This window comes from Psychromarinibacter sp. S121, from assembly GCF_049801035.1.
Classification (GTDB): Bacteria; Pseudomonadota; Alphaproteobacteria; order Rhodobacterales; family Rhodobacteraceae; genus Psychromarinibacter.
In genome coordinates this window covers 732,145-788,287 of record NZ_JBNAGE010000001.1, presented here as the reverse complement: position 1 = coordinate 788,287, position 56,143 = coordinate 732,145, and the positions used below count along the sequence as shown (strand labels likewise).

The window sequence follows — 56,143 nt, the reverse complement described above, 5'->3', positions numbered from 1 at the left end:
GGATGACCCCGGCCAGTCCGACGAAAATCGCCAGCAGGCCCATGCCCGTCACCGCCTCGCCAAGGAAGATCAGCGAGAACAGCGCGACCTGCACCGTCTCGGTCTTGGTGAAGGCGATGCCGACGGCAAAGTTGCGCAGCCCGAACAGCGCCACCGTGCAGTAGGTGCCGATGATCTGGCCCAGTCCGCCGACGGCGGCGTAGGTCCAGAACCTGCCGGTGAAGCCCGGCCACGGCTCGGCGAAGACCTGCGCCAGCACGGCGGCGGCGCAGGCCGCGAGAGGCACCGCGAAGAGGAACCGCGAGAAGGTGGCGCCGCCCGTCGACAGCCCCGCCGCCTTCACCTGCTTTTGCAGCATGAAGCGCATGGTCTGCACGGCGGCGGCAAACAGCGTGGCGAGGATCCAGATGTCCATGCCGCGCTATGGCACGCGGGTCTCAGCGCTTCCAGAGCGGATGCGCGACGGGGTCTTTCGCCCGGAACAGATAGCGGCGGAAGATCTCGGCATAGGACCGGTAGACGTAGCCACCGTTGCGCGTGACATAGCGCTCGCGGTTGCCGTCATACAGTGTCCACAGCCGGTACCACGGCACCTTCGGGTGCATGTGGTGGACGACGTGAAGGTTGTTGTTGAGAAACAGCCACGACAGCGGGCCGCGATCCTCGATGATCGCCGTCCGGGCCGAGGCGCGCTCGGCCGCCTGATGTTCAAGGAAAGTACGCATGCGGACCAGCGACATGCCGAGATAGGCCGCGATGGCATAGGCCCACCACGGCATCTGCCCGACCGTCGCCAGCCACGCGATGACCGGCACCAGCGCCGGAAGGTTCCACAGCCAGCCCCGGATCACCCGCCGGTCGCCGGTGCGGGCAAGCCGGTAGTCGCCCGCGAAGAAGGACAGCTGGCCGATCGCCGTGCCCACCGTCACCCGGCCCAGCAGCGTGTTGTTGATCCACAAAAGCCACTGCACCACGCGCGGCAGCCGGTCCCAGACCTTCGGGTCGAGATAGTTCGATTCCGGGTCGTCGTAGGGATCGGTGAGGATCGCGTTGTCGTGGTGGTCAAGATGGGTGTCGCGAAACCGAACGTAGGGCACGACCAGCGTCAGGGCGGGGAACACCAGCGCGGCGTTGATCCATGTCGACCGCGTGGGGTGGCCGTGGATCGCCTCGTGCTGAAGCGACGAGAACAGGGCGACGGCCAGCGCCGTCAGCCCGATCCCCAGCGGCAGCGACAGCGCGGCGGCCCATGTCGTGCCCAGCGCCCACGTACCATAGCACAGCGCCAGAAGCCCCAGCGTCGGCCACTCCACCCGCCTCACCAGCGCCCCCAGCGGACACCGGCCCAGATCCGTTCGTAGGCCACGTAGCAGACCAGCCCGACCACCGTGTTGACCGAGGCCATCGTGCCCCCCGCCGCCACCGAGCCGGTGAACGCCAGTCCGACCAGCGCCATCGTCACCCATCCCAGTGCCGCCCACACAACGGCTTTCACCACGGTTCTGCGCCGCGTCTCCATCGTCCCTCCGGTTCTTCTTGTCAGGTTTTGTCAGTCCCATTTCAGGGGTAACGCGAATGACAGTGCGGGCGAATTCCGTATATGATTAACAAAACTCAACAGTTGTTCATAAAAGTCACCAAACATGCCGAAATTCGACAAGCGCGACCGCGCCGAGTTGTTCCGCCGCCGGCTGTTGCACGCGATGCGGAAGAACGAGACCAGCCAAAGCGCGCTGGCCCGCGCGATCTCGGTCGACCGCTCGACTGTCTCGCAGCTTCTGTCCGGTGAAGGCGCCCGCCTTCCCAACGCGCAGGTGGTGGGCGAATGCGCGGCGACGCTTGGGGTCTCGGCGGACTGGCTGCTGGGGCTGAGCGAGCGACCGGAAAGCGCCGATGACGTGGTCGCCAACGCGCTGGCGGTGACCGAGGCGCCACGGGCGCTGGTGGATCAGCAAATCTTCGACTGGCACCGAGAGGCGGCGGGCTACAAGATCCGGCACGTTCCGGCCGGAATGCCCGACCTTCTGAAGACCCGCGCGATGCTGGAGTGGGAATACCGCCCGCACCTTGGCCGCACCACGGAACAGGCAATCGGCGCGTCCGAGGACCGGCTGAACTTCATGCTGACCTCGCAGTCGGATTACGAGATCGCCCTGCCCCTGCACGAGATGGAGTCCTTCCTGCACGCCGAAGCCTATTATCGCGGCCTGCCGCTGGAGACCCGGATCGAGCAGATCGAGCACATGCGGATGCTGTACCGCCGGCTTTATCCCCGGCTGCGGATCTACCTGTTCGATGCGCGGCGCCTGTTCTCGTCGCCGATCACGGTGTTCGGACCGCTTCTGGCGGTGATCTATGTCGGGCGTCATTACCTCGCCTTCCGCGACATCGGGCGGGTAGAGACGATTCTTGAGCATTTCGACCAGCTGGTGCGGGAAGCGACGGTTTCAGACCGGGAATTCCCCGCCTATCTGGACGAAAACGCGCCCGTTCTGGTGGCCGACTGACGCGATCCCGTAGAAATTTTCCGGCGCAAGCACCTGTTACGAAAAGATTTTAAAAGTAAATGTAAAATACATTTACATGAGGGCTTGATAAAGCCGCGCATAATCCCGATCTTGGGGATGTGAAAGACATTCACATACACACGAACCGAAAGGAAGGACCTAATGAGTTCCGTCGCCACCTGGCCTTCGCAGGCCGAAAACTGGCTCGATGCGCGCGGGAAAGGCGCCTGGATCGTCGCTATGATCCTCGGCTTCATTTTCTTCTGGCCCGTCGGCCTCGCATTACTCGCCTACATGATCTGGAGCAAACGTATGTTCAACGGCAGCTGCAAGCACCGCCGGCACGACCATTACAACCAAATGCGCGGTGGTCTGCGCCCCACAGGCAACCAAGCCTTCGACAGCTACAAGGCGGAAACGCTGCGTCGGCTGGAAGAAGAGCAGGACGCGTTCGAATCCTTCCTGCAGCGTCTGCGCGAAGCGAAGGACAAGGCCGAGTTCGACCAGTTCATGGACGAACGTGCCAAGCGCTCGGACGCCGAGCCCAAGAATGACGAACCCGTCACCATCTGATCCGTTCCCCCCTGCGGATCCGGATGACGGATTTGACGCCGGCCCTTTGACGGGGCCGGCGTTTTGGCGTCGGCCCTCCCCGTAAAAAGCGAGGCGCTTTGCCCTTGGCGGAACCGAAAGTCCGGGTTACGTTTCCTCGTAGCTCCGGAATGTCTGCAGAATGCGCCACACTCTTCCAATTGCGCCACAGTTTTATGTGACGGCTCCGCAACCTTGCCCTTACCTCGAGGGCAGGATGGAACGGAAACTGTTTACCGCTTTGCAGGGTGAATATGCCGAAAAGCTGAACGACTCTTTGTCGAAGCAAGGCTTCCGTCGCAGTCAAAATGTGCTTTATCGGCCCTCCTGCGCCGAGTGTTCGGCCTGTCTTTCGGCCCGTGTCCGGGTCGCGGACTTCAAACCATCGAAAAGCCAGCGCCGCGCCGACAAGCGCAACTCCGACCTTCGGCGCGAGGCGACATCGCCCTGGGCGACAGAGGATCAGTACGCGCTGTTCCGCGAATACCTCGACACCCGGCACGCCGACGGCGGCATGGCCGACATGGATATCTTCGAATTCGCCGCGATGATCGAAGAGACGCCGGTGCGCAGCCGGGTCATCGAATACACCGCGCAGGGGTCCGACGGACGGCCCTCGCTGGCCGCCGTGTGCCTGACCGACGTGCTCGATGACGGGCTGTCGATGGTCTACAGCTTTTACGATCCCGACCGCGCGCGGTTAAGCCTTGGGACCTACGTGATCCTCGACCACATCCGCATCGCGCGCGAGGCGGGGCTGCCCTATGTCTATCTCGGCTATTGGGTGCCCGGCAGTCCGAAGATGGGATACAAGGCGAACTTCTCGGCGCTGGAGGTCTACAAGGACGGCCGCTGGCAGGACATCGGCGACCCCGAGGATCACTCGTCCGCCACGCACCCGCTGTCCACCGACCCGATCGCCGAACAGGTCGCGCGGATCAACCTGCCGGACAGCCGCCCGGTAAAGGGCTGACGTAAAGGGCTTACCGGCCGCACCCGTTTCAGATGTCGTAAAGGATCACTCGGCGCAGGGCCACGCGGCCTGCGCGGGGTCCACGGCAGGGTGCCGCATCTCGGCGCCTGCCTCGATGCCCAGCAGCGCGGCCATGCCGCCATTGATCTCCAGCACGTATTGAATGTCGTTGCCGCCGGGGATCGGCGTTTCGTCCAGCGGCACTGCGTTCTCGTGCACCTTACGCACCACCCCGTCCGAACCGATAAAGATCATATCCAGCGGAATCAGCGTGTTACGCATCCAGAACGCCACGGGCGCCGGGCGCGGATAGACGAACAGCATCCCCGCCTTCGCCGGCATCGACTCGCGATGCATCAGGCCACGGGTGATTTCCTCGCGGTCGTCGGCGATCTCGACGGTGAACTGGGTTTGCCCCCGGTCGGTGCGGAACACGACCGAGTTCTCGGAACAGGCGGCCTGTACGGCGCCCGCCTGAAGCAGGGCGATCGCAGCCGCCCCGATTGCACGCAAAATCACTCTTTCGACCTCAACACCGTATCCCAGGCGACCACCTGCGCGGCCATGCGGCCACGATGCCCGTCGACGACGCGCAGCACAACAGCCTCGCCCGGTTGAAGATCGGCAAAACCCGAACGGCGCAACACTTCTATGTGAATGAACACATCCTCGGGCCGACCGAACACGTTGGCAAAGCCAAAGCCCTTGCCCTTGTCGAACCACTTCACCCGCGCCGGCTCCAGCGGAACGGCGCTCAGGTCGATGTCCTCGTCCTCAGAGGTCAGTTCATCAAGCGGCGGCGCGGTCTCGCCGCCCGGCGGCTCGATGCTGAGGACCTGAACCGCCTGGATACCGCGCGGCGTCTCCTGCACCGTCAGCGAGATCAGCGAGCCGTCGGCCACCGAGTTCTGGCCGAAGTTCCGCAGAACGTTCGCATGCAGCAGGATGTCCCGGCCCCCGCCATTGGGCACGACGAAGCCGAACCCCTTCACGGGGTCGAACCACTTCACCTGCCCTTCGACAGAGTCGAAACTATGATTTCCGTCGGTCATCGCCCACCTACGGCGTCCGGTCCCCAAAAATAACACCGGACAGTTGCGTCGTTATATTTCTCACCGCCCCTCGCGGCAAAAGTCCAGACCAAACTGGTCAACTATTAACACTTGCGCGCCAAGAACGTGTTTAGCACCCTAAGGATACAACCTGTCTACGTCCCAAGCGGACAGGAGGTCTTTTCGCCGCCACCTGAAGCGGTCATGCAGACGGAAGTCTCCATCTGCCCAAAATTCGATTTCCAGCGGCCGGATGCGGAAGCCGCCCCAGTGCGGCGGCCGTTTCGGGCTTGGTCCATGGCTGACACCGGCCTTCGCGACCCGCGCCATCAGCTCGGCGCGGCTCTTGAGTGGACGCGACTGGTCCGATGCCCATGCCCCGATCCTACTTTGCAAAGGACGATTGGCAAAATAATTATCCGCCCCGGCCCCATCTTCCTTTTCGACAAGCCCGCGGACACGGATCTGACGACGCAAGGACTTCCAGTGCATCACGAAGGCCGCCTTGCCGCTGGCAATCAGCTCAGAGCCCTTCGCGGACTCGTAATTCGTGTAGAATACGAAGGCGTCCGCCTCTGTCTCGCGCAGCAGCACCATGCGCGCATTCGGCAGGCCATCCGCGTCGACAGTGGCCAGCGCAATGGCGTCGGGATCGTTGATCTCGGACTTGGCGGCCTCGGCCTGCCAGCTGCGCACCACCTCGAAAGGGTCGTCGCCGGCAAAAATACCGCTTCTGCCGCCGGTCGCGGTTCCGCTCATGAGTGTCTCCCGTGAAGTCACCCGCAAGGGGTAAACCCCTGTCATGAAGGGAGCAAGCCCCGTACAGACGCAATTGCCCCTACGCCACTTCCGGGCCCGGCTCTTGAAGCGCACGGTCTGTTATCCTAAAGCAAGCGGCAACCCAGAGGTTTCAGAGGCGACCCATGACACACGAATTGATGGCGGGAAAACGCGGCCTGATCATGGGGCTGGCCAATGACAAATCGATCGCATGGGGAATTGCAAAGGCGCTTTCCAATGCCGGCGCGGAACTTGCGTTCTCTTACCAGGGCGACGCTCTGAAGAAGCGAGTCGAGCCGCTGGCCTCCAGCCTTGGTTCGGACGTGGTGCTGCCCTGCGACGTGGGCGACGAGGCCAGCATCGACGCGCTGTTCGACGCGCTGCAGGAAAAGTGGGGCAAGCTGGACTTCGTGGTCCACGCCATCGGCTTCTCCGACAAGAACGAGCTGCGCGGCCGCTACGTCGACACCAGCCGCGCCAACTTCACCATGACGATGGACATCTCGGTCTTCTCGTTCACCGCCGTCGCCAAGCGCGCCGCGGCGATGATGCCCGACGGCGGCGCGATGCTTACGATGACCTACTACGGCGCCGAGCGCGTGATGCCCCACTATAACGTGATGGGCGTCGCCAAGGCCGCGCTGGAAGCCTCGGTGCGGTACCTCGCCGAGGATCTGGGCAAGGACGGCATTCGCGTGAACTCGATCAGCGCCGGCCCGATCAAGACGCTGGCCGCCAGCGGCATCGGCGACTTCCGCTACATTCTGAAGTGGAACGAGTACAACTCGCCCCTCCGCCGCAACGTGTCGATCGACGAGGTCGGCAATTCGGCGCTGTACCTGCTGTCCGATCTGGGCGCGGGCGTCACCGGCGAGACGCACCACGTCGACTCGGGCTATCACATCGTCGGCATGAAAGCCGTCGACGCGCCCGACATCGAAAAGAACTGACCGCACAGCCAAACCGGGAGGACCAGCCGCGATGAGTGACCGTCTGCCGCACGAGAAGGGTTTCCACGTCAGCTGGGACCAGATCCATCGCGACAGCCGCGCCCTTGCGTGGCGGCTGGACGGCAAGGGTCCGGACAACGGCGCATGGCGCGCCGTGGTGGCGATCACACGCGGCGGCATGGCCCCCGCGATGATCGTCAGCCGCGAGCTCGACATCCGCACGGTCGATACGATCAGCGTCAAAAGCTACGACAACCAAAGCCAGGCCGAGGCGCAGGTCCTGAAGGCGCCCGACGCCGAGATGATGGGCGACGGAACAGGTATCCTGATCGTCGACGACCTTGTCGATACCGGCAAGACGCTGGACCTTGTCCGCCAGATGTACCCCAAGGCGCATTTCGCCACCGTCTACGCCAAACCGCAGGGCGAGCCGATGGTCGACACCTTCATCACCGGCGTCAGCCAGGACACGTGGATCTTCTTCCCGTGGGACATGGCGATGCAATACGTGAAGCCCTATCGCGGCAGCGACTGATCACGACGATTGATCATGGGGCCGCAAGCCTGCGCAGAAGGCGTCCCGCGGCCCCTTGCTCCCCTGCCCGCGCCCCATTAGACAGCCCAGACAGGCTGAGAGGGAACCAGGGGACACCGGTCGATGGCTAAGAAGAAATCCGCGTACAACGCAGTGGTCTGGGTGATCCTGCTTCTGCTGATCGTGGGGCTTGCCGGTTTCGGCGCCACCAACTTCGGCGGCTCGGTCAACTCGGTCGGCTCTGTCGGCAATCGCGAGATCACGGTCGACCGTTACGCCCGCGAGCTTCAGAACGAACTCGCGCGTCTGTCGCAGCAGTTCGGCACCAACCTCACCCTGCAGCAGGCGCAGATGTTCGGCATCGACCAGGCCGTGCTGCAACGCATCCTGTCCACCACCGCGCTTGAGAACGAGGCCGAACGCATCGGCCTGTCCGTTGGCGATGAACGCGTGGGCGAGCAGGTCCTGAACATCACCGCCTTCCAGGGCGTCGACGGCCAGTTCGACCGCGAGGGCTATCGCTTTGCCCTGCAAAACGCCGGCATGACCGAAACCGAGTTCGAGGAAGGCCTGCGCCTGGACCTCGCCCGCACCCTGCTTCAAGAATCCGTCTCGGGCGCCACCGCGATGCCCGACACCTATGTGAACGCGCTGCTGACCTATGCCGAGGAAACCCGCGACTTCACGTGGGCCGTTCTGACCGACGCGGATCTCGACGCGCCGATCGCCGACCCGTCCGAGGACGAACTGCGCACCTACTGGGAAGAGAACTCTGACAGCTTCATGCTGCCCGAGACCCGCGACATCACCTATGCGCTGATCACCCCCGAGATGATCGCCGGCACCATCGAAGGTGACGACGAAGCGTTGCAGCGCCTCTACGACGAGCGCATCGACGAGTTTTCGCAGCCCGAGCGCCGTCTGGTGGAACGCCTGATCTACACCGACCCCGCCGCCGCCCAGTCCGCCGCCGACGCGCTTGCCGCGGGCGAGACCACGTTCGAGGACCTCGTCGAAGAGCGCGGGCTTGATCTGGTCGACGTCGATCTTGGCGACGTGACCGAAGACGATCTCGGCGCCGCCGGTGAAGCGGTGTTTGCGCTGGAAGAACCCGGCGTCGTCGGCCCGGTCGACACCGATCTCGGCCCGGCGCTGTTCCGCATGAACGCGGTGCTGGAAGCGCAGGAAACGCCGTTCGAGGACGCGCGCGAGCAACTGCTGGTCGAGTACCGCACCGATGCCGCCCGCCGCGCCATCGGCGACATGATCGACAGCATCGACGACCTGCTTGCGGGCGGTGCGACGCTGGAAGAGGTCGGCGAAGAGACCGAGATGGAAACCGGCCAGATCGACTGGACCGAGGGCGCGACCGACGGCGTCGCCGCCTACCCCGAGTTCCGTCAGGCCGCGCTGGATGCGGAAGTCGGTGACTTCCCCGAGGTGATCGAAACCACCGACGGCGCGCTGTTCGCGCTGCGCGTGAACGAGGTGATCGAGCCCCGCGTCGAACCCTTCGAGGACGCGCGCGACAGCGTCGAGGCGGAATGGCGCCGCGAGCAGACCGTCGCCGCTTTGGCGGAACAGGCCCGCGCGCTGGCCGAGGCAGGCATGGACGCCGCTGTCGAAGAGGCTCCGGCAGAAGAGCCGGTCGTCGAGGACGAGCCCGCTACCGAGGAAGAGCCCGTCGCGGAAGCGCCGGAAGAGGACGCAGCGCCGGAAGAGCCCGCTACCGAGGAAGCCTCCGAGGAAACCCCGGACGCAGAAACCCCGGACGTTGTGGCCGAGGAAGTGGTCGAGGAAATCGAGGAACCCGCAGCCGAAGAGCCCGCCGGCATCGACTATGTCACCGAGACCGGCATCGGCCGTGACGGCTTCATCCCCGACACGCCCACCGATTTCATCGTCACGATCTTCGGCATGGAGCCCGGCGAGACGCAGGTGATCGAAGGCACCAACGCGGCCTATCTCGTCCGCCTCGACGCGATCAACGAACCCGACCTGACCGACCCCGCCTACGCCGACGAAGCCACCCAGCTTCGCGACCAGCTTGCGGCGGCGCTTGGTCAGGACATCCTTGGCGCCTACGCCGCCACGGTGCAGTCCGAAGCGGGCATCTCTCTTAATCAGGCGGCCATCAACGCCGTCCACGCGCAGTTCCCGTAGGACCAGATGGCCCAGCTTACTCCCGCCTTCGAGGCCTTTGCCAACGGATACGACAAGGGCGAAAATCAGGTCGTCTACGCCCGTCTCGCGGCGGATCTGGACACGCCCGTGTCGCTGATGCTGAAGCTTACCGAAGCCCGCAAGGACAGCTTCATGCTGGAATCGGTGACCGGCGGCGAGGTTCGCGGGCGCTACTCGATCATCGGGATGAAGCCGGACCTCGTCTGGCGCTGCAACGGCGAGACGTCAGAGCTGAACCGCTCGGCCCGCTTCGACGCCGAAGCGTTCGAGCCGCTGGACGGGCATCCGCTGGACACGCTGCGGTCGCTGATCGCGGAAAGCCGCATCGCCCTGCCCGACGACCTGCCCGCCGCAAGCGCCGGGCTGTTCGGCTATCTTGGCTATGACATGATCCGGCTGGTCGAGCACCTGCCCGACATCAACCCCGACCCACTGGCGCTGCCCGATGCGGTGATGATGCGTCCCTCGGTGATCGCGGTGCTGGACGGCGTGAAGGGCGAGGTGACGGTCGTGTCCCCGGCATGGGCGACGTCTGGCCTGTCGGCGAAAGCCGCCTATGCGCAGGCCGCAGAACGGGTGATGGACGCGGTGCGCGACCTCGAACGCGTGCCCGCCGACACCAGCCGCGATCTGGGCGAGGCCGCGCAGATCGGCGAGATGACGTCGAACTTCAGCCATGACGCCTATCTTCAGGCGGTCGAGAAGGCCAAGGAATACATCCGCGCCGGCGACATCTTTCAGGTGGTGCCCTCGCAGCGGTGGCGGCAGGAATTCACCCTGCCCCCCTTCGCGCTGTACCGCTCGCTGCGCCGCACCAACCCGTCGCCGTTCATGTTCTTCTTCAACTTCGGCGGCTTTCAGGTCATCGGCGCCAGCCCCGAGATCCTTGTCCGCGTGTTCGACAACGAGGTCACGATCCGCCCCATCGCCGGCACCCGCCCCCGTGGCGCCACGCCGGACGAGGACCGCGCCTACGAGGCCGACCTGATGGGCGACGAGAAGGAATGCGCCGAGCACCTGATGCTGCTGGACCTTGGCCGCAACGACGTGGGCCGGGTCGCGAAGATCGGCACCGTGCGCCCGACCGAGAAGTTCATCGTCGAACGCTACAGCCACGTGATGCACATCGTGTCGAACGTGGTGGGCGAGTTGTCCGACGAACACGACGCCCTGTCCGCCCTGCTTGCGGGTCTGCCTGCCGGCACCGTGTCCGGCGCGCCGAAGGTCCGCGCGATGGAGATCATCGACGAGCTGGAGCCCGAAAAGCGCGGCGTCTACGGCGGCGGCGTGGGCTATTTCAGCGCGGGCGGCGACATGGATATGTGCATCGCGCTGCGGACCGCCGTGCTGAAGGGCACCGACCTGTACATTCAGGCGGGCGGCGGCGTGGTCTATGACAGCGACCCCGAGGCCGAGTTTCAGGAAACCGTCAACAAGTCCAAGGCGATCCGCGCCGCGGCGCAGGACGCCGGGCGCTTCGCGGGCAAGGGCAACCGCTAGGGCTTACTGCGCCTTCAGCAGCGCCGAGGCCGGGGCCAGCGTCACGCTGGTCGCCCGCTGACCCAGCGCCCATTCGGTAATGGCGGCAATGGTGTCCGCGCGCATGTGACCGACCAGCAGGACGCTGCCCTGCTGCCCGGCCCGGAACGCGCCGACATCCAGCACCCGCTTCATCGCGGCGATGCTTTCGGTGCCATCGTCGAACGACCGGAACACCGCAAGCGCGGGTACGTCCATCGTGTCGGCCACCTGCAACGCCGAGTTCAGCCCGCGTTCATAGGTGATGATCCCGCGTCCCGTCGCGGCGGCGATCTCGGCCACCTGCGCGGCGCGCGGGCGGTTTTCCTGCATCCGCGCCTCGGGCGTGTCCATCACAGCGACCGATTGCGGCACGGTGTCGAGATACTCTTGAAACGCCACCTCGACATCCGCCGGTGCCGCGCCTTCGGGCAGCGGCGCCAGCACGGCGACCTCTACCCCGGCGGCACGGTAGGCCCGCATCGCCTCGGTCGCGCCCGGCTGCATCGGATCGACCACCACGGTCAGAGGCACCGGCAGACCGGCAAGGCCCGCCGGGTCGGGCCGCGACGGGCCGGGATCGAGAAGGACAAGCGACATCAGCGGGTTGCCCGGCGCGGTCTCGAACGGAACCGCATAGGCCTCCAGCGCCGGAAGCGCTTCGGCCTCGGGCTGTTCCGGCTCGGGTTCGGGCGCACCCGCGCCGATGCGCGGCAGGCGGTCGGTGGTCACGCCGGGGGCGAGGTTGCCGAACACCGGCGGCGCGTCCTCGGCCTCGACCGGCGGTGCGGGCGGCTCGGCGGGAGTGTCGGCGACCTCCGGCGCTTCGGGCGCGGCCTCTGGCTCGACGATCGCGGGCGGCGTGGGTTCGGGTGCCGGGGCCTGCTCGGCGGCGGCAACGTCAACGCTGCCGTCCGAGGTGTCGTCAGCGGGCGTCTCCAATGCGTCGGGCGCGTCGGTGACCTCGGGCGCTTCCAGCCCGGCGGGGACATCGGGCGCAGCGTCCGGTTCGGCGATGGCGGGCGTGTCCGCCGCTTCCGGTGCGGCCTCTGCCACGGCGGGCGCCTCGCCGGGCGAGTCCTCTTCCGGCGCGGCGGGCGGTTCCGGTACATCTGCCACCACCGGCGGCACGCTGGGCGTGGGCGCGGCGGGCGCGGCTTCCGGCTCGGCGATCAGCGGCGTTTCGGCTTCTTCCACCGGCATCTCTTCCGCCATCTCGGGTGCATCGGCGGACCCATCCTCGGACGGCGCGGCGGGCGCTTCTGGCGCATCCGCCGTGACTTCGGCGGGCGCGTCGCCCAGCGGCTCGGGCGCGGTGGCGACCTCTTCCGCCGGCGTCTCGGGCGCGGGCGGCGTGTCCGCGACCGGCGCGGCGGGCATCTCGGGCGCAGGTGGCGCGTCGGCCTCGGGCTCTGCGGGCCTTTCGGCCTCGGGCGCGGGCATCACCGTTTCCTCGGCCTCGGGCATCTCTGGCGCGTCGACCGTCGTTGCGGGTTCCTCGGGCGCGGCGATGTCCGGTGTCGGGGCGCTGTCCACCTCTGGCGGCGCGGCGGGAGCCGTTTCGGGCGCTGGCGCCTCGCTGACCTCGGGCGCGCTGACTTCCGGCGTCTCAGTGATCTCGGGCGGCGCGTCCGCCTCTGGCAGCACCGGCTCGGCGTCCGGCGGCGGGCGGTTGAATTCGCTGTCCGCAGGAAGCTCGACCGCACCGGTCGACGGCGCCGGATCGCCCAGCGTCACCATGCTTCCGAAATAGGATGCAGTTGCGAGCCCCGCGCCCGACACCACGGCTCCCACGACAGCGCCCGTCAGAAATCCACGCACGTGCCCTAGCCCCCTTGCGCCTCATTGTTATTGCGCCGGGCACCTTGACCCTCGGCCCGGCCTCTGAACATGTATAGCGCGATGAAAAACCGGGGGCACCCCCTAACGGAAGCCGCAACAGGCCGGGCCGCGCATGATCCTGCTGATCGATAACTACGACAGTTTCACCTACAACCTCGCGCACTATCTGGGCGAACTTGGCGCCGACGTGGTCGTGCGCCGCAACGACGCCCTGAACGTGCAGGACGCGATGGCGATGAGGCCCGACGGCATCCTGCTGTCCCCCGGCCCCGCCACGCCGGACGACGCCGGTATCTGCCTAGCGCTGACCGCCGCCGCCGCCGAGACGAAGACCCCGCTGATGGGCGTCTGCCTTGGCCACCAGACCATCGGTCAGGTCTTCGGCGGCAAGGTGGTGCGCTGCCACGAGATCGTACACGGCAAGATGGGCACGGTGCTGCACAACGACACCGGCGTGTTCGAGGGCATCCCCTCGCCCTTCAAGGCGACGCGGTATCATTCGCTGGTGGTCGAGCCCGAAAGCCTGCCCGCCGAGCTGGAGGTCACCGCGTGGCTGGAAGACGGCGTGATCATGGGCCTGCGCCACCGCGAGCTGCCGATCGAGGGCGTCCAGTTCCACCCGGAATCGATTGCCACGGAACACGGCCACAAGCTGATGCAGAACTTCCTGAACCGCGTGCCGGTGGCGGCATGAGCGACGCGCTGAAACCGCTGATCGGCGCTGCCGCCGAGCGTCCGCTGACCCGTGACGAGGCCGAGACGGCGTTCCAGATCCTGTTCGCGGGCGAGGCCACGCCCAGCCAGATCGGCGGGCTGCTGATGGCGCTGCGCACGCGGGGCGAGACGGTCGAGGAATTCGCCGCCGCCGCCGCCGTGATGCGCGCCAAGTGCCACAAGGTGAAAGCGCCCGAGGGCGCCATCGACATCGTCGGCACCGGCGGCGACGGCAAGGGCACGCTGAACATCTCGACCGCAACCGCCTTCGTGGTGGCCGGCGCAGGCGTTCCGGTCGCCAAGCACGGCAACCGCAACCTGTCGTCCAAGTCCGGCTCTGCCGACGCGCTCAGCCAGATGGGCGTGCAGGTGATGCTTCCCGCCGAGGCCGTGGAAAAGGCGATGGCCGAGACAGGCATCGCCTTCATGATGGCGCCGATGCACCATCCGGCGATGGCCCATGTCGGCCCCACCCGCGCCGAACTGGGAACGCGGACGATCTTCAACATCCTTGGCCCGCTGACCAACCCCGCCGGGGTAAAGCGGCAGCTGACCGGCGCGTTCTCGCGCCAGATCATCCGCCCGATGGCCGAGACGCTGAAGACGCTGGGCTCTGACGCCGCGTGGCTGGTCCACGGCTCGGACGGCACCGACGAACTGTCGATTGCCGGCGTCTCGTGGGTCGCTGCGCTGAAGGACGGCGAAGTGACCGAGTTCGAGGTTTCGCCCGAGGACGCGGGCCTGCCCGTGCATGCCTTCGAAGAGATCATCGGCGGCACGCCCGCCGAGAACGCCGCCGCCTTCCGCGAATTGCTGGGCGGCGCGAAATCGGCCTACCGTGACGCGGTGCTGCTGAACTCGGCCGCCGCTTTGCTGATGGCCGAGAAGGCGGGCGACCTGAAGGAAGGCACTGAAATGGCAGCGGAAAGCATCGACAGCGGTGCCGCCCGCGCGAAAGTGGAAGCGCTGGCGAAAGCCACGACGGAGGCAGCATGAGCGGCAACGTTCTGGACCGGATCAAGGCCTACAAGCTAGAGCATGTCGCGGCCTGCAAGGCCGCCCGCCCGCTGGCGGATGTCGAGGACGCGGCCCGCGCCGCGCCCCCCGTGCGCGGCTTCGGCGCGCGGCTGCGCGAGGCGGCAGAAACCGGCTATGGCCTGATCGCCGAGATCAAGAAGGCCAGCCCGTCGAAAGGCCTGATCCGCCCCGATTTCGATCCGCCCGCGCTGGCCCGCGCCTACGAAGCCGGCGGCGCGACTTGCCTGTCGGTGCTGACAGACGGTCCCAGCTTTCAGGGCGCCGACGAATTCCTGACCGCCGCGCGGTCCGCCGTGTCGCTGCCGGCGCTGCGCAAGGATTTCCTCTACGACACCTACCAGGTGGCCGAGGCCCGCGCGCTGCACGCCGACTGCATCCTGATCATCATGGCCAGCGTCTCCGACGCGCAGGCCGCCGAGCTTGAAGACGCTGCCTTCGGCTGGGGCATGGACGTGCTGATCGAGGTTCACGACGGCGCGGAACTCGACCGTGCGCTGGCGCTGAAATCACCGCTGCTGGGCATCAACAACCGCAACCTCAAGACCTTCGAGACCACTCTGGACACCACGCGGGAGCTGTCCAGGCGGGTGCCCGACGACCGGTTCCTGATCTCGGAGTCGGGGCTGTTCGTTCCCGCCGACCTTGCCGACATGGCGCAGTACGGTGCGCGGGCGTTCCTGATCGGCGAAAGCCTGATGCGGCAGGACGACGTGACCGCCGCCACCAAGACGCTGCTGGCCGATCCGGTGCCCGCCTGATGGCCGAACTGACCCATTTCGACGCCAAGGGCGACGCGCATATGGTGGACGTGTCCGACAAGGCCGTCACCTCGCGCACTGCCGTGGCCGAAGGCTGCGTGATCATGTCGCCCGAGACGCTGGCCCTGATCACCGAAGGCCGCGCCAAGAAGGGCGACGTTGCGGGCGTGGCCCGGCTGGCGGGGATCATGGGGGCCAAGCGCACCTCTGACCTGATCCCGCTGTGCCACCCGCTGCCCGTCACCAAGGTCGCCGTCGACATCACGCCCGACGACACGCTGCCCGGCCTGCGCGTGCAGGCCACCGTCAAGACCACCGGCCAGACCGGCGTCGAGATGGAGGCGCTGACCGCCGTCAGCACCGCGTGCCTGACCGTCTACGACATGGTGAAGGCGGCGCAGAAGGACATGGTGATCTCGGACATCCGCCTGCTGCTGAAAGAGGGCGGCAAATCGGGACGTTACGAGGCCCCATGATCACCGTCGACGAGGCGCTGGCCGAACTCTTCGCGCTGGTCTCGCCCGTCGGGACCGAGACCGTGCCGCTTGACCGTGCCGCGGGACGGGTTCTGGCGCAGGCCGTGACCGCGCTGCGCGACCAGCCCCCCTTCCCGGCCTCGGCCATGGACGGCTACGCGGTGCGGAACTCCGAGGTGCGCCCCGGCGCGGCCTTCCGGATCGTCGGAGAATCCGCCGCGGGTCACGGCTATGACGGCAGCGTCGGCCCCGGCGAGGCGGTGCGGATCTTCACCGGCGCACCGGTGCCCGAAGGCGCCGACCGCGTGGTGATCCAGGAAGACACCGCCCGTGACGGCGACACCATCACCCTGCAGGACAACATCGACCCGCAAGGCTACGTCCGTCCCGCGGGTGGCGACTTTCGCGCCGGGTCGGTGGTGCAGGCGGCTCGCCGCCTTGGCCCGCAGGACGTGGCGCTGCTGGCCGCGATGAACATCGCCGAGGTGCCCGTCAGCCGCCGCCCGGTCGCCGCGCTGATCGCCACCGGCGACGAACTGGTGATGCCCGGCGAGACTCCATCGCGCGACCAGATCATCGCGTCGAACTCCTTTGGCCTGAAAGCCATGCTGGAAGCCGCCGGCGCCGAGGCGCGGTTGCTGCCCATCGCGCGGGACAACCTGCCCTCGCTGCGCACCGCCTTCACGCTGGCAAAGGGCGCGGACCTGATCGTCACGATCGGCGGCGCGTCGGTGGGCGACCACGACCTTGTTGCCCCGGCGGCCGAGGAAATGGGACTGAACCGCAGCTTCTACAAGGTGGCGATGCGGCCCGGCAAACCGCTGATGGCGGGGCGCATGGGCGATGCGACGCTGATCGGCCTGCCCGGCAACCCGGTGTCCTCGATGGTCTGCGGCCAGATCTTCATCCTGCCCGTCATCCGCGCGATGCTGGGTCTTGGCGAAGGCCCTGCCCCGCGCCAGCAACGGCCGCTGGATGCCGACATCGGCCAGAACGGCCCGCGCGAGCACTACATGCGTGCGAAACTCAGCGACACGGGCATCGCGCCCTACGACCGGCAGGACAGCTCGCTGCTGACCGTGCTTGCCTTGGCCGACGCGCTGCTGGTGCGCCCGCCGCACGACGCCCCGCGCCGCGCGGGCGAGATGGTCGATTACATCCCCCTCTGATTCGTCCCCTTGGGTGATTCGCAATATCGTTGACACATAGCGGGAACGCGCGTAGAACATTTAACGAACACACGACCCGGCGCAGCCCGCGCCGGCGCGTGACGAGACACGGGGTGAAGAGATGCTGACCAAGAAGCAGCTGGAACTTCTGGAGTTCATAAACCGCCGCATGCAGCGTGACGGCGTGCCGCCCTCCTTCGACGAAATGAAGGACGCGCTGGACCTGCGCTCGAAATCCGGCATCCACCGGCTGATCACCGCGCTGGAAGAGCGTGGCTTCATCCGCCGCCTTGCCCACCGCGCCCGCGCCATCGAGATCGTGAAACTGCCCGAAGCGCTGGAGAAAAGCGGGTTCACCCCCCGCGTGATCGAAGGCAGCCGGTCCGAGCCGCCCGCCGCGTCGATGCAGGTGGAAAGCGGCGGCGCGTTCGACGTGCCGCTGATGGGCCGGATCGCCGCCGGTGTCCCGATCGAGGCGATATCGCATGTCGAGCACAACGTGTCCGTCCCCGGCGGCATGATCACCGGCCCGGCGCATCACTATGCGCTTGAAGTCAAAGGGGATTCGATGATCGACGTCGGCATCAACGACGGCGATATCGTGGTCATCCGCGAGACCGACGCCGCCGACAACGGTGACATCGTCGTGGCTTTGGTCGAGGGGCATGAAGCCACGCTGAAGCGGTTCCGCCGCAAGGGCGCCGCCGTCGCGCTGGAAGCCGCGAACCCCGCCTACGAGACCCGCGTCTTCCGCGAGGATCAGGTGAAGGTGCAGGGCCGCCTTGTCGGGCTGATCCGCACCTACTGAGACCACAGGCGGCGCGCGCCATCCCGCGCGCCCACCAGCCGCAGCACCCCGGCCTCGGGGTAGACGGCAAGGGCTCCGGTTTCCCGGAGCCTTTTTTCGTTGATCATGACGCAGGGGCCCGTGCCCGCCGCATCCGCCGGCACGATCACCAGTGACGCGGTGCGGCACCCCTCGGCCGCGCGCAAGGCGGCGTCGCGCCCGGTGACATGCAGCACGCTTTGCCCGTCAAGGTCGAACAGCCCCGCTTGTATCGCGGGCCGCGCGAAGGCGTCCGCCTGTTCTGCCGCGTCGCCGTCATTCTCCAGCCAGCTCAGGGCGACGAAGCCTTCGCCCCGGGGTTTCGACAGCGCGCGGCCGGTGTCGGTCATCACGCCCACAAGCCCGCCGGTGTCCGAGATCAGCAATGGCGGACGCTGTGCCTGCGACCACAGCACGAAGGCCGCCGCCATCGGCGCCAGCCCCGCAAGCCTTGCCCGCCCCTGCCACAGGATCAGCCACAGCGCCCCCAGCGCCAGCACCGGCAGCACCCATGGCCCCGGCGCGACCACCGGCGTCGTCGCGCCCGGCAGGTCGGCCACCCGGTGCGCCACCGACAAGATCCAGTCCAGCCCCGGCCGCATCAGGGTCAGCGCCACTGGCGCCAGCCCCAGCGGCCACAGCACCGCCGCCAGCACCGCCATCGGCATCACCAGCGTGCCCATCACAGGCACCGCCAGCAGGTTGGCGATCAGCCCGTAGTCCGACACGCGGTTGAAATGCGCCGCCGCGACCGGCGCGGTCGCCAGCCCCGCGACGGCGGACGAGATCACCACCGCCACCACCGGCCGCGCCCACCGTGGCGGTTTCCAGCGTTTCAGGTCGCGCAGCGCGCCGAACACCGCGACCAGCGCCGTGGTCGCCGCGAAGGACATCTGGAACCCCGGCTCCAGCAGCGTTTCGGGGCGCAGGCATAGGACCACCATCGCCGCGATCGCCACCGCCCGCAGCGTGATCGCCCGGCGATCCAGCATCACCGCCACCAGCATTGCCGAGATCATGATCAGCGCCCGCTCGGTCGCGACGTTGCCACCCGACAGCAGGTAATAGAACACGCCCGCTGCCAGCGCGCCCGCCGCCGCGAGCTTCTTTACCGGCCAGTGCAGCGCGACGTAGGGCACCAGCACCATCGCCAGCCGCAAGGCGGCGAAGACAAAGCCGGTCAGCAGCCCCATGTGCAGCCCTGAAATCGCCAGCAAGTGCGCGAGGTTGGACCCTCTCAGCGCCTCTAGCGTGTCCTGCCCCATTCCCGACCGGTCGCCGGTGGTGATCGCGGCGGCGAAGGCCCCCGCCTCTCCCGGCAAGGCGGACTGCACCGCGCGCGAGATCGCCATCCGCAACCGGTGGACCCACAGCCCCGCCGCGCCGTCTTGCGCGGGGGCCACGCCAAGGACCGGCGTGCGCGTGTAGCCCACCGCGCCCAGCCGGTCGAACCATGCCATCCGCTGAAAATCGAAGCCCCCCGGCTCGGTCGGGCCAGAGGGCGGTGACAGGTGGGCGGTCATCATGATGCGCATGCCAGGTACCGGGTCGATCCAGCCCTGATCGCCATGCAGCGAGACCCGCACCCGCAGGGGCGTGCGGTCCGGGGAGGTGCGTTCCAGAACCACCCGGTCCAGCGTCAGCCGCACCGCGTCCGAAGCAGAGCGGTCGATGACCACGATCCGACCTTCCACCGGGCCGTAATAACGAACGCCCAGCACCGGCCCCGCGACCATATGCGCCCGGACCGACGCGACGCAGATCCCGGCCAGAACCAGCGCCCCGCACAGCAGCAACGGGGCCGCGCGCGGGCCCAGCCACCAGCCCGCCACAGCGGCGAGCAGGACACCCGCGCCACAGCCGATCAGCGCAGGCAAAGCGGGCTCTGCCGGCAGCCGGAAATACAACGCGATGCCAAGGGCGAAACACACCGGAACCCAGGGAAACAGGTGCCCGCGCTGAGCCTCGACCACGTCCGCGATCCAGCGAAGGGGCGCCACTCTTGTCCTCCTGACCCCGATTGACTAGACCGCTGGCAAGCCTAGTTCCGCACCCTTTCCAAAAGGTAAACGACACCCATGACCGACGCCCCCGTCGTCACCCGGATCGCCCCGTCTCCCACCGGTTACATGCACATCGGCACCGCCCGGACGGCGCTGTTCAACTGGCTGTATGCGCGCGGTCGCGGCGGCAAGTTCCTGCTGCGGATCGAGGATACCGACCGCGCCCGCTCGACCCCCGAGGCGACCGAGGCGATCTATCGCGGCATGAAGTGGCTGGGGCTCGACTGGGACGGCGACGCCGTCAGCCAGTTCGAACGCGCCGACCGTCACGCCGAGGTCGCGAACCAGATGCTGTCCGAGGGCACGGCCTACAAGTGCTTCTCGACGCAGGAGGAAATCGCCGCGTTCCGCGAGGCGGCCAAGGCCGAAGGCAAGTCGACCCTGTTTCGCTCGCCGTGGCGCGACGCCGACCCGTCGACCCATCCCGACCTGCCTTACGTGATCCGCGTGAAGGCGCCGCTGGACGGCGCCACCGTGATCCGTGACCGGGTGCAGGGCGACGTGACCGTGAAGAACGACCAGTTGGACGACATGATCCTGCTGCGGTCGGACGGCTCGCCGACCTACATGCTGGCCGTGGTGGTCGACGATCACGACATGGGCGTCACCCACGCTATCCGGGGCGACGACCACCTGAACAACGCCGCGCGGCAGATGCTGGTTTACGACGCGATGGGCTGGGACGTTCCGGTCTGGGCGCACATCCCGCTGATCCACGGTCCCGACGGCAAGAAGCTGTCGAAACGCCACGGCGCGCTGGGGGTCGAGGAGTATCAGGCGATGGGTTTTCCCGCCGCCGCGATGCGCAACTACCTTGCCCGCCTGGGCTGGTCCCATGGCGATGACGAATTCTTCACCGATGCGCAGGCAAAAGAGTGGTTCGATCTCGATGGAATCGGCAAATCGGCGGCCCGCTTCGACATGAAGAAACTCGAACATCTCTCCGGTCAGCACATCGCCGTGGCCGACGATGACGCGCTGGTTCCCGAGATCCAGGCTTACCTCGCGGCTGCAAAAGAACCCGCGCTGGACGACGCAAAGGAACAGGCGCTTCGCGACGCGATGTTCTGCCTGAAAGATCGCGCGAAGACCTTCCCGCAACTCCTTGAGAAAGCTTACTTCGTTCTGGCCGACCGTCCGCTGGAAATCGACGAAAAATCGGCCAAGGCGCTGGACGATGTATCCCGTGGTATACTGGCTCAATTGACGCCGCAGTTGCAAAATGCTAGCTGGAACCGCGACGCGCTGGAAGAGGTCGTGACGCACGTGGCCGAGGCGAATGACACCAAGCTTGGCAAGGTGGCGCAGCCGTTGAGGGCAGCCTTGGCCGGGCGTTCGGTGTCTCCCAGCGTTTTTGACATGATGCTGGTTTTGGGCCGCGACGAAACGCTTGCGCGCCTGGGCGATGTAACCGCTTGATCCGGGCACGGCAGACGCCGTGCCTGCACAGAGTTGCCCCGTCCGGGGCGGACCTTTCAGAGAGGGATGAGATGGCAGACAGCAACAAGACGGCGACGCTGAAATTCGACGGCAAGGAACTCGAGCTGCCGATGCACTCGCCGACCGCCGGTCCGGATGTCATCGACATCGGCAAACTTTACGCCCAAGGCGACGTGTTCACATTCGACCCCGGCTTTACCTCGACCGCCTCGTGCGCCTCGACCATCACCTTCATCGACGGCGAAAAGGGCGAGCTGCTGCACCGGGGCTACCCGATCGACCAGCTGGCCGAGAAATCGCACTTCCTCGAAGTCTGCTATCTGCTGCTTTACGGTGAGCTGCCCACCGCCGAGCAACTGGAAGACTTCGAAAGCCGTGTGACCAACCACACGATGCTGCACGAGCAGATGACCTACTTCTACCGCGGCTTCCGCCGCGACGCGCACCCGATGGCCATCATGGTCGGCGTGGTCGGCGCGATGTCGGCCTTCTACCACGACTCCACCGACATCAGCGATCCGTGGCAGCGCGAGGTCGCCTCGATCCGCCTGATCGCCAAGATGCCGACGATCGCGGCTTGGGCCTACAAGTACCACATCGGCCAGCCCTTCGTTTACCCGCGCAACGACCTCGACTATGCGTCGAACTTCCTGCGCATGTGCTTCTCGGTCCCGGCCGAGGAATACGAGGTGAACCCGATCCTGAGCCGCGCGATGGACCGGATCTTCACCCTGCACGCCGACCACGAGCAGAACGCCTCGACCTCGACCGTGCGTCTGGCCTCGTCCTCGGGCGCCAACCCCTTCGCCTGTATCGCCGCCGGCATCGCCTGTCTCTGGGGTCCCGCTCACGGCGGCGCCAACCAGGCCTGCCTCGAGATGCTGCGCGAGATCGGCACCCCGGACCGCATCCCCGAGTACATCGAAAAGGCGAAGGACAAGAACGATCCGTTCCGCCTGATGGGCTTCGGGCACCGGGTCTACAAGAACTTCGACCCGCGCGCGAAGGTGATGAAGCAGTCCGCAGACGAAGTGCTGGACCTGCTGGGCGTCGAGAACAACCCGACCCTGCAGACCGCCAAGGAACTGGAGCGCGTCGCGCTGGAAGATCCGTACTTCAAGGACAAGAAGCTGTACCCGAACGTCGACTTCTACTCGGGCATCATCCTGGACGCGATGGGCTTCCCGACCTCGATGTTCACCCCGATCTTCGCGCTGGCGCGGACCGTGGGCTGGATCTCGCAGTGGAAGGAACAGCTGTCGGATCCGGCGCACAAGATCGGCCGCCCGCGCCAGCTGTACACCGGCGCGACCTTCCGCGACTACGTGGATGTCGAAAACCGCTGATCCGCGGTGACATGAAGATTGCAGACGGCGGGCCATTCGGTCCGCCGTTTTCGTTTCCAAGGACCGGTCCGAGCCCGGCGTTTTCACGCACCGGCGACGCCGTCCCGCCCACGCCGAACAACTTTTTTCGCCGCCATGTTCCGTCTGTGCAAGCCGGGGCCGGACCTTTGCTTGACTTCGCGTAAGGCGGCCATCCAAACTGAATATCGATTGAAGAACCATTGTTGATTGCCGGTCCGACACCCCTTGGACCGCAGAACCATTTGATCAGGGCCCGGCATGCGAGATCACACGCACGCGCCGCCAGCGACCGACAGCGCACCCGGCCCCGGGGACGCTCGGCGCGTCATGGCGCGCCCCTCCCCGCCTTCCCTGTAGTTCCAAGAGAAGACCAAGCCATGTTCCGCAAGTTCCTGCACACCGTCCTGTTCGTCCCGGCTGTCGCGCTGCCCGCCGCGGCCTTTGAACTGCCCGCCCCGATCGACGACGCCGACTATATCCAGTCCGACCCCGAGCTTGCCGCCATCGGTCGTCTGCTGTTCTACGACAAGGTTCTGTCCGGCAACCGCAACATCAGCTGCGGCACCTGCCACCACCACGATCTGAACGGTGCGGACGGCCTGTCGCTGGGCATTGGCGAGGGTGGCGAGGGCATCGGCCGCGACCGCTCTCCCGGCTATGAAGAGATGCGCATCCACGCCCGCATCCCCCGCAGCGCGCCGCCGATCTGGAACCTCGGGCACAAGGGCATCTCGTCGGTGTTCCATGACGGCCGCCTGCAACTGGGCGACCGCTGGGGCAACGGCTTCGACTCTCCGGCCGAGGACTGGCTGCCCAAGGGCCTGACCTCGATCCTTGCGGTGCAGGCGCTGTTCCCGATCACCAGCCACGACGAAATGGCCGGCAACCCGGGCGAGAACGAGATTGCCGACGCCGTGGTTCCCCGTCTGGACGGCGGCTGGCCGATCATCGCCGCCCGCATCCGCGAAATCCCGGCCTATGTCCGGATGTTCAGCGCAGCCTACGATCACGTGAACGGCCCGGAAGACATCACCATCGTCGAGATCGCCAACGCCATCGGCGCCTTCGAGGCGCAGGAATGGCAAAGCCACGACAGCGACTTCGACGCCTATGTCGCAGGGGACGACACCGCGCTGGACGCCCCCGAGATGCGGGGGATGGAGCTGTTCTTCGGCGCGGCCCAGTGTTCCACCTGCCACTCGGGCCCGCTGTTCACCGACCAGCAGTTCCACGCGCTGGCCCTACCCCATTTCGGCCCCGGCAAAACCCGGCCGTGGGACCCGGTGCCGCGCGACATCGGGCGGATGCTGAAGACCGACGACCTTGCCGACGCCTACCGCTTCCGCACGCCGTCGCTGCGGAACGTGGCCCTCACCGCGCCCTATGGTCACAACGGTTCGATGCCGACGCTCGAAGCGATGATCCGCCACCATGTCGACCCCGCCGCCAGCCTTGCCGCGTGGACGCCCGAGATGGCGGGCCTGCCGGACGTGCCGTGGCTGTCGACCGCCGATTTCGTGATGCGCGAGGACACGCTGGAAGACGCCCGCATGCTGGCCCGGGTCGAGGTCGACCTGCCGCCGCTGACCGATACCGAGATCGGCGAACTGGTGGCCTTCCTCGAATGCCTCACGGGCCGCACCGCCGCAGAGCGCCCCATGGGCCGCCCCGACGCGGTGCCAAGCGGGTTGCCGGTGGACTGAGAGGTCCCCTTTCCACAGCTTGCCGCATCGCCAAGCCCGTCCGCCTGCGCTAGCGTCGCGCTCCGAAGGAGACCGCGATGCAGCCTGCCCCCCTGCCCCTGACCCAAGAGCTTGTCCTGATCGGCGGCGGCCATGCCCATGCGCTGGTGTTGCGGATGTGGGGGATGAACCCCTTGCCGGGGGTGCGCGTGACGGTGATCGACCCGAACCCGTCTGCGCCCTACACCGGGATGCTGCCGGGCCATGTCGCCGGGCACTACGCGCTGGACGAGTTGGAGATCGACCTCGTCAAGCTCGCCCGCTTCGCCGGCGCCCGGCTGATCCTTGGCCGCGCGACGGGCATCGACCGCGACGCGCGCCTGATCCACGTCTCCGGACGCCCGCCGATCCCCTATGATGCGGCAGGCATCGACATCGGTATCTCCTCGGCCCCGGTCACGCTTTCGGGCTTCGCGGAACATGGCGTCTCGGCCAAACCGCTTGGCCCCTACGCCGCCCGCTGGCGCGACTTCCTCGCACAGGGCGGCGGCCCGGTCGCGGTCATCGGCGGCGGCGTCGGCGGTGTGGAACTGGCGATGGCGATGGCCCATGCGCTGAAGGCGTCGGGGCAGACGCCCCGGGTCACCCTGCTGGAACGCGACCGCCTGCTGCCCGGCGTCGGCGACCGCGCCCGCGCCACGCTGATGGCCCGCCTCGCCGCGCTCGGCGTCGACAGCCGCGAGGGGGCCGATGTCGCAAGCGTAAGTGACCGGTCCGTCACGCTCGCCTGCGGCACAGACCTGCCCGCGCACCTGACCATCGGCGCCGCCGGTGCAAGGCCGCAGCCGTGGCTTGCCGAGACCGGGCTGGACCTCACCGACGGCTACGTGACCGTCGGTCCCGACCTGCAATCGGTGAACACCCCCGGCGTCTTCGCGACCGGAGACTGCGCCCACCTGTCCCACGACCCGCGTCCCAAGGCCGGTGTCTTCGCCGTGCGCGAGGCTCCGGTTCTCTACCGCAACCTCCGAGCCCTGCTGTCCGGGCACCCCCCGGCCAAAACCTACCGCCCGCAGCGCGACTACCTGAAACTCATCTCGCTGGGCGAACGCTCTGCGCTGATGGACAAGCACGGCTTTTCGGTCAGCGGACGCTGGCTGTGGCGCTGGAAGGACCGCATCGACCGCAAGTTCATGCGCAAGTTCCACGAACTGCCCGAGATGGCCCCGCCGCCCCTGCCCCGCGCGCATGCCGCCGGCGTAACCGAGGCGCTTGGCGACAAGCCCGCCTGTGGCGGCTGCGGCGCCAAGGTCGGCGGCGCAACGCTGGGCCGGGTGCTGGCGGGGCTGCCCTCTGCCGGCCGCTCCGATGTCGAGACGCGGCCGGGCGACGACGCCGCCGTCCTCGCCATCGGCGGCACCCGGCAGGTGATCACCACCGATCACCTGCGCGCCTTCACCGAGGACCCGTACCTGCAGGCGAAGATCGCCGCCGTCCACGCACTTGGCGATGCCTGGGCGATGGGCGCGAAACCGCAGGCCGCACTGGCGCAGATCATCCTGCCCCGGATGGCGCCCGCCCTGCAGGGACACTGGCTGGCCGAGATCATGGCCGCCGCCTCTGCCGTCTTCACCGACGCGGGCGCCGAGATCGTGGGCGGCCATACCTCGCTTGGCACCGAACTGACGGTAGGGTTCACGGTGACCGGCCTGTGCGACCAGGACCCGATCACCTTGGCCGGGGCGCGGCCCGGAGACGTGCTGATCCTGACCAAACCCATCGGCTCCGGCACCGTCCTCGCGGGCGAGATGCAGCGCAAGGCACAGGGCCGCTGGGTGATGGCGGCGCTGGCGCAGATGACCGAACCGCAGGGCCGCGCCGCGGCGGAACTGGCGGGCGCAAACGCGATGACCGACGTCACCGGCTTCGGGCTGGCCGGTCACCTGCTGGCGATCTGCGACGCCTCGGGCCTTGCCGCCGAACTGGCGCTTGACGCGGTCCCGTTCCTGCCCGGCGCGGTGGACCTGGCCGAAGCCGGCATCCGCTCGACGCTCTACCCCGAGAACCGCAGTCTGGCCGACCGCGTGTCCGTCCCGTGGGGCGCGAAGGGCGAGCTGCTGTTCGACCCGCAGACGGCGGGCGGCCTGCTGGCGGCGGTGCCGGAAGAAACGGCAGAGCGCGTGCTGTTCCGCCTTCAGGACGCCGGTGTCCCCGCCGTCCGCATTGGCCGCATGGTCGCGGGATCGCCTTTCGTCACGGCCACCTGAAACAGGTCAGACGCGCCCGACCACCTCGGCGATCCGGTCCGCCGCGCGGTCGAGGTCGGCATCCTCCAGGTCCGGTGCCTCGATCACCGCCAGTTCGTCGTGATCGTGCTTGCCGCGCCACTTGGAATACCGCGGATCGTAATGCACCCGCATCAACTCACCCGCCAGCGGCGCGAAGGCTCCCTCCGCCGCCATCTGAAGCCACGCCTCCACCTGCTCGCGACCCTGATAGGGCACAAGCTGCCGGATCGTCTCGGCCAGCGCCTCGGGCTCGGCGGTCAGGTCCGCATAAGCCCGCGCCAGATACCGCGCCCGCGCGTCCAGCGGCGCCGCCACCCGGATGCGCTTCGCCCCCCGCATCGCGGTCCAGACCGACGGCGGCACCAGCAACTCGCCGATCTTCGACGATTCCGCCTCCACCACCACCGGCCGCGCCGGGTCGAGCCCGGTGAACGCATGGGCCAGCAGCGACTCGAAAGCCTTTTGCGCCGGCTGCGGACGCGCCACCGCCCCAAACAGCGAGCCGCGATGCGCCGCCAGACCTTCTAGGTCCACCACCTGCACCCCCCGCGCCGCCAGCCGGTGCAGCAGGTCGGTCTTCGCCGTCCCGGTGTTCCCGTCCAGCAGCACCAGCCGGTGCGGCAGCGGCGTGTCGTGCAGCATCCCCGCCACCAGCCGCCGATAGCTGCGGTAACCGCCTTCGACCGTCTGCGCCCGCCATCCGATCTGGCTCAGGATCGACGCGAACGATCCCGACCGCTGCCCGCCGCGCCAGCAATAGACCAGCGGCCGCCAGCCGCCGTCCTTGTCGGCCAGCGGCCCCTCCAGATGCGAGGCCACGTTGCGCGCCACCAGTGCCGCACCGATCTTGCGCGCCCGGAACGGGCTGTCCTGCACATAGATCGTCCCCACCTCGGCCCGCTCGTCGTTCGACAAAGCCGGAAGCGAGATCGCGCCGGGCACATGATCCTCGGCGAACTCGGCAGGAGAACGCACGTCGATCAGGGTGTCGAAGCCGTGACCGTAGAAGTCGGAAAGCGTGGGAAAGGACTGAGGCATGACGGCCCTTCTAATCCAAGCCAAAGCACGCGGCAAACCCCCGCAACCGTTCGCGCTTCTTCTCTTTCCAAATACCTCGGGGGAGTCGCACCTCTGGTGCGACGGGGAGCAGAGCCCCCATCACCCGCCCGCGCGGCACACGGTCTATTCGATCCCCTTCGCCGGATCGCCCTCGGGCTCGTCGCGCCCGACGGGCGGCGCCCAGCCCCGCTCTATCCGTGCGTCATAGGCCGTGCCGCCGCCGGTCATCGCGGCCTCTGTCTCGGCCCGAAGCGCGCGCGAGCGCTCGATATAGGGCTTGTTCTGGTGGGTCGGTATCTCGGGGTCGTACAGGTTCGCCAGTTCGCGCATCGTGCGCCGGTCGATGTCGACAAAGCCCCGCGCCATCCGCTCCGCGTCGAACGGGTGGACGCCCAGCGCCTCCAGCGCCGACCGCCCGGCCCGCACGCCGCTGTCGAAGGTCTCGCGGATGATGTCGCGGCAGCCCGCGCCCCACAACTCGTAGACATGGTTGCGGTCCCGCGCCCGCGCGATGATGTAGACATGCGGGTGATGCTTGCGCACGTGCCGCACGATCTCGGTCGCCTGATCGCGGTCGTCGATCGCCACCACCAGCATCTTCGCCCGCTCGATCCCCGCCGCCACCAGCAGGTCGGGCCGCGAGGCATCGCCGAAGAACACCTTGAACCCGAACGCCCTCAACATATCCAGTTGCGCCGAGCTGTGGTCCAGCACCACGGTCCGGTATCCCGCGCCCAGCAGAAGCCGGTTCACGATGCCGCCCCAGCGCCCGTGGCCCGCGATGATGATCGGCGCTTCCTCGTCGATCTCGTCCGCTGCGTGCTCGCCGCTGATCGAGAACCGCGGCGCGATCACCCGGTCGTACAGGATGAACAGCCCCGGGGTCAGGAGCATCGACAGCGCCACCACCAACAACGCCACGTCCGCGATGGCCTGCGGCACCACCTGCACCGAGGTGGTGAAACTCAGCAGCACAAAGCCGAACTCCCCCGCCTGCGCCAGTCCCAGCGCGAACAGCCAGCGGTTCGGACCGGTCACCCGGAACGGATAGGACAGCGCCAGCAGGATCACCGCCTTCAGCGCGATCAGACCGACCGTCAGCCCGACGATGGTGAACAGCCTGTCCCACAGCAGGGCGAAATCGATCCCCGCGCCGACCGTCATGAAGAACAGGCCCAGCAACATGCCCCGGAACGGATCGACGTCGGATTCCAGCTCGTGCCGGTATTCGCTGTTGGCCAGCACCACGCCGGCAAGGAACGTCCCCAGGGCCGGCGACAGGCCGACAAGGTTCATCAGCAGCGCGATGCCCACCACCATGCACAGCGCCGTCGCCACGAACAATTCGCGCAGCCGCGCAAGCGCGATGTAGCGAAACAGCCGCGGCGTCAGCCACGAGCCGCCGACCACCACCAGCGCGATCGCCCCAACCGTCAGCAGCGCCCGCTTCCAGCCCGGGATGGTGTCGATCCAGCCGGGCGCGGCGGGGCCATGATCCTCGCCCGCGTGATCCTCGCCCGCGTGACCGTCTTCCGCCGCATGCCCGTCCTCGGCCTGCGCGCCGTCCTCCATCGGGATTTCCGGCGCTTCAAGCTGGGTCTCCACCGGTTCGGGAGGCGTCACGTAACTGTCCATCAGCGCCGGAGACGCCAGCAGCGGGATCAGCGCCAGCATCGGGATCACCGCGATGTCCTGAAACAGCAGCACCGAAAAGCTCGCCTGCCCCCCGTCCGACCGCATCAGCCCCTTCTCGCCCAACGTCTGCAGCACGATCGCGGTGGAACTCAGCGCGAAGATCAGGCCAAGGCCCAGCGCGATGGACCATTCCAGCCCCAGCGCCATCGCGATGCCCATGACCGCCAGCGTTGTCACGCCCACCTGCAGCCCGCCCAGCCCCAGAAGCCGCGCCTTCATCTGCCACAGCATCTTTGGCTCCAGCTCGAGCCCGACAAGAAACAGCATCATCACCACGCCGAACTCGGCGAAATGCTGAAGCGAGACCACGTCGACCCGGAACGCGCTCAGGATCGGGCTTAGCGCGATCCCCGCGATCAGGTAGCCCAGAACCGAGCCAAGGCCGAACTTCGACGCCAGCGGCACCGAGATCATGCCGGCAACAAGGAACAGGAAGGCGAGCGACAGGAAATCCATCTCAGACCCGTTCCCGCAGCGTCTCGTGGGTCAGCACCGCGTCCGGCGCGGCCTCCTCCACCGGCACGCGCCCGCTCGACAGACCGTCCAGCAACCAGCCGTAGGTTTCCGCGTTTTGTTCGATTTGTCCGCTATTTTCGGCCTTCAGAGCGCCGAACAATACCAGCGGTGCAAGAAAAGTCATATTGCACAGAAACGCTGTCTGCTCCAGCGGACGCAGGTAGTCGCGGATCGGATAGCGGTTGTGTCCGCCCGGTGCATAGGCCGTTTCGGGCCCGGCGGTGGTGACGGCAAGCTGCATCGCCTTGCCCGCCAGACGCGTTCCCTCGTGGCCGTAGGCAAAGCCATGCTCCAGCACCAGATCCTGCCACTCTTTCAGAAGCGATGGGGTGGAATACCAGAACACCGGGAACTGGAACACGATGACGTCGTGATCCAGCAGCCGCTGCTGTTCCCGGTCCACGTCGATATCGAAGCGCGGGTATTCGGCGTAAAGATCGACGCAGGTCGCGTCCTCTACCGTCTGCGCGCGCGCCCACATCGCGGCGTTCGCGCGGGAAAAGCGCTGGCCCGGATGAGCGTAGTAGATCAACAGCTTCGCCATGGGGCCCCCTTCGCGCGACGTAAGGGCAACCTATGGCGCGCGCGCGGGCCTGTCCACGGCCCGCGCGGCCCGATCAGCCGAAGGCGATCTCGACCTTGCCGAAGCTGCCGAAGTCCGCGGCGACCTGACAGCCCGGCGGCGCTTCGATGGGGCGGATGAAACTGCCCGACAGCACCACCTGCCCGGCCGCGATCCCCTGCCCGTACTGCGCCAGCCGCCGCACAAGCCAGACGATGCCCATCGCCGGATCGTTCAGCACCCCGGCGCCCAGCCCGGTTTCCTCCACCTCGCCGTCGCGGGTGACGATGGCGCCGGCCCAACGCAGGTCCACCGCATCCGGCGCATGCCGCTCGGCCCCCAGCACGATGCCCGCGTTGGCGGCGTTGTCCGAGATCGTGTCGCAGATCTTGCGCGGCGCGCCCGTCGCCGGGTCGACCCGCAGCACCCGCGTATCGAGGATCTCGAGGCTCGGCGCGACATAGTCCGTCGCCGCCAGCACGTCCTCGCGGGTGATCTCGCCCGACAGGTCGGACTTCATCACAAAGGCGATCTCCGCCTCGATCCGAGGCTGGATGAAATGACCGGCGGGCACGGTGCCGCCGGTCTCGAAATGCATGTCGTCGAACAGGATGCCGCTGTCCGGCGTGTCGATCTGCAGCGCCTGCTGCATCGCCTTGGACGTCAGCCCGATCTTCCAGCCGGTGACCTTCGCCCCCGCCGCTTCCCGCCGCGCGCAGAACGCGGCCTGCACGGCATAGGCGTCGTCCATGTCGATATCGGGATAGGCCAGCGTCAGCAGGCCGATCTGGCGGCGCGTCTGCTCCGCCTCGAACAGGGCCGCCCCGGCGGCGTCGATCTCTTCCGGCGTCATTCGTCTGCGACCCCGTTGACCAGCGTACCGATCCCCTCGACCGAAACCTCGATCTGGTCGCCCGGCACAAGGAACCGTGGCGGATCGAACCGCGCGCCCGCGCCCGTGGGCGTACCGGTGACGATGATGTCGCCAGGCACCAGCGTGGTGAAGGTCGAGATATAGGCGATCTGGCGCGGGATCGGGAACAGCATCCGGCCGGTGCGATCCTGCTGGCGCACCTCGCCGTTGACCTTGGTCACGATCTCGACGTCCGCCAGTTGCGCCTTGTCGGTGAAGGGCACCAGCCACGGCCCCAGCGCGCCAGAGCTGTCCCAGTTCTTGCCTTGCGTCACATTGAACTTCGCGTGCCGCACCCAGTCGCGGATCGTGCCCTCGTTGCACAGGGTCACCGCCGCGATGTGGTCATAGGCTTCCGCCTCGGGAATACGCCGCCCGCCCTTGCCGATCACGATGGCGATCTCGCCCTCGTAATCCAGCTGCGGCGATTCCGGCGGGCGGATCAGCGGCTGGCCATGGCCGGTGAACGACCGCGGAAAGCGCGGGAACAGCGACATGTTCGGCGGCGCGTCCTGCCCGTCCTTGTACTCGGCGTTCCGGTCGGGAAAGTTCACGCCGACGCAGATGATTTTCTCGGGCCCCGGCACCGGCGGCAGGAACGTCACCTCGGACAGCGTATGGGTCTCGCCGCGCGCCTCGGCCGCCTTGGCCAGCGCATCGAAGCCACCGGCCTCGACCACCTCGCGCAGCGTCGGCCAGTCCGGGAACAGGTCGTTCACCGCCGTGAACCCGGCCTCGGTGACCGCACCGTAAAGCACCTTGCCGCCCGCGTTTACCGTTGAGAACTTCATCAAAGCCCCCTCCTTCTTCTCTTCAAAAATACCTCCGCCGGAGGCATGAAAGTCAATGTCCCGCCCTTACGGCGCGACGATCGGCTGGGCTTTCATCAGCGACGGGCGCACCTCGGCGCCCTCGAACACGCTGCCTTCCTCGAACCACGAGCGCGGCGCGGGCGCGCCCCACAGGGTCTGCCGCTGCGGGTCCTTCAGGTCCCACTTGATCGGCTCCAGATCCGGGTCGACCGTCTGGTAGTCGGAACAGTAGATCTCGATCCGGTGGCCGTCGGGGTCGCGGATGTACAGGAAGAACGCGTTCGAGATGCCGTGCCGGCCCGGTCCGCGTTCGATGTTGGACACCCAGCCCGTCGTGGCCATCAGGTCCAGGAGGTCGATGATGTTCAGGGGCGTGGGCACCCAGAACGCCGTGTGGTGCAGGCGCGGACCCAGGCCGTTGGTGAAGGCCATGTCGTGTACGCCGCCCTTGCGGTGGCACCACGCGGCCCACAGGTGGCCGCTGTCCTCGTCCTCGGTGTACTCGGTCACCCGGAAGCCCAGTTCGTTGTAGAAGGCCACGCTTTCGTCGACGTTGGGCGAGAAGCAGTTGAAGTGGTCGATACGCAGCGGCTTCACGCCCCGGTACAGCTTGTACTGCTGGTGGATCGGCGGCAGGCGGTCCATCCGGGCGTAGAACTCCAGCGGGATGCCGTGCGGGTCGCGGGTGCGGAAGGTGCGCGACTGGTACGGGCGCTCGACCCAGTCCACCGGCAGGCCCTTGTCGGTGAAGAACTTCTCGGCCCGGTCAAGGCTTTCGTCGTCGAACACCTTGAACGACAGATCGCGGGCGCAGGCGGTGTCGCCCTTCTTCAGCACGATGCAGTGGTGGCCGCGTTCCTCCAGCGCGCGCAGCCAGATGGTATCGGCGGTCTCGTCCGTCACCTGCAGGCCGAGCGTGTCCACGTAGAAGACGCGCGACTTTGCGAGGTCGGTGACCACCAGTTCCACGTGGCTGAGGCGCACGATGTTGAACGGCGGGTAAAGGTTCGGTGCGGGAATGGGCATGTCAGGCCTCCTTCGCCCCAGAGGCGGGGCAACTCATTGAACAGGCAGGATTACGTTGGTCTGGCCGGTGCCGGACGACGGGAAGTACTCGGTCACGACCTCGCCCTTGCCGGTGTAGGAATCCCAGCCAAGGGCCCCCAGCATCATGACGGTGTCGTGCATCGAGCCCTCGCCGCAGCAGAAGTCGGCATATTCGGGCAGCATCTTGATGAAGGTGTCCCACTCGCCGCGCTTCCAAAGCTCCAGCACGTGCAGATCCACCTGGCGGTTGAACTCTTTCGAGATGGTGAAGGTGCCGTTGTTGGCGGCATATTCGTCGTTCGGCCAGATCCGATGCGACAGCGAGCCGGACGCGACCAGAAGCACCTTCGCATCGCTTTCGTCCACCGCCTCGCGGATCGCCTCGCCCAGCTTGCGCGAGCTTTCGTAGCTGTGCACCGTGCACCACGCCGCGACCGAGACGACCTTCATCTCGTGTTCCCGGCTCATGAAGCGCATCGGGACCAGAGTGCCGTATTCCAGCTCCAGCGAGCCGAGGTGATGCGACAGCGTGTAGACGTCCTTTTCCTGCGCCTTCGCCGCGATGGCGTCACCCAGCGCCGGATTGCCTTCATAGCGATACGGCAGGTTCTGGATGAACTGCGGGAACTCGTTCGATGTGAACAGCCCCTCGAAATGGTCGTTGGCGTTGATGTGATAGCCCGCGTTCACCACCCAGTGCGTGTCGCAGATCACCACGGTGTCGGCGCCAAGCGCCTTCGCCCGGCGCGCGATCTCGCGGTGCCCGTCGATGGCCGCCTGCCGTTTGCCCTGCACCGGCCCGTCCTGTTCCGACATGATCATTGTCGGAACGTGGGTCATCTTGGCCGCAAGTACGATTTCCCCCATCGGTCTCCTCCTTGAAAGGGAACGTTCGCGCGTTTCCCCGTTTCCGGTCCTGTTTCAAGTTCGTGGTCAGGCCCCAAGGCGCTGGATCTTGTGATCCCCAAGCGCAAAGCCGACGTGCTTCTGCTCCATGTAGAATTCAAAGGACCAGTCCCCGCCGTCGCGCCCGATGCCGCTGGCCTTCACGCCGCCGAAGGGCGTGGGCAAATGGCGGACGTTCTCGGAGTTCACCCAGATCATCCCGGCTTCCAGCTTGTTGGTGAACCGCAGCGCCCGGGTCAGGTCGTTGGTCCAGACATAGCCGGTCAGGCCGTATTCGACGCCGTTGGCGATCTCCAGCGCCTCTTCCTCGGTGTCGAATTCGATCATCGTCAGGACGGGGCCGAAGATTTCCTCCTGCGCGATGCGCATGTCGGGCTTGGCGTCGGTGAACAGCGTGGGTTTCACGAAGCAGCCCTTGTCGCCGGTGGTCTCGCCGCCCGCCGCGATGGTGGCGCCGTCGGCCTTGGCGATGTCGAAATACGAGGTCACCTTGTCGAGATGCACCTTGTGGATCAGCGGACCGACCTCGGTCGCCGGGTCCAGCGGGTGGCCGACCTTGATGTTGTTGACCCGCTCGATCAGCTTGGCCTTGAACTCGGCGGCGACGGAGGACTGCACCAGCAACCGCGAGGACGAGGTGCAGCGTTCGCCGTTCAGCGAGTAGATCATGAAGATCGCCGCATCCAAAGCCCGGTCGAGGTCGGCGTCGTCGAACACCACGACGGGGTTCTTGCCGCCCAGTTCGAAATGCACCCGCTTCAGCGTGTCGGCGCCCTGTTTCATGATCATGCTGCCGGTCTTGGATTCACCGACGAAAGCGATGGCCTTGATGTCGGGGTGTTCCGTCAGCGCGCGGCCTGCGTCTTCGCCAAAGCCGTTGACCACGTTCCACACGCCCGCCGGAAGCCCGGCGTCCAGCGCGATCTCGGCAAGGATGCGCGCGGTGACCGGCGAGAACTCGGCCGGCTTGTGGACCACGGTGCAGCCCGCCGCCAGTGCCGGGGCGATCTTCCACGTGGACAGCATGAACGGCGTGTTCCACGGGGTGATGACCCCCACCGGTCCGATCGGAACGCGGGTGGTGACGTTCATCAGGGTCGGCGACGGCAGGCTTTGCCCGTCACGCGCCGACGGCGCACGGTCGGCGAAGAAGCGGAAGTTCTCGGCCCCGCGCAGCGCCGCCTTCGACATGAACCGCAGCGCCTGCCCGGTGTCCCAGCATTCGCAGAAGGCGATTTCCTCGGCCCGGTCGACGATGGCGTCGGCGATCCGGTGCAGCACCTTCTTGCGCTCGGCCAGCGGGAAGTCGCGCCACTCGGCGAAGGCATCCTTCGCGGCTTTCGCGGCGGCGTCGATGTCCTCGGCCCCGCCTTTCGCAACGGTGGCGATCACGCTGTCGTCCACGGGCGACGTTGTTTCAAACGTTGCGCCGGACTTCGCGGGAATTGCTTCACCGTTAACTAGATTACTCACCATACCTTCACGGAACGGCGCGAGGTATTCTTCCAGCCGCGCAATATTATTTTGCAACTCAGCCATTCTTCTTCCTTTCGATGAAATCCCGGACGGTGTTCAACTTCGGCGCTAGTTCTGCGTCGATGTTGCGCATCTCGAGGGACAGCATGATGGGCCGGCGATCCACCAGATCGCCAAGGTGATTCTTCGCCGCTTCGAAGATCGCTTCGGTCGCCGCCTTGCGCTTGTCCAAAGGTCGCCCTTCGCGCAGCCGGACCGAAATGTCGATGAAACCGTTCTCGGGGTCGCCGTCGGCAATTGAGTAGATATCACAACGGATTGCACGGACGCGGACCCCGGTTTCGGGGAAGATTTCCTGTGCCGCCGCACATGCGCGCAGCACGTTGCAGAGGCCCGCCAGATCGGCGTCCTCTTCCAGGTTCGCGGAGTACTCCACGATGATGTGTGGCACCAGTTCCTCCCTCTTTCTGTTAACGTGTTAATCAATTCCACGGCAGGAGTCAAGCGGATTTCCTTGACAGAATCCCATAGGTAGAATCCACTGTGAACTATCGAGTGACCTAAGGTAAACGAGTGCTATGAGTTTAGCTCCATTAAGAAAAGATCCTTCTCATATGCGCGCTACGACACGCTCATTACCCATCGCGCTTCTTCGTGCGCGCGAGCGTGTCATGCAGCCGATACGTGCAATTCTCGCCAAGGCCGAAGTGACGGAAGCGCAGTGGCGCGTCCTTCGCGTCCTGAACGAGATCGGACCGACCGACGCGACAGAGATTGCGGGCGAAGCCTGCCTTCTGATGCCCAGCCTCACCCGCATTCTTCAGGGTCTCGAGGAAAAGGGTCTGACCTCGCGCCAGCCGCATCCCAGCGACGGCCGCAAGCAGCTGGTGTCGATCACCGACGCCGGCCGCGCCCTCATCGACGCGCATGTCGAGGAAGCGAACCAGATCTATGACGAGCTTGAGCGCGAGCTGGGCTACGAGAAGGTCAGCACGCTGCTTGACCTGCTGAACGAACTGTCCCGACTGGACCGCTAGACGGACCGTCCGGACAACCAGGGATGGGGATCCCTTGAAATGAAAAACCGCCCCAAAGGCGGGGCGGCTTCCAAAGTGATGCTTGGTACTGGTCTGCCGCGATGTGCGGTCAGGCGCCTTCGGCCCGTGCGAGGTATCGCGCGAAGACCCAGCCGGTCGCCTCGCCATCCTTGACGCGGACCGGAACCCAGCCGTTCTTCACTTCGCCGATCCGCTCGGCCAGTTCGCCTTTTGACAGCCCGGTGACGACCGCGTGGCTGCTGGACGGTCCCGCCCGCATGTTCAGCGCGTTGGCGGTCACCTTGAACACTTCCCCATCGGTCGCCGAAGCGGGCGCTTCCGCTACTTCCGGTGCAGCGGCCGGTTCAGGCTTTTCCGCAGGCGCCGGGGCGGCGACGCCCGAGATCTGCGAAATGATGATCGGATCGCTGTTGGCATTCATCACAAGGCTGCCGACTTCTTCGGTGGCCGGGGCCAACGGATAGGACCGGTCGTCCGCAGGCGCGGGAACGCTGGCGAGGCTTTCCGAAGGGGCCGCGGGCTCGGGGGCGGTTTCCTCGGCGACGACGGTTTCGAAATCTTCCACGATCTCTTCCACCATCGCGTCGGCCAATTCCGCCGACGGCGCCTCGGGGGCCGCGTCTTCGGTCTGGAACATGCCCAGCGCGGCGAACCGCTCGAACCCGGCGTCGTCGGAAACATCCGGCGCGTCGGCAGTCATCCGGTCTTCGGCGTCACTGCCGTCGAAAAGGTGCGGCAGCACGCCGAAGGGAACCGCGCTGACGAAGCCAAGCGCCATGTTCCCCATTACCAGACCCGGCATCGCGCCGCGCGGCGTCACCCCGGCGTCCGCGACTTCGATCACCGTTTCCGGCGCATCGGCAGTCACGTCAAGCGGCAGCACCGCCTCGGGTGTTGCGGCCGCGGCCGATCCCGCCGGAACCTCGGCCGGCGCATCCGGCGCGGCCTCTTCCATCGGCGGCAGCGTGACCACGTCGACAGGTTCCACCGGCTGAGCAGACGGCGGTTCCTCGGACATGGTGACGAACGGCAGCGTCACCGAGGCAGCGATCAGTATTCCGAAAAGCAGCAGGTAGCGCATAGTGCCCTCCAGGACGTTTTCCCCGGCCCGACTCAACCCCGCAAAGATGGTTAAAGCGTGGCAAGCTCGGGCCGGTACCGTGCCGGATCAGGCTGATTTGAACAGGCCGTCGGCTTTCACGCCCTCGTAAGCCTCGTCGATCGACTTCCACGCCCGTTCGACCATCGTGTCGATCTCGTCCGGGGTGATGATCAGCGGCGGGCAGACGATCATGCGGTCGCCCACGTGGCGCATGATCACGCCATTCGCGAAGCAGCGCTCGCGCACCCGCAGGCCGATGGTGCCGACATCCGACGCGAACTTGGCGCGCGCCTCTTTGTCGGGCGACAACTGCAGCCCGCCGAGCATCCCGAAGGTGCGCGGATCGGCGACCATCGGGTGCTCGCCCAGCTTGGCGAACTTCTCGGCCAGCGCCGGGGCGGCGATGTCGCGGACATGCTCAAGCACGCCTTCCTCGTCCAGAAGGCGCAGGTTTTCCAGCGCCACCGCGCAGGCCACCGGGTGCCCCGAATAGGTATAGCCGTGGTTGAAGTCGCCCGCCGCGTTCACCACGGACGCCACGTCCTTGTGGACGATCGAGCCGCCGACGGGCTGATAGCCCGAGCTGACGCCCTTCGCGAAGGTGATGATGTCGGGCCGGATGTCCATCGCCTGACAGCCGAACCACTCGCCGGTCCGCCCGAAGCCGCAGATCACCTCGTCGGCGATCAGCAGGATGTCGTGCGCGTCGCAGATGCGCTGGATCTCGGGCCAGTAGGTCTCGGGCGGAATGATCACGCCGCCTGCCCCCTGAATCGGCTCGGCAATGAAGGCCGCGACATTGTCGGCGCCAAGTTCGACGATCTTCTCTTCAAGCTGGCGCGCGCGGGCGAGGCCGAATTCTTCGGGGGTCGAGTCGCCGCCTTCCGCCCACCAGTGCGGCTGGTCGATATGCGCGATGTCGGGGATCGGCAGACCGCCCTGCGCATGCATGCCCGACATGCCGCCCAGCGACGCGCCGCCCATGGTCGAGCCATGGTATGCGTTCTTGCGCGAGATGATCACCTTCTTCGAGGGCTTGCCCATCGCGTGCCAGTAATGGCGGACAAGGCGGATGTTGGTGTCGTTCGCCTCGGACCCCGAGGACGAGAAGAACACGTGATCCAGCCCGTCCGGCGCAAGCTCGGCAATGCGGGCGGCCAGCGACAGGGCAGGCACGGTCGTCGTCTGAAAGAAGGTGTTATAATAGGGCAGTTCGCGCATCTGGCGCGCGGCCACTTCGGCCAGTTCCGGGCGGCCATAGCCAAGGTTCACGCACCACAGGCCGGACATGCCGTCAAGAATCTCGACGCCATCGCTGTCCTTCAGGAACACGCCCTTCGCACTGGTGATGACACGCGCGCCCTTCTTGGCAAGCGCGTCGCCGTGGGTGAACGGGTGCATGTGGTGCGCGGCGTCAAGCGCCTGAAGCTCTGCCGTGGGCAGGTGATTCTGGATCGTGGTCATGTAGGGAACCTCGGGAAAGAGTACGCCGCGCACGATATTATCCTGCGCGGCGCGGTCAATCGCCGAAAAGCGGTGTATTGATCCGGTCGCAGCGTCACGCCGCCGCCGGCAGCGGCATCGCCTCGTCCATCGTCACGACCACGGCGCCGGTCTTGTGCCGGGTTTCGACGCGGCGGTGCGCATCGGCGATCCGGTGCAGCGGAAAGCGGCTGTCGACCACGGGCCGCAGCGTGCCCTTGTCCAGCATCGCCGCGATCTCTGCGACATTGTCCTTCGTCTCGGCGGTGATGCCGACCCGGATGCGTTTCGAGACCATGCCGCGCAGCACGTCGCGCAACCCGAACTCCAGCGGCGCGAACCGGCCCTTCGGCGCAAGAATGCGCCGCGCCGCGCGCCACGACAGCACGCCGGCGGTGTCCAGCACCACGTCATAGCGCAGCCCCGCACGGGTCACGTCGCTCTTGCGATAGTCGATGACCTCTGCCGCGCCCAGATCGCGGACCAGCCCATGCAGTTCGGATCGGGCCAGCGCGGTGACCTCGGCCCCCATCGCGGCGGCAAGCTGCACCGCGTAGGCCCCGACCCCGCCGGTCGCGCCGACGATCAGGATACGCTCGCCCGCTTGCAGATTGGCGACGTCGCGCAGGTAGCCCAGCGCGGCCAACGCACCGAAGGGCACGGCGGCGGCCCCGTCGAAGCCAAGCGCGGCGGGCATTTTCGCCACCGCCCCCTCGGCATCGGCGACGAGGTATTCCGCATGCGCCCCGACCTTGGCCGAACCGAACACGGCGTCGCCCATCCGGAACCGGCTGACCCCGGCGCCAAGCCCGACGACACGGCCCGCGAAGTCGTGCCCGCCGACCGGCTGGCGCGGGCGGAACAGCCCGAACATCAGCCGCGCGGGCAGCTTGAACGCCGGGAAATCGGCAGCGCGGATGCGCCAGTCGGCCGAGGTAACGCCAGCGGCGGCGACGCGGACAAGGATCTGGCCGGGCCCCGGCTCGGGGCGTGGCAGGGTTTCGAGAGAAAGAACGTCGGCGGGGCCGTATTGGCGGTGGGTTGCGGCTTGCATGGTGTGTCTCCTTTTGTCTGACACTGAAGATACCCATGCGATAGCGCATGCGGAATTGACCAATCCCGTTGCTCTGCTATGCGTATATGCATGGACTGGCGTTCCGTTAAATTCGACTGGAACCGCGCGCGGGCCTTTCTGGTCACCGCCGAGGAAGGCTCTTTGTCCGCCGCCGCGCGGGCGCTTGGCATGGCGCAGCCGACGCTGGGCCGGCAGGTCAGCGCGCTGGAGACGGAACTGGGCGTCGCGCTGTTCGAGCGCGCGGCGCATGGGCTGGTCCTGACCCCCGCCGGGCTTGAACTGCTGGATCACGTTCGCGCCATGGGCGACGCCGCCGGGCGCATGTCGCTGGCGGCGGGCGGCCGCTCGCAAGAGATCGAGGGGACGATCTGCATCTCGGCCTCGGAGTTTTACGCCGCGCACCTGTTGCCCCCCGTCGTGGCCGAACTGCGGCGCAAGGCGCCGGGGATCGAGGTCGAGATCGTCGCCTCCAACGCCGCCGCCGACCTGCGCCGCCGCGAGGCCGACATCGCCCTGCGCAACTTCCGTCCCGAACAGCCCGACCTGGTCGCCCGCAAGCTGCGGGACGACCGTGCGTGGCTTTACGCGTCACCGGATTACCTTGCCCGTCTCGGCGCCCCCGCCACGGCCGATGACCTTTCGACGGCGGACTTCATCGGCTTTGACACCGGGCCCGCCCTGCTGCGGGCGCTGAACGGTCTGGGCCTGTCGCTGGCGCCCGGGAATTTCACAGTGATCTGTCCCAGCCAGATCGTGCAATGGAACCTTGCCCGCGCCGGCGCGGGCATCGCGGTGCTGCCCGAGACGCTGGGCGACACCGACCCGGCGCTGCGCCGCGTTCCGGTCGACCTGCCGCCGATGACGGTCCCGCTGTGGCTCACGGCGCACCGCGAACTGAACACAAGCCGCCGGGTTCGCATGGTTTTTGATCTGATTGCGAACGCCCTCACGGCTTCCTGACCGCGACGCCCCCGCGTGTGGACAATCCCCATTGCGGGGGAACAGGTTATCCGTTCAAATGCCCAACCGAAGGAGTTGCGACTCTTTCCCACAAATGGGGAGTAAACCAATGAAAACGGAAATCGCCGCCCTGGTCGCCGCCACTCTGGCCGCCACGGCTGCCACCGCCGACGAGGTCCGGGTCTACAACTGGTCCGACTACATCGACGAAGAGCTGCTGACGAAATTCGAGGAAGAGACCGGGATCGACCTGATCTACGACGTGTTCGACTCGAACGAGGTGCTCGAGACCAAGATGCTGGCGGGCGGATCCGGCTATGACGTCGTGGTGCCGACGGGCTCGTTCCTGCAGCGCCAGATCGAAGCGGGCGCGTTCCAGCCTCTCGACTTCGCGCAACTGCCGAATGCCGAGAACCTGTGGGACGTGATCAAGGAACGGACCGACAAGTACGACCCCGGCAACCAGTACTCGATCAACTACATGTGGGGCACCACCGGCATCGGCGCTGACGTCGGCGCGGTCACGGAAGCCCTTGGCGAAGACGCGCCGCTCGACAGCCTTGCGCTGATCTTCGACCCGGCGAACATGGAAAAGCTGGCCGAATGCGGCGTGCATTTCCTTGACGCCCCGACCGAGGTGATCCCGGCCGCGCTGAAGTACCTGGGCGAAGACCCGGACAGCAAGGACCCGGAAGTCATCGCAAAGGCGGAAGCAGTCCTGCTGGGCGTGCGGCCCTACATCCAGAAGTTCCACTCGTCCGAATACATCAACGCGCTCGCCAACGGCGAGATCTGCGTGGCCTTCGGCTGGTCGGGTGACATCCTTCAGGCGCGCGACCGTGCGGCCGAGGCCGACAACGGCGTCGAGATCGTCTACAACGCGCCGAAGGAAGGCGCGCTGATGTGGTTCGACCAGATGGCGATCCCGGTGGACGCTCCGAACCCGGAAGCGGCGCACACGTTCCTGAACTTCATCATGGACGCGCAGAACATGGCCGCGGCCTCGAACTACGTCTACTACGCCAACGGCAACGAGGCGTCGCAGGAGTTCCTGATCGAGGACGTGATCGACGACACCGCGATCTACCCGGACGAGGCGACGCTTGAGAACCTCTATACCTTCACCCCCTACCCGCCGCAGGTTCAGCGCACCGTGACCCGGCTGTGGACCAAGGTGAAGTCGGGCACCTGATCTTGCCCGTCCTGACAGACACCGCGGCGGCCCGGACACGGACCGCCGCACCCTTCCTTCCAGATCCGGCAGCCTCTCGACGCGCTGCGGCGGGCCAATCGGCCACGCCGGCGGCCATCGCGCCCTGCCGACTTGCGACCCTGGCCGCGACCTTGGCCGCGATACTTGCTCCGACACTGGCTACGACACCGGCTGCGACACTGGCCCCGTCCCCGCCCCCCTCACCGCTGGAACCCCGCGCATGAGTGCACAGACCGTTTTCGCCCCCTGGACCGACCCGAACGAGAAACCGTTGATCCGCTTCCAGGGCGTGACGAAGCGGTTCGGAGACTTCACGGCGGTCGATAGCATCGACCTCGACATCTACGCACGCGAGTTCTTCGCACTTCTGGGTCCCTCGGGCTGTGGCAAAACCACCCTGATGCGGATGCTGGCCGGATTCGAAACACCCACCGAGGGCACCATCTGGCTGGACGGTCAGGACGTGGCGCCGATCCCGCCCAACAAGCGCTCGACCAACATGATGTTCCAGTCCTACGCGCTTTTCCCGCATCTCAGCGTGCGCGAGAACATCGCCTTCGGCCTGAAGCGCGAGGGCAAGTCCAAGGACGAGATTCACGCCCGCGTGGAAGAGATGCTGCGCCTTGTGCAGCTTCAGAAATTCGCGGCCCGCAAACCGCATCAGATCTCCGGCGGCCAGCGGCAACGCGTGGCGCTGGCCCGTTCGCTGGCGAAGGCGCCGAAGCTGCTGCTGCTCGACGAACCGTTGGGCGCGCTCGACAAGAAGCTGCGCGAAGAGACCCAGTTCGAGCTGATGGACATCCAGGAAAAGACCGGCACCACCTTCGTGATCGTGACCCACGATCAGGAAGAGGCGATGACCGTCGCCAGCCGCGTGGCGGTGATGGACGCGGGCCAGTTGAAACAGGTCGCCACCCCGCCGCAGATCTACGAGAACCCGAACTCGGTCTACGTCGCGGACTTCATCGGCGAGGTCACCATCCTCGAAGGTACCGTGCGCAAGGACGGCGAGGTCTACGCGCTGGACTGGGCCGAGGGCCAGCCGCCGATCCTGATCCGGTCCGCGCTTGACCTGCCGGACGGCAGCCGCGGCTATGTCGCGGTGCGCCCCGAGAAGGTCGAGATCCACCACGAGAAACCCGAGGACGACAACGTCCTGCGCGGCAAGATCATCGACATCGGCTATCTCGGGAACCTCTCGACCTACCACGTCGAACTGGCGAACGGTCAGATCATCCGGGCGCAGAACTTCAACACCGAGCGGTCGACCCGCCAGACCTTCACGTGGGAAGACGAGGTCTGGGTCAACTTCACCACCGCCTGCGGCGTCTTGCTGGAGAGCTGAGATGCGCCGCTTCGCCCTGATCATCGTCCCCTACCTGTGGCTCGTGGCGCTGTTCCTGGTGCCGTTCATCATCGTCCTGAAGATTTCGTTGTCGGACTACGCGGTGTCGATCCCGCCCTACACGCCGCTGCTGGACTTCTCGGCCGGGTGGGAAGGTCTGAAACGGTTCTTCTCGCAGCTGGACTTCGACAACTTCCTGTTCCTGACGACCGACGATCTGTACTGGAAGGCGTATCTTTCGTCCCTGAAGATCGCGGTGGTCGCGACTTTCCTGACGCTGCTTGTGGGCTTTCCCATCGCCTATGGCATGGCGAAGGCCGAGGAAAGCTGGCGGCCGATGCTGCTGATGCTGGTGATCCTGCCGTTCTGGACCTCGTTCCTGATCCGGGTCTATTCGTGGATGGGCATTCTCAGCCAGGACGGATACCTGAACCAGCTGCTGCTGGCCGTCGGCCTGATCTCGGAACCGCTGCGCATCCTGAACACCAACACGGCGGTCTATATCGGCATCGTCTATACCTACCTGCCGTTCATGGTGCTGCCGATCTACGCGACGCTGGAAAAGCTGGACGGCTCGCTTCTGGAAGCCGCCGAGGACCTTGGCTGTTCGCGCACCTCCGCCTTCTGGCTGGTGACGATCCCGCTGTCGATCCCCGGCATCGTGGCAGGGTGCTTTCTTGTGTTCATCCCGACCATCGGCGAGTTCGTGATCCCGTCGCTGCTGGGCGGGTCGGAAACGCTGATGATCGGCAAGGTGCTGTGGGACGAGTTCTTCTCGAACCGCGACTGGCCGCTTGCGTCGGCGGTGGCGGTCATCCTGCTGCTGATCCTCGTGATCCCCATCGTGCTGTTCCAGCGCAACGAGCAGAAACAGCGGGAGGCAGAGGGATGAGATACCAGAGTTTTCCGGAAGATCGTGCCACCCGGACGCGCCCAGAGGTGCCCGCATGAGACGTTTTTCCTGGTTCAACGCCACCTCGCTGACGCTGGGCTTCGCCTTCCTTTACCTGCCGATGCTGATCCTCGTGATCTACAGCTTCAACGCCTCGAAGCTGGTGACCATCTGGGCGGGCTTCTCGACCCGCTGGTACGGCGAGTTGCTGAACAACGAGGCCTTCCTGAACGCCGCATGGGTCACGCTGAAGGTCGCCGTGTTCTCGTCGACCATGGCGACCGTGCTGGGCACCATGGCGGCGCTGGTGCTGGTGCGCGCGGGACGGTTCCCGGGACGCACCCTGTTCTCGGGCATGATCTACGCGCCGCTGGTGATGCCCGAAGTGATCACCGGCCTGTCGCTGCTGCTTCTGTTCATCGCCATCGGCTTGGACCGCGGCATCCTGACCATCGTGCTGGCGCATACCACCTTCGCGATGTGCTACGTCTCGGTCGTTGTCTCGTCACGGCTGGCGACGTTCGACCAGTCGCTGGAAGAGGCGGCGCTGGACCTCGGCTGCACCCCGTTCGAGGCGTTCCGTCTGGTTACGCTTCCCATCATCGCACCAGCCGTGATATCCGGCTGGCTGCTTGCCTTCACCCTGTCGCTTGACGATCTCGTCATCGCGTCTTTCGTTACCGGCCCCTCGGCCACGACATTGCCCATGAAAATCTGGTCCTCCGTCCGGCTCGGTGTCAGCCCGGAAATCAACGCGCTCTCGACGATCCTGATCGGCATCGTCACCATCGGCGTCGTTACAGCATCCATCGTGTCGAAACGCGCCATCTCGGCGCGGCAGCGCGACGAACAGGCCGCGGCCGCCACATGACAAGTTTCCTTGACGAATACGCGGCCTACACCGCCGCGCACGGCACGCCTGACCGCATCGAACTGCTGCTGCCCGACATCAACGCGATCCACCGCGGCAAATGGCTTCCCGGCACCGACGCCAAGAAGCTGCAGGAGGGCGGCGTGCGCCTGCCGCTGTCGACCTATGCGCCCAACATCATGGGCGAGGACATTCCCGAGACCGGCCTTGGCATCGCCATCGGCGACCCGGACGGCATCATGGTGCCCGTCGAGGGCACGCTGAAGCCGGTGCCATGGGCCGACGGCCACGTGGCGCAGGTTCAGTGCGAGATGACCGGCGACGGCGACGTGACCTCGCCCCTGTCGACCCGCGACAAGCTGGCGGCGATGGTGCATCGCTTCGCCGAACGCGGCCTGAAGCCGGTGATCGCGACCGAGCTGGAATTCTACCTGCTGCTGCCGCGAGAGGCGCCCGAGGACGCGCCCTGCCCGCCGCCGCACGCCCCCGAGGCGCAGAACTACGAACTGAACGTGCTGGACCGCACGCAGGAGATCCTGACCGAGATCCAGCAAGCCTCGGCCATTCAGGGCCTCGCCACGGATTCGCTGATCGCCGAGTACGGGCCGGGCCAGTACGAGATCAACTTCCACCATTCCGATAACGCGCTTGAAGCGGCGGACACCGCCGTGCTGTTCCGCCGTCTGGTGCGCGGCGTGGTGCAGCGGCACGGGATGGAAGCCACCTTCATGGCCAAGCCCTATGCCGAGTACCCGGGCAACGGCATGCACGTCCACGTCAGCGTGTCGGGGGAAGACGGCAACATCTTCCCCGGCACCGGAGACGATCCGTCGGACCTGCTGGGATACGCGGTCGCGGGCGTGCTGAAGACGATGCCCGAGGTGCAGGCGGTTCTGGCGCCGCACCTGAACTCGTTCCGCCGCTTCGCACCCGGAAGCTTCTCGCCCAACCGGCCCGACTGGGGGCTCGACCACCGCGGCGCGGCGGTGCGCCTGCCCGACACAGAGGGCCCCGGCGCGCGGCTCGAACACCGGATCGGCGGCGCCGACTGCAACCCGTATCTCGCCATCACCGCGATCCTCGGCGGCGTGCTGTGGGGGCTGGACAACAAGCCGCCGCTGCAGATGCCGATCGACGACCCAAGCGCCCCCCAGCCCGCGCCGCTGGCGCATGACTGGCGCAAGGCGGTCGACGCTTTCGCCGGGTCGGAGTTCATCAAGGACATCTTCGGCGAGCGCTTTGTCGAGATCTACGCGACGCTGAAATACGACGAGATCGCCAAGCTGACCTCCGAGATCACACCCGCCGAATACCGGACGTACCTCGGGCGTCTCTGACCGGTCGGACCTGCGGGAGCGAGGGGCCAGCCCCTCGCGCTCCCCGAGGTATTTCGGAAGAGAAGAAGCGGCAGGACGGCCGCGTCTTCCGGGATGTCGACGCCAAAAAGCAACGCGGGGCAACTTGCGCAGGCCAAATGGTTGATCGGCGATTCAAATCCTGTCCCGGCTGTTCTATGATGTGATCAATAAAGAAAAGACGAGGCGGGCATGCGAATTCTCATCACGAATGACGACGGGATCAATGCGCCGGGACTCGAGGTCCTGACGCGGATCGCCGAAACGGTCGCCGGCCCGGGCGGCGAGGTCTGGACCGTCGCGCCGGCCTTCGAGCAGTCGGGCGTGGCCCACTGCATCAACTACGTGCATCCGATGATGATCGCCGAACTGGGACCGCGCCGTTTCGCGGCCGAGGGGTCTCCGGCCGACTGCGTGCTGGCCGGCCTTTATGACGTGCTGCCCGACGGCCGCCCCGATCTGGTGCTGTCCGGCGTCAACCGCGGTAACAACGCCGCAGAGAACACGCTGTATTCCGGCACCATCGGCGGCGCGATGGAAGCGGCGTTGCAGGGACTTCCCGCCATCGCGCTCAGCCAGTTCTGGGGCCCGGACAACGCGGGGCTGGACGACCCGTTCGAGGCCGCCGCGGCCACCGGCGCCGACATCGTGCGCAGACTGCTGGATGCGCGCGAGTGGGGCGGCGACGGCTATTCGGTGTTCTACAACGTCAACTTCCCGCCCTGCCCCGCCGCCGCCGTGAAAGGCACCCGCGTCACCTCGCAGGGGCTGCGCAAGGGCACCAACTTCAGCGCCGAGGCGCATATCTCTCCCTCCGGCCGCCGGTTCCTGTGGCTCAAGGGCGGCAACCAGCACGTCGACACCGCCCCCGGCACCGACAACCAGGTGAACCGCGAGGGCTATGTTTCCGTCACCCCGATGCGATGCGACCTGACGGCGCACGATTTGCTGGATAAGCTGCGGGGGACAGTCGAATGAACATGATGGCCCCGCCGATGATGGATGCCGAACGCACGATGCAGTTCCTTTTCGCCCTCCGGTCCAAGGGGGTGACGGACAAGCGGGTGCTGGAAGCGATGGAGAAGATCGACCGTGGCCTCTTCGTGCGCGGCCATTTCGCCGGGCGCGCCTACGAGGACCTGCCGCTGCCCATCGCCTGCGGTCAAACGATCAGCCAGCCGGGCATCGTCGGGCTGATGACGCAGGCGCTGGACGTGCAGCCGCGCGACAAGGTGCTGGAGGTCGGCACCGGGTCCGGCTATCAGGCCGCGATCCTCAGCCAGCTTGCGCGCCGGGTCTATACCGTCGACCGCCACCGCCGCCTTGTCCACGAGGCGCGCGAGGTGTTCGAGGCGCTGGATCTGACCAACTTGACCACCATCGTGGGCGACGGCAGCTTTGGCCTGCCGGATCAGGCGCCCTTTGATCGCATCGTCGTGACCGCCGCCGCAGAGGACCCGCCCGGGCCCCTCTTGGCGCAACTTCGCACAGGCGGTATCATGGTGGTGCCGGTGGGCCAGTCGGATACGGTTCAAAGCCTTATAAAGGTTACGAAAACCGAGTCCGGGCTGGAGTATGAAGAGCTTGCGCCGGTACGATTTGTGCCCCTTGTCGAGGGGTTGGGACAGGACTGAGCGAAAGGCCCCGGGCAACAACGGGGCCGCGAGGGGACGAGCCATGGCAAAAATCCGCCTATCGAATACCCGTATTTATCTGGCATCCGCGAGCCTTCTGGCGCTGGCGGCGTGTTCGGACGGCTTCGACGTTGACATGCGCGACCTGAGCGGCGGTCTGGACACGACCGAGGCCACGCGGCTTGCGACCGAGCCGAGACCGCAGCCCGACAGCCGCGGTGTGATCACCTATCCGAATTTCCAGGTGGCGCTGGCCGAGCGTGGCGACACCATCGTCGGCATGGCGACCCGGCTGGGTCTGAACCCGGCCGAGCTTGCCCGCTACAACGGCATCGCCGCGAACGTGCCGCTGCGCGAGGGCGAGGTGATCGCCCTGCCCCGCCGCATCGACGGCACCACCGTAACCGGCGGCACCGATGACATCGCCTCGCTGGCGACCGGCGCGCTGGACCGGGTGGATGGCGGCAACCGCAACACGGGCGTCACCACCACCACGCTGGACCCGGCGCCGTCCGCCGCGCCCTCGGCCGCCGAGCCGGTACGCCACAAGGTCACCCGCGGTGAGACCGCCTATTCGATCGCGCGGCTGTACAAGGTGTCCGTCCGGGCGCTGGCCGACTGGAACGGGCTTGGCCCCGAAATGAACGTGCGCGAGGGTCAGGTCCTGCTGATCCCCGTCGCCTCGGAAAACCAGCCGGCACCTGTGCCGGTCGCGGTAGAAGCTCCGGGCGCAGGCAGCCTGACGCCCGAGCCGCCCAGCGCCTCGCAGCCGCTGCCGGAAGAGGTCGATGTGGCCTCTGTCGCGCCGCCGCCGTCGCCGAACCTGTCGGAAGAGCGCACGACGGACAGCGCGTCGCGCCTGCTGCTGCCGGTGTCCGGCTCGATCGTGCGGCCCTACTCGAAGGGCAAGAACGACGGCATCGACATCGCGGCTCCCGCCGGCACCCCGGTCAAGGCCGCCGAGGCAGGCACCGTCGCCGCGATCACCCGCGACACCGAAGAGGTGCCGATCCTCGTGATCCGCCATGCAGACGGGCTGCTGACGGTGTACGCCAACATCCAGAACATCCCCGTCGAGAAGGGCGCCAAGGTCAGCCGCGGCCAGACCATCGCCGAAGTGCGCGGGTCTGGGTCGTCCTTCCTGCACTTTGAGGTGCGCGAGGGCTTTGAAAGCGTGGACCCGGTGCCGTTCGTCAACTGACGCGGCCCGGACGCATCGCCACATTCTGGTCATGGAAGGCCCCGCCCGCGCGGGGCCTTTTCGCTTTCCAAGGCGCATTAACCTAAAAACGGTCAGATTCTCGCCCTCACCCGGTCCCCGTTAACCATCAATCGTCGTGGTTGAACCAGGGGTGGTTAACGAAGCAGCGGCGGGGGCAGACCTTACAGGTTTGCGCCCGCTGCCGTGTCGCCCCTTCTTCGGGAGGCTGGACATGGCGACCTATAACATCCGCTTCTACGACGCTGATCCCTATGGGATTTTGCCGCAGGGGACGAACGACACCTTCACCTGGACCGGTCCCTCGGACGCGGTCGGCAAGGCCATTGTCGACGACCCCGACAGCGGCATCGGCGGCACCACGCTGGACGATGACAACGACGGCAACGAAGGCGCGACGGCGGACGTCAGCATTAACGGCGTCACCTCCTCGGCCTCTGACGTCGATGCGGAAGAGGTCTGGACCGTTCGCGACGACGTCACCGGCGAGGTGTTCCAGGTCGCGACCTTCGAGGTCGAGGACGGTCCCGCCTCGGGCTACTACACCATTTCCGAGATCCCGCTGGTCGCCGGGCGCAGCTATACCGTGCTGGAGTTCGACAGCAATCCGAACGTCAGCGCGGGCGACATAGCCTTCAGTTCCGAAGACTACGTCGCCCCCGACCACGAGATCACCGGCACCTCGGGCAACGACACCATCGACGGGAATTATCTTGGCGATGCGCAGCAGGATTCCGTCGACGACGGGTTCGGCGGTGGCGATGACGGCAACGACAACACGATCGACGCGCAGGGCGGCGACGACGTGGTCAACGCCGGTCTCGGCGACGACACCGTCGACGGCGGCGCGGGTCATGACACCATCGACGGCGGCGACGGCGACGACTCTCTCATGGGCGGGACCGGCGACGACAGCCTGACCGGCGGCATGGGCAGCGACACGCTGGAAGGCGGCACCGGCAACGACACGCTTGTCGGCGACAGTTCGGCCAGTTCCGGCGGCGACGCCGCAGGCAGCGACGAATTCCTCGACTGGAGCGCGCAGGGCGGTGACGGCGCCAACCTGTCAGCGGGTTTCACCCAGACCACCGGCGACATGAACGTCGCCGTGTCCTTCGCCAACAACGGCAACAACAACCCGCAATTCCGGGTCGAGACGTCGGACACCGCCTATACCGAAAGCGGCGATCCCTTCGATGCGCATTCCAACCTTTACCTGTACGGTAACGGCGACGGCGCGACCTCGACCACCACGCTGAACTTCTCGGCGGCCTCGGGCGCTCCGGTCACGGACGAGGTGCAGGACGTGTCGTTCCGGCTGAACGACATCGACTTCGCCTCGGGCAACCACCGCGACCAGATCACGATCCGGGCCTATGACGCCGACAACAATCCGGTCGACATCACGCTGACGGCCGAAGGCGACGACACCACCAACGACTCTGCCGGCACGATCCAGGCCGGAAACGGTCTGGACGATCCCGACGACGCCAACGGCTCGGTGCTGGTCGAGATCGCGGGACCGGTGTCGCGGATCGAGATTTCCTATTCCAACGGGCTGAACGGCACGCAGGCGGTCTATGTCTCGGACGTGCATTTCACGACCATCCTCGACACCGACGAGATGGGCGGCAGCGGCAGCGAGGCCGACCTGCTGGATGGCGGCGAAGGCGACGACGAGATCGACGGCGGCATGGGCGACGACACCCTGATCGGCGGCGAAGGCTCGGACACGCTGACCGGTGGCGAAGGGTCGGACCTGTTCGTGCTGCAAGGCGGCGGCGGCGCCGACGTGATCACCGATTTCGATACCGGTGACGACGACGGCGACGGGATCTTCAACGACCAGATCGACCTTGGAAACCTGACCGACCTTGACGGCAATCCGGTCAATGCCTGGGACGTCACCGTGACCGACGACGGCAGCGGCAACGCAGTGCTCAGCTTCCCCGGCGGCGAAAGCATCACCCTGATGGGGGTCGCCCCGTCAGAGATCTCCGCCGCGCAGGCGCTGGCCTCTGCCGGTGTGCCCTGCTTTTGCGAGGGCACGCTGATCCGTACGCCGCGCGGCGATGTGCCGGTGCAGAACCTGCGGGTCGGCGACATGGTCACAACCCTCAAGCACGGCGCCCAGCCGATCCTGTGGCGCGGCGCCCGCAAGATGGACGCGGCCACGCTGGCGGCGGAACCGCAGAACCGTCCCGTCCGCATTCCCGAGGGGCTGCTGGGCAACTACGCCCCGCTGATCGTGTCGCCGCAGCACGCGATGGCGCTGGACGAGCGTCACGGCTTCGACGAACCGGTTCTGGTGCGCGCCAAGTTCCTTGCAGAAGCTCCCGGCCCGGTCCGCGTCGCCCATGGCCGCCGCGATGTGGTGTATCACCATATCCTGTTCGCCCGGCACGAGCTGGTTCTGGCGAACGGCTGTGCGACGGAGAGCTTCTATCCGGGTGACGAGGCGTTGAAGATGTACCCGCCCATCGCGCGGTTGCAGTTGGCCTGCCTTATCCCGCGTCTGGGGACCGCGCCAGTGACGGAAGTCTACGGCCCCACCGCCCGCCCCATCCTGAAGCGGCGCGAGGCGCTGGAGCGGCTTGATCTGCGGCTGCTGGCCCTGCGGTACCGGGCGGCCTGATCGCCGCCTCGGGTACGCCGGTCGTCAGTTCTTGTCGAAATCCCTGCGGAAGTCCGGGCGCGGGTTCGTGATCGTGCCCTCGTAGCCCTCGTCCTCGTCACGGGACGGCGCGTCGTCGCCCTTTCCGGGCTCGCCCGGCTTTTCCTCGTCCTGCGCGTAGACGATGATCTGACCGCCATCCAGCAGGAAGCGGCCCTCCAGCTTGTAGACCTTCCACGTGCCTTCGGACTTCTTCTCGCGACCGCTGTCCAGCACCTCGGGGTCGCGAACGAACTCGTCCGTCGCAAAGCTGATTTCGTAGCTGTAATAGCCGTCATACAGCTTGTCGCCGTTGGGATACTCGCGCTTCTCCAGCGGCTCGGCCTTGCTGTCGAGAAACTCGCGCAGATCGATCTTCGGGATGCGCTTGCCGGTCTCGACCTCGGCGCGATAGCCATTCGGGCCGACGACGTACAGGCGGAACTTGCGGGCGCTTTCGGGGATCTTGTCGAAGCGGAAGTACAGTGTCGTTCCGTCGAACCGCTCTGTTATCACCGCCGCGCCGTCCGAGATCGTCACGGCCGAAGCCAGTCCCGCGCCGCCAAGCAGGCAGGCCGTTGCGAAAGCGAAAGTCCTGAACATATCCAAAGCCCTATCCAGCGTCCGTCCCCGCGAGGGGACCGCAATCAATAGGGCAAAAGTAGCGGCAAACTCACGTTACGGCAACGGACAAGGGCCAGCGCCCGCGTCGGGCCGTCAGATCGCCGCGCCGCGCCGTCCCGCAAGGTCGGTGAAATACTGCCACGCCACCCGACCCGAGCGCGCGCCACGGGTGGCCTGCCACTCGATCGCCTCGGCGCGCAGGGTCTCGTCGTCGATCTCGACCCCGTGCGCATCGCAATAGCCACGGATCATCGCAAGGTATTCGTCCTGCGAGCACGGGTGGAACCCCAGCCACAGGCCGAAACGGTCGGACAGCGACACCTTTTCCTCGGTCGCTTCCGAGGGGCTGATCGCGCTGGAACGCTCGTTCTCGATCATGTCGCGCGGCATCAGGTGGCGGCGGTTCGAAGTGGCGTAGAACACCACGTTGTCCGGCCGTCCCTCGATGCCGCCGTCCAGCACCGCCTTCAGCGACTTGTAGTGCTGGTCATCGTGGCTGAACGACAGGTCGTCGCAGAACAGAACGAAACGGTCGCCGCAGTCGCGCAGGATGTTCAGCAGGCGGCCCACGCTGGGCAGGTCCTCGCGCTGCAGTTCGACGATCTTCAGCGCATGGCCCTGCGCCAGAACTTCGGCGTGGATCGCTTTGACGAGACTGGATTTTCCCATCCCGCGACTGCCCCAAAGCAGCGCGTTGTTCGCAGGCAGGCCGCGGGCGAACTGCACCGTGTTGGCCAGCAGCGTGTCGCGCGCGCGGTCGATGCCGACCAGCAGCGGTAGATCCACCCGGTTCACCTTGGGCACCGGCACCAGCCGGTCCGGGTCCACATGCCACACGAAGGCATCTGCGGCCGCGAAGTCCGGCGCCGCCATCGGCGCCGGGCTCATCCGCTCCAGCGCCTCGGCGATGCGCGTCAGCGCCTCGTCACTCACGCCTTGGTCTCCGGCTGTTCCGGTTCGTCATCGTCGAGGCCGTAAAGATCGTCCAGATCCTCGTCCTCGCCCAGCACACCCTCTTCGCGAAGCTGCTCGACGCGCTTCCGTTCGACCCGGCGCACAAGGAAGATCGAGATCTCGTAAAGGCCGTAGACCACCACGAACAGGATCACCTGCGTGATGACATCCGGCGGGGTGACCAGCGCGGCCAGAACGAGGATGGCGACGACGGCGTATTTGCGCACCTCGCCCAGCCCGCGCGACGACACCAGCCCGGCCTTGCCCATCAGGGTCAGAAGCACCGGAAGCTGGAAGCACAGGCCAAAGGCCACGATGAACTTGATGGTGAGGTTCAGATATTCCTGCGCCGAGCCCTGGAAGACCACGGACAGGCCCTGCTGCACCTCTTCGTTGGGCAGCGCCTCGCCGCCGTTGCCAAACTGCTGGAAGCCAAGGAAAAAGTCATAGGCCAGCGGCGTCACGACGTAGAAGGCGAAAGCCGCACCCAGCAGGAACATGAAGGGCGACGCCACGAGGAACGGCAGGAACGCGCCTTTCTCGGACTTGTACAGCCCCGGCGCCACGAAGCGCCACATCTGGTAGGCGATCATCGGGAAGGACAGGATGAACCCGCCCAGCAGCGACACCTTGATGGCGACGAAGAAGCCCTCCTGCGGGCTGATGAAGATCAGGTCGCAGTCCTGCCCCCGTTCGCCCAGCACCTGACACAGCGGCGCGGTCAGGAAGTTGAAGATCGGCGTGGCGACTGTGAAACAGATCACCATGCCCACGATGAAAGCCAGCACCGACCGGATCAGCCGCGTGCGCAGCTCGGCCAGATGCTCGATCAGCGGCGCCGAGGAGGCGTCGATCTCGTCTTCGTCGGTGGCGCTCATTTACTGTCGTCTCCAGCCGCGGAGCCGGGCTTCGGCGCCGACGGGTCGGGAACCGGAGCGTCGGCAGGCGCGCTTTCGGCGGCGGCAGCGGCCTCTGCGGCCTTGCGCGCCTCGGCGGTCTTCGCGGCGTTCTCGCGGATTTTCTTCGCCTGTTCGGCGCGTTCCTCGGTCATGGCGGCGGTCGCCGGTCCGGGTTCGCGCTTCACGGCTTTGGACGGATCCCACTTCTCGAACTTGTCTGCGGCCTCGTTCAGCTTGTCGAGGCCCATGGACTTGGCCGAGGTGGCGGACTTCAGGTCCTTCGCCACGTCCTTCATGCCCGCCTCGTCGGCGGCGTCGTTCATGGCGCGCTGAAACTCGCGGGCCATGTTCTTCATCTTGCCCGTGAAACGGCCAAGCGTGCGGAACATGCCGGGCAGGTCCTTGGGGCCCACCACGATCAGCGCGACGATGCCGATCAGCAGAAGTTCGGTCCAGCCGAGATCAAACATGGCGACGGTCCGTCATTGAGGGAAAGGACGAGGGGTTCAGACCTTGTCCTTTTCCTTTTCTTCTTCCTCGGGGGTCACGTCACGTGCCGAAGCCGCGCTGTCCTCGAGTTCGTCGTTGCTGTCCTTCACGCCTTTCTTGAAGGCGGTGATGCCTTTGCCGACCTCGCCCATCAGCGACGAGATCTTGCCGCGCCCGAACAGGACAAGCACGACGACGGCGATCAGAAGAAGGCCGGGAAGGCCGATGTTGTTCAGCATGGGTCTCTCCATGATCGGGCCGCCACCTGCGGCCCATGGCTGGAACGGTGAAAGATCACGGACCGTGTTTATGGATTCGGCGCCGCCTCGAAAAGTGGCAAAGCGCCGCCATGGCGGGAATCCGGCGCAGAATTCAGCCCGCCCGGCGGGACACTTGCCCTCCTGACAGGTTTTTGTCAGTTATGCGGTGAAAAACTTCGCTCAATTTTCCGAAGGGCCTGCGAATCGATGAACCGCTCTGACCGCCTGTATGCGTTGATCCAGACGCTGCGCGACGGCAGGCTGCACCGCGCGTCCGAACTGGCCGAGGCGCATGGCGTCAGCGAGCGCACGATCTGGC

54 protein-coding genes (2 of these 54 running past the window's edge) are annotated in these 56,143 nt (G+C 66.5%); 29 read left to right on the top strand and 25 right to left on the bottom strand.

What is annotated here, in order from left to right; genetic code table 11:
- The 3 genes in view from ACP156_RS03910 to ACP156_RS03900 are tightly spaced (at most 22 nt apart) and all read right to left on the bottom strand, a layout consistent with a single transcriptional unit that may run on beyond the window.
- Positions 1-415 carry the start of an EamA/RhaT family transporter gene (locus ACP156_RS03910; protein WP_425049987.1) on the bottom strand. It extends 479 nt beyond the left edge of the window, so 415 of the gene's 894 nt are visible here — the first part of the coding sequence; it begins with the start codon at positions 413-415; its stop codon lies off the left edge, out of view.
- Positions 416-437: 22 nt separating this feature from the next.
- Positions 438-1,322 carry a fatty acid desaturase gene (locus ACP156_RS03905; protein ID WP_425049986.1) on the bottom strand — a complete coding sequence of 295 codons (885 nt, stop codon included), beginning with the start codon at positions 1,320-1,322 and terminating at the stop codon, positions 438-440.
- Positions 1,319-1,519: a DUF2061 domain-containing protein gene (locus ACP156_RS03900; RefSeq protein WP_425049985.1), complete on the bottom strand. Its 201-nt coding sequence runs from the start codon at positions 1,517-1,519 to the stop codon at positions 1,319-1,321. The genes ACP156_RS03905 and ACP156_RS03900 overlap by 4 nt, the downstream gene beginning before the upstream one ends.
- Positions 1,520-1,643: 124 nt before the next feature.
- Here ACP156_RS03900 and ACP156_RS03895 point away from each other — a divergent pair, with 124 nt between their 5' ends.
- The 3 genes from ACP156_RS03895 (at position 1,644) to ACP156_RS03885 (ending at position 4,071) form a co-directional block, all read left to right on the top strand.
- Positions 1,644-2,507 carry a helix-turn-helix domain-containing protein gene (locus tag ACP156_RS03895; RefSeq protein WP_425049984.1) on the top strand — a complete coding sequence of 288 codons (864 nt, stop codon included), beginning with the start codon at positions 1,644-1,646 and terminating at the stop codon, positions 2,505-2,507.
- A 162-nt stretch (positions 2,508-2,669) separates the two neighbouring features.
- Positions 2,670-3,080 carry a DUF2852 domain-containing protein gene (locus ACP156_RS03890; protein WP_425049983.1) on the top strand — a complete coding sequence of 137 codons (411 nt, stop codon included), beginning with the start codon at positions 2,670-2,672 and terminating at the stop codon, positions 3,078-3,080.
- A gap of 160 nt (positions 3,081-3,240) precedes the next feature.
- A complete protein-coding gene (locus ACP156_RS03885; protein WP_425049982.1) occupies positions 3,241-4,071 on the top strand; it encodes an arginyltransferase in 831 nt (276 codons plus the stop codon).
- A 45-nt stretch (positions 4,072-4,116) separates the two neighbouring features.
- Here the strand turns inward: ACP156_RS03885 and ACP156_RS03880 are convergent, their stop codons facing one another.
- The 3 genes from ACP156_RS03880 to pdxH all read right to left on the bottom strand — a co-directional run bounded on the left by ACP156_RS03880 (position 4,117) and on the right by pdxH (position 5,882).
- Positions 4,117-4,590 carry a DUF192 domain-containing protein gene (locus tag ACP156_RS03880; protein WP_425049981.1) on the bottom strand — a complete coding sequence of 158 codons (474 nt, stop codon included), beginning with the start codon at positions 4,588-4,590 and terminating at the stop codon, positions 4,117-4,119.
- Complete coding sequence (locus ACP156_RS03875) at positions 4,587-5,123, bottom strand: cold-shock protein (protein ID WP_425049980.1); 537 nt, start codon at positions 5,121-5,123, stop codon at positions 4,587-4,589. Before ACP156_RS03875 ends, ACP156_RS03880 begins: the two co-directional genes overlap by 4 nt.
- Positions 5,124-5,261: 138 nt before the next feature.
- Entirely contained in the window at positions 5,262-5,882 is a 621-nt protein-coding gene (pdxH, locus tag ACP156_RS03870; RefSeq protein WP_425049979.1) for a pyridoxamine 5'-phosphate oxidase, read from the bottom strand.
- A 164-nt stretch (positions 5,883-6,046) separates the two neighbouring features.
- Here pdxH and fabI point away from each other — a divergent pair, with 164 nt between their 5' ends.
- The 4 genes from fabI to trpE all read left to right on the top strand — a co-directional run bounded on the left by fabI (position 6,047) and on the right by trpE (position 11,072).
- A complete protein-coding gene (gene fabI / locus ACP156_RS03865; protein ID WP_425049978.1) occupies positions 6,047-6,853 on the top strand; it encodes an enoyl-ACP reductase FabI in 807 nt (268 codons plus the stop codon).
- 31 nt (positions 6,854-6,884) lie between these two features.
- Positions 6,885-7,388: a xanthine phosphoribosyltransferase gene (gene gpt, locus ACP156_RS03860; RefSeq protein WP_425049977.1), complete on the top strand. Its 504-nt coding sequence runs from the start codon at positions 6,885-6,887 to the stop codon at positions 7,386-7,388.
- 123 nt (positions 7,389-7,511) lie between these two features.
- A complete protein-coding gene (locus ACP156_RS03855) occupies positions 7,512-9,551 on the top strand; it encodes a SurA N-terminal domain-containing protein (RefSeq protein WP_425049976.1) in 2,040 nt (679 codons plus the stop codon).
- 6 nt (positions 9,552-9,557) lie between these two features.
- Positions 9,558-11,072: an anthranilate synthase component I gene (trpE, locus tag ACP156_RS03850; RefSeq protein ID WP_425049975.1), complete on the top strand. Its 1,515-nt coding sequence runs from the start codon at positions 9,558-9,560 to the stop codon at positions 11,070-11,072.
- Between the two features lie 3 nt (positions 11,073-11,075).
- Here trpE and ACP156_RS03845 read toward each other — a convergent pair whose 3' ends face one another.
- Positions 11,076-12,911: a divergent polysaccharide deacetylase family protein gene (locus ACP156_RS03845; RefSeq protein ID WP_425049974.1), complete on the bottom strand. Its 1,836-nt coding sequence runs from the start codon at positions 12,909-12,911 to the stop codon at positions 11,076-11,078.
- Positions 12,912-13,044: 133 nt separating this feature from the next.
- On the opposite strand from ACP156_RS03845, the gene ACP156_RS03840 reads away from it, so the two are divergent.
- From ACP156_RS03840 to lexA, 6 genes are all read left to right on the top strand, one after another.
- Positions 13,045-13,626 carry an anthranilate synthase component II gene (locus tag ACP156_RS03840; RefSeq protein ID WP_425049973.1) on the top strand — a complete coding sequence of 194 codons (582 nt, stop codon included), beginning with the start codon at positions 13,045-13,047 and terminating at the stop codon, positions 13,624-13,626.
- Entirely contained in the window at positions 13,623-14,642 is a 1,020-nt protein-coding gene (trpD, locus tag ACP156_RS03835; protein WP_425049972.1) for an anthranilate phosphoribosyltransferase, read from the top strand. Before ACP156_RS03840 ends, trpD begins: the two co-directional genes overlap by 4 nt.
- Positions 14,639-15,442, top strand: coding sequence for an indole-3-glycerol phosphate synthase TrpC (trpC, locus tag ACP156_RS03830; protein WP_425049970.1), 804 nt, complete (start codon positions 14,639-14,641; stop codon positions 15,440-15,442). Before trpD ends, trpC begins: the two co-directional genes overlap by 4 nt.
- Positions 15,442-15,918, top strand: a complete 477-nt coding sequence (moaC, locus tag ACP156_RS03825; protein WP_425049968.1) for a cyclic pyranopterin monophosphate synthase MoaC — start codon at positions 15,442-15,444, stop codon at positions 15,916-15,918. Before trpC ends, moaC begins: the two co-directional genes overlap by 1 nt.
- Positions 15,915-17,087 (top strand): gephyrin-like molybdotransferase Glp, encoded by a 1,173-nt coding sequence (gene glp, locus ACP156_RS03820; RefSeq protein ID WP_425049967.1) that lies wholly within the window; start codon positions 15,915-15,917, stop codon positions 17,085-17,087. The genes moaC and glp overlap by 4 nt, the downstream gene beginning before the upstream one ends.
- 121 nt (positions 17,088-17,208) lie before the next feature.
- Positions 17,209-17,895, top strand: coding sequence for a transcriptional repressor LexA (gene lexA / locus ACP156_RS03815; RefSeq protein WP_425049966.1), 687 nt, complete (start codon positions 17,209-17,211; stop codon positions 17,893-17,895).
- On the opposite strand, the gene ACP156_RS03810 is transcribed toward lexA, so the two are convergent.
- Positions 17,889-19,913: a ComEC/Rec2 family competence protein gene (locus tag ACP156_RS03810; RefSeq protein ID WP_425049965.1), complete on the bottom strand. Its 2,025-nt coding sequence runs from the start codon at positions 19,911-19,913 to the stop codon at positions 17,889-17,891. The two genes, lexA and ACP156_RS03810, sit on opposite strands and share 7 nt — an antisense overlap.
- Positions 19,914-19,991: 78 nt before the next feature.
- On the opposite strand from ACP156_RS03810, the gene gltX reads away from it, so the two are divergent.
- The 4 genes from gltX to selD all read left to right on the top strand — a co-directional run bounded on the left by gltX (position 19,992) and on the right by selD (position 26,732).
- A complete protein-coding gene (gene gltX, locus ACP156_RS03805; RefSeq protein ID WP_425049964.1) occupies positions 19,992-21,395 on the top strand; it encodes a glutamate--tRNA ligase in 1,404 nt (467 codons plus the stop codon).
- 71 nt (positions 21,396-21,466) lie between these two features.
- Positions 21,467-22,762 carry a citrate synthase gene (gene gltA, locus ACP156_RS03800; protein ID WP_425049963.1) on the top strand — a complete coding sequence of 432 codons (1,296 nt, stop codon included), beginning with the start codon at positions 21,467-21,469 and terminating at the stop codon, positions 22,760-22,762.
- Positions 22,763-23,160: 398 nt separating this feature from the next.
- A complete protein-coding gene (locus ACP156_RS03795) occupies positions 23,161-24,486 on the top strand; it encodes a cytochrome-c peroxidase (protein WP_425049962.1) in 1,326 nt (441 codons plus the stop codon).
- 77 nt (positions 24,487-24,563) lie between these two features.
- On the top strand, positions 24,564-26,732 hold the full coding sequence (gene selD / locus ACP156_RS03790) for a selenide, water dikinase SelD (protein ID WP_425049961.1): 2,169 nt from the start codon (positions 24,564-24,566) through the stop codon (positions 26,730-26,732).
- Positions 26,733-26,738: 6 nt separating this feature from the next.
- On the opposite strand, the gene mnmH is transcribed toward selD, so the two are convergent.
- The 9 genes from mnmH to ACP156_RS03745 form a co-directional block, all read right to left on the bottom strand.
- Positions 26,739-27,791 carry a tRNA 2-selenouridine(34) synthase MnmH gene (gene mnmH, locus ACP156_RS03785; RefSeq protein ID WP_425049960.1) on the bottom strand — a complete coding sequence of 351 codons (1,053 nt, stop codon included), beginning with the start codon at positions 27,789-27,791 and terminating at the stop codon, positions 26,739-26,741.
- A gap of 144 nt (positions 27,792-27,935) precedes the next feature.
- Entirely contained in the window at positions 27,936-29,963 is a 2,028-nt protein-coding gene (locus ACP156_RS03780; RefSeq protein WP_425049959.1) for a cation:proton antiporter, read from the bottom strand.
- A gap of 1 nt (position 29,964) precedes the next feature.
- On the bottom strand, positions 29,965-30,567 hold the full coding sequence (locus tag ACP156_RS03775; protein WP_425049958.1) for an NAD(P)H-dependent oxidoreductase: 603 nt from the start codon (positions 30,565-30,567) through the stop codon (positions 29,965-29,967).
- 73 nt (positions 30,568-30,640) lie between these two features.
- Positions 30,641-31,438 carry a 2-oxo-hept-4-ene-1,7-dioate hydratase gene (gene hpaH / locus ACP156_RS03770; protein WP_425049957.1) on the bottom strand — a complete coding sequence of 266 codons (798 nt, stop codon included), beginning with the start codon at positions 31,436-31,438 and terminating at the stop codon, positions 30,641-30,643.
- On the bottom strand, positions 31,435-32,289 hold the full coding sequence (locus ACP156_RS03765) for a fumarylacetoacetate hydrolase family protein (protein WP_425049956.1): 855 nt from the start codon (positions 32,287-32,289) through the stop codon (positions 31,435-31,437). Before ACP156_RS03765 ends, hpaH begins: the two co-directional genes overlap by 4 nt.
- A 66-nt stretch (positions 32,290-32,355) precedes the next feature.
- Complete coding sequence (gene hpaD / locus ACP156_RS03760; RefSeq protein ID WP_425049955.1) at positions 32,356-33,336, bottom strand: 3,4-dihydroxyphenylacetate 2,3-dioxygenase; 981 nt, start codon at positions 33,334-33,336, stop codon at positions 32,356-32,358.
- Between the two features lie 33 nt (positions 33,337-33,369).
- Complete coding sequence (hpaD, locus tag ACP156_RS03755) at positions 33,370-34,224, bottom strand: 3,4-dihydroxyphenylacetate 2,3-dioxygenase (protein ID WP_425049954.1); 855 nt, start codon at positions 34,222-34,224, stop codon at positions 33,370-33,372.
- A gap of 66 nt (positions 34,225-34,290) precedes the next feature.
- A complete protein-coding gene (hpaE, locus tag ACP156_RS03750) occupies positions 34,291-35,802 on the bottom strand; it encodes a 5-carboxymethyl-2-hydroxymuconate semialdehyde dehydrogenase (RefSeq protein WP_425049953.1) in 1,512 nt (503 codons plus the stop codon).
- Positions 35,795-36,190 (bottom strand): 5-carboxymethyl-2-hydroxymuconate Delta-isomerase, encoded by a 396-nt coding sequence (locus ACP156_RS03745; RefSeq protein WP_425049952.1) that lies wholly within the window; start codon positions 36,188-36,190, stop codon positions 35,795-35,797. The genes hpaE and ACP156_RS03745 overlap by 8 nt, the downstream gene beginning before the upstream one ends.
- A gap of 220 nt (positions 36,191-36,410) precedes the next feature.
- On the opposite strand from ACP156_RS03745, the gene hpaR reads away from it, so the two are divergent.
- The gene (hpaR, locus tag ACP156_RS03740; protein ID WP_425049951.1) at positions 36,411-36,776 is read left to right on the top strand and encodes a homoprotocatechuate degradation operon regulator HpaR; all 366 of its coding nucleotides are present in this window, start codon (positions 36,411-36,413) and stop codon (positions 36,774-36,776) included.
- A 109-nt stretch (positions 36,777-36,885) separates the two neighbouring features.
- Here the strand turns inward: hpaR and ACP156_RS03735 are convergent, their stop codons facing one another.
- The 3 genes from ACP156_RS03735 to ACP156_RS03725 form a co-directional block, all read right to left on the bottom strand.
- The gene (locus ACP156_RS03735) at positions 36,886-37,878 is read right to left on the bottom strand and encodes an SH3 domain-containing protein (protein ID WP_425049949.1); all 993 of its coding nucleotides are present in this window, start codon (positions 37,876-37,878) and stop codon (positions 36,886-36,888) included.
- Positions 37,879-37,965: 87 nt separating this feature from the next.
- Complete coding sequence (locus ACP156_RS03730; protein ID WP_425050815.1) at positions 37,966-39,363, bottom strand: aspartate aminotransferase family protein; 1,398 nt, start codon at positions 39,361-39,363, stop codon at positions 37,966-37,968.
- A gap of 94 nt (positions 39,364-39,457) precedes the next feature.
- Positions 39,458-40,435 (bottom strand): NAD(P)-dependent alcohol dehydrogenase, encoded by a 978-nt coding sequence (locus ACP156_RS03725; RefSeq protein WP_425049948.1) that lies wholly within the window; start codon positions 40,433-40,435, stop codon positions 39,458-39,460.
- A gap of 90 nt (positions 40,436-40,525) precedes the next feature.
- Here ACP156_RS03725 and ACP156_RS03720 point away from each other — a divergent pair, with 90 nt between their 5' ends.
- The 10 genes from ACP156_RS03720 to ACP156_RS03675 all read left to right on the top strand — a co-directional run bounded on the left by ACP156_RS03720 (position 40,526) and on the right by ACP156_RS03675 (position 52,580).
- Positions 40,526-41,416 carry a LysR family transcriptional regulator gene (locus ACP156_RS03720; protein ID WP_425049947.1) on the top strand — a complete coding sequence of 297 codons (891 nt, stop codon included), beginning with the start codon at positions 40,526-40,528 and terminating at the stop codon, positions 41,414-41,416.
- A 109-nt stretch (positions 41,417-41,525) separates the two neighbouring features.
- Positions 41,526-42,608 (top strand): polyamine ABC transporter substrate-binding protein, encoded by a 1,083-nt coding sequence (locus tag ACP156_RS03715; protein ID WP_425049946.1) that lies wholly within the window; start codon positions 41,526-41,528, stop codon positions 42,606-42,608.
- A gap of 241 nt (positions 42,609-42,849) precedes the next feature.
- Positions 42,850-43,974: an ABC transporter ATP-binding protein gene (locus ACP156_RS03710; RefSeq protein WP_425049945.1), complete on the top strand. Its 1,125-nt coding sequence runs from the start codon at positions 42,850-42,852 to the stop codon at positions 43,972-43,974.
- Between the two features lies 1 nt (position 43,975).
- Positions 43,976-44,866 carry an ABC transporter permease subunit gene (locus tag ACP156_RS03705; protein ID WP_425049944.1) on the top strand — a complete coding sequence of 297 codons (891 nt, stop codon included), beginning with the start codon at positions 43,976-43,978 and terminating at the stop codon, positions 44,864-44,866.
- 55 nt (positions 44,867-44,921) lie between these two features.
- Positions 44,922-45,737: an ABC transporter permease subunit gene (locus ACP156_RS03700; protein ID WP_425049943.1), complete on the top strand. Its 816-nt coding sequence runs from the start codon at positions 44,922-44,924 to the stop codon at positions 45,735-45,737.
- Complete coding sequence (locus tag ACP156_RS03695; RefSeq protein ID WP_425049942.1) at positions 45,734-47,074, top strand: glutamine synthetase family protein; 1,341 nt, start codon at positions 45,734-45,736, stop codon at positions 47,072-47,074. Before ACP156_RS03700 ends, ACP156_RS03695 begins: the two co-directional genes overlap by 4 nt.
- A gap of 210 nt (positions 47,075-47,284) precedes the next feature.
- A complete protein-coding gene (gene surE, locus ACP156_RS03690) occupies positions 47,285-48,070 on the top strand; it encodes a 5'/3'-nucleotidase SurE (RefSeq protein WP_425049941.1) in 786 nt (261 codons plus the stop codon).
- A 2-nt stretch (positions 48,071-48,072) separates the two neighbouring features.
- Positions 48,073-48,726, top strand: a complete 654-nt coding sequence (locus ACP156_RS03685) for a protein-L-isoaspartate(D-aspartate) O-methyltransferase (RefSeq protein ID WP_425050814.1) — start codon at positions 48,073-48,075, stop codon at positions 48,724-48,726.
- A gap of 43 nt (positions 48,727-48,769) precedes the next feature.
- Entirely contained in the window at positions 48,770-49,927 is a 1,158-nt protein-coding gene (locus tag ACP156_RS03680) for a peptidoglycan DD-metalloendopeptidase family protein (protein WP_425049939.1), read from the top strand.
- 232 nt (positions 49,928-50,159) lie between these two features.
- A complete protein-coding gene (locus ACP156_RS03675; protein ID WP_425049938.1) occupies positions 50,160-52,580 on the top strand; it encodes a Hint domain-containing protein in 2,421 nt (806 codons plus the stop codon).
- Between the two features lie 24 nt (positions 52,581-52,604).
- Here the strand turns inward: ACP156_RS03675 and ACP156_RS03670 are convergent, their stop codons facing one another.
- From ACP156_RS03670 to tatA, 5 genes are all read right to left on the bottom strand, one after another.
- On the bottom strand, positions 52,605-53,201 hold the full coding sequence (locus ACP156_RS03670; protein WP_425049937.1) for a hypothetical protein: 597 nt from the start codon (positions 53,199-53,201) through the stop codon (positions 52,605-52,607).
- 114 nt (positions 53,202-53,315) lie between these two features.
- A complete protein-coding gene (locus ACP156_RS03665) occupies positions 53,316-54,110 on the bottom strand; it encodes an ATP-binding protein (RefSeq protein ID WP_425050813.1) in 795 nt (264 codons plus the stop codon).
- 41 nt (positions 54,111-54,151) lie between these two features.
- Positions 54,152-55,054 carry a twin-arginine translocase subunit TatC gene (gene tatC / locus ACP156_RS03660; protein WP_425049936.1) on the bottom strand — a complete coding sequence of 301 codons (903 nt, stop codon included), beginning with the start codon at positions 55,052-55,054 and terminating at the stop codon, positions 54,152-54,154.
- Complete coding sequence (tatB, locus tag ACP156_RS03655; protein ID WP_425049935.1) at positions 55,051-55,545, bottom strand: Sec-independent protein translocase protein TatB; 495 nt, start codon at positions 55,543-55,545, stop codon at positions 55,051-55,053. Before tatB ends, tatC begins: the two co-directional genes overlap by 4 nt.
- A 36-nt stretch (positions 55,546-55,581) precedes the next feature.
- Positions 55,582-55,803, bottom strand: a complete 222-nt coding sequence (tatA, locus tag ACP156_RS03650) for a twin-arginine translocase TatA/TatE family subunit (RefSeq protein ID WP_425049934.1) — start codon at positions 55,801-55,803, stop codon at positions 55,582-55,584.
- 228 nt (positions 55,804-56,031) lie between these two features.
- Between tatA and ACP156_RS03645 the strand changes: the two genes are divergently transcribed.
- On the top strand, positions 56,032-56,143 hold the beginning of the coding sequence (locus ACP156_RS03645; protein ID WP_425049933.1) for a helix-turn-helix transcriptional regulator. Its footprint extends 566 nt past the window's final position; the window shows 112 of its 678 coding nt (coding positions 1-112); its start codon is at positions 56,032-56,034; its stop codon lies off the right edge, out of view.

What these genes read in the sequence shown, in the direction of transcription:
- ACP156_RS03900 (WP_425049985.1), bottom strand. Translation starts at nt 1,519, where the DNA reads ATGGAGACGCGGCGCAGAACCGTGGTGAAAGCCGTTGTGTGGGCGGCA.
- ACP156_RS03895 (WP_425049984.1), top strand. Translation starts at nt 1,644, where the DNA reads ATGCCGAAATTCGACAAGCGCGACCGCGCCGAGTTGTTCCGCCGCCGG.
- ACP156_RS03890 (WP_425049983.1), top strand. Translation starts at nt 2,670, where the DNA reads ATGAGTTCCGTCGCCACCTGGCCTTCGCAGGCCGAAAACTGGCTCGAT.
- ACP156_RS03885 (WP_425049982.1), top strand. Translation starts at nt 3,241, where the DNA reads ATGCGCCACACTCTTCCAATTGCGCCACAGTTTTATGTGACGGCTCCG.
- ACP156_RS03875 (WP_425049980.1), bottom strand. Translation starts at nt 5,123, where the DNA reads ATGACCGACGGAAATCATAGTTTCGACTCTGTCGAAGGGCAGGTGAAG.
- pdxH (WP_425049979.1), bottom strand. Translation starts at nt 5,882, where the DNA reads ATGAGCGGAACCGCGACCGGCGGCAGAAGCGGTATTTTTGCCGGCGAC.
- fabI (WP_425049978.1), top strand. Translation starts at nt 6,047, where the DNA reads ATGACACACGAATTGATGGCGGGAAAACGCGGCCTGATCATGGGGCTG.
- gpt (WP_425049977.1), top strand. Translation starts at nt 6,885, where the DNA reads ATGAGTGACCGTCTGCCGCACGAGAAGGGTTTCCACGTCAGCTGGGAC.
- ACP156_RS03855 (WP_425049976.1), top strand. Translation starts at nt 7,512, where the DNA reads ATGGCTAAGAAGAAATCCGCGTACAACGCAGTGGTCTGGGTGATCCTG.
- trpE (WP_425049975.1), top strand. Translation starts at nt 9,558, where the DNA reads ATGGCCCAGCTTACTCCCGCCTTCGAGGCCTTTGCCAACGGATACGAC.
- ACP156_RS03840 (WP_425049973.1), top strand. Translation starts at nt 13,045, where the DNA reads ATGATCCTGCTGATCGATAACTACGACAGTTTCACCTACAACCTCGCG.
- trpD (WP_425049972.1), top strand. Translation starts at nt 13,623, where the DNA reads ATGAGCGACGCGCTGAAACCGCTGATCGGCGCTGCCGCCGAGCGTCCG.
- trpC (WP_425049970.1), top strand. Translation starts at nt 14,639, where the DNA reads ATGAGCGGCAACGTTCTGGACCGGATCAAGGCCTACAAGCTAGAGCAT.
- moaC (WP_425049968.1), top strand. Translation starts at nt 15,442, where the DNA reads ATGGCCGAACTGACCCATTTCGACGCCAAGGGCGACGCGCATATGGTG.
- glp (WP_425049967.1), top strand. Translation starts at nt 15,915, where the DNA reads ATGATCACCGTCGACGAGGCGCTGGCCGAACTCTTCGCGCTGGTCTCG.
- lexA (WP_425049966.1), top strand. Translation starts at nt 17,209, where the DNA reads ATGCTGACCAAGAAGCAGCTGGAACTTCTGGAGTTCATAAACCGCCGC.
- gltX (WP_425049964.1), top strand. Translation starts at nt 19,992, where the DNA reads ATGACCGACGCCCCCGTCGTCACCCGGATCGCCCCGTCTCCCACCGGT.
- gltA (WP_425049963.1), top strand. Translation starts at nt 21,467, where the DNA reads ATGGCAGACAGCAACAAGACGGCGACGCTGAAATTCGACGGCAAGGAA.
- ACP156_RS03795 (WP_425049962.1), top strand. Translation starts at nt 23,161, where the DNA reads ATGTTCCGCAAGTTCCTGCACACCGTCCTGTTCGTCCCGGCTGTCGCG.
- selD (WP_425049961.1), top strand. Translation starts at nt 24,564, where the DNA reads ATGCAGCCTGCCCCCCTGCCCCTGACCCAAGAGCTTGTCCTGATCGGC.
- mnmH (WP_425049960.1), bottom strand. Translation starts at nt 27,791, where the DNA reads ATGCCTCAGTCCTTTCCCACGCTTTCCGACTTCTACGGTCACGGCTTC.
- ACP156_RS03780 (WP_425049959.1), bottom strand. Translation starts at nt 29,963, where the DNA reads ATGGATTTCCTGTCGCTCGCCTTCCTGTTCCTTGTTGCCGGCATGATC.
- ACP156_RS03775 (WP_425049958.1), bottom strand. Translation starts at nt 30,567, where the DNA reads ATGGCGAAGCTGTTGATCTACTACGCTCATCCGGGCCAGCGCTTTTCC.
- hpaH (WP_425049957.1), bottom strand. Translation starts at nt 31,438, where the DNA reads ATGACGCCGGAAGAGATCGACGCCGCCGGGGCGGCCCTGTTCGAGGCG.
- ACP156_RS03765 (WP_425049956.1), bottom strand. Translation starts at nt 32,289, where the DNA reads ATGAAGTTCTCAACGGTAAACGCGGGCGGCAAGGTGCTTTACGGTGCG.
- hpaD (WP_425049955.1), bottom strand. Translation starts at nt 33,336, where the DNA reads ATGCCCATTCCCGCACCGAACCTTTACCCGCCGTTCAACATCGTGCGC.
- hpaD (WP_425049954.1), bottom strand. Translation starts at nt 34,224, where the DNA reads ATGGGGGAAATCGTACTTGCGGCCAAGATGACCCACGTTCCGACAATG.
- hpaE (WP_425049953.1), bottom strand. Translation starts at nt 35,802, where the DNA reads ATGGCTGAGTTGCAAAATAATATTGCGCGGCTGGAAGAATACCTCGCG.
- hpaR (WP_425049951.1), top strand. Translation starts at nt 36,411, where the DNA reads ATGCAGCCGATACGTGCAATTCTCGCCAAGGCCGAAGTGACGGAAGCG.
- ACP156_RS03735 (WP_425049949.1), bottom strand. Translation starts at nt 37,878, where the DNA reads ATGCGCTACCTGCTGCTTTTCGGAATACTGATCGCTGCCTCGGTGACG.
- ACP156_RS03730 (WP_425050815.1), bottom strand. Translation starts at nt 39,363, where the DNA reads ATGACCACGATCCAGAATCACCTGCCCACGGCAGAGCTTCAGGCGCTT.
- ACP156_RS03725 (WP_425049948.1), bottom strand. Translation starts at nt 40,435, where the DNA reads ATGCAAGCCGCAACCCACCGCCAATACGGCCCCGCCGACGTTCTTTCT.
- ACP156_RS03720 (WP_425049947.1), top strand. Translation starts at nt 40,526, where the DNA reads ATGGACTGGCGTTCCGTTAAATTCGACTGGAACCGCGCGCGGGCCTTT.
- ACP156_RS03715 (WP_425049946.1), top strand. Translation starts at nt 41,526, where the DNA reads ATGAAAACGGAAATCGCCGCCCTGGTCGCCGCCACTCTGGCCGCCACG.
- ACP156_RS03710 (WP_425049945.1), top strand. Translation starts at nt 42,850, where the DNA reads ATGAGTGCACAGACCGTTTTCGCCCCCTGGACCGACCCGAACGAGAAA.
- ACP156_RS03705 (WP_425049944.1), top strand. Translation starts at nt 43,976, where the DNA reads ATGCGCCGCTTCGCCCTGATCATCGTCCCCTACCTGTGGCTCGTGGCG.
- ACP156_RS03700 (WP_425049943.1), top strand. Translation starts at nt 44,922, where the DNA reads ATGAGACGTTTTTCCTGGTTCAACGCCACCTCGCTGACGCTGGGCTTC.
- ACP156_RS03695 (WP_425049942.1), top strand. Translation starts at nt 45,734, where the DNA reads ATGACAAGTTTCCTTGACGAATACGCGGCCTACACCGCCGCGCACGGC.
- surE (WP_425049941.1), top strand. Translation starts at nt 47,285, where the DNA reads ATGCGAATTCTCATCACGAATGACGACGGGATCAATGCGCCGGGACTC.
- ACP156_RS03685 (WP_425050814.1), top strand. Translation starts at nt 48,073, where the DNA reads ATGATGGCCCCGCCGATGATGGATGCCGAACGCACGATGCAGTTCCTT.
- ACP156_RS03680 (WP_425049939.1), top strand. Translation starts at nt 48,770, where the DNA reads ATGGCAAAAATCCGCCTATCGAATACCCGTATTTATCTGGCATCCGCG.
- ACP156_RS03675 (WP_425049938.1), top strand. Translation starts at nt 50,160, where the DNA reads ATGGCGACCTATAACATCCGCTTCTACGACGCTGATCCCTATGGGATT.
- ACP156_RS03670 (WP_425049937.1), bottom strand. Translation starts at nt 53,201, where the DNA reads ATGTTCAGGACTTTCGCTTTCGCAACGGCCTGCCTGCTTGGCGGCGCG.
- ACP156_RS03665 (WP_425050813.1), bottom strand. Translation starts at nt 54,110, where the DNA reads ATGAGCCCGGCGCCGATGGCGGCGCCGGACTTCGCGGCCGCAGATGCC.
- tatC (WP_425049936.1), bottom strand. Translation starts at nt 55,054, where the DNA reads ATGAGCGCCACCGACGAAGACGAGATCGACGCCTCCTCGGCGCCGCTG.
- tatB (WP_425049935.1), bottom strand. Translation starts at nt 55,545, where the DNA reads ATGTTTGATCTCGGCTGGACCGAACTTCTGCTGATCGGCATCGTCGCG.
- tatA (WP_425049934.1), bottom strand. Translation starts at nt 55,803, where the DNA reads ATGCTGAACAACATCGGCCTTCCCGGCCTTCTTCTGATCGCCGTCGTC.